The following is a 57,671-nucleotide window of genomic DNA, read 5'->3' on the forward strand; positions in this document are numbered from 1 at the left end:
CATAAGTTGTATGATCTGGCCTCACTGAATATTGAGCAAACATTGCCGCAAACGGCATAACAAGGAACTATCATGGCTAAGAAACAAGCTGAGTTTATCTGGTTTAACGGTAATATCCTGCCCTGGCAGGAGGCACAGGTACATGTGATGACCCATGCCATCCATTATGGATCGTCAGTCTTTGAAGGCGTTCGCGCCTATCATACCCCCCACAAGGGCACCTGTATCTTCCGTCTGCAGGAGCATACTCAGCGCTTGCTGGATTCGGCAAAAATCTATCGTATGACCATTCCTTATACCGCCGAACAGATCGATCAGGCCACCAAGGACATCATCAAAAAGAATAAGCTTAAGTCAGCCTATATCCGCCCTATCGCCTTTTATGGCGATATTGGTATGGGCCTGCAGGTGCCTTTCGGTCAGGAAACGGAAATGGTGATCGCCGCCTTTGAATGGGGCGCTTATCTGGGCGAGGAAGGCTTACAAAATGGTGTGGACGCCGGTATCACGTCCTGGAACCGTCTGGCCGCCAATACTATGCCCACTGGTGCTAAAGCCGGTGGTAATTACCTGTCATCGCAACTGATTTCAATGGAAGCCAGACGCCACGGCTATCAGGAAGGGATTGCGCTGGATATCAATGGCTATCTCAGTGAAGGCGCCGGTGAAAACCTGTTTATTATCCGTAACGGTATTATCTCTACACCGCCAAGAACCGCAGCCATTCTGCCCGGCATCACCAGAGACACCGTCATTACGCTGCTGGCAGAGATGGGCTACACCGTGCGTGAAGAAAATATCCCCCGTGAGGCGCTGTACCTGGCCGATGAGATCCTGATGTGCGGTACCGCCGCAGAGGTAACACCGGTGCGCAGTGTCGACGGTATCAAGGTCGGTAACGGTGCCCGCGGACCAATCACCGAGAAAGTCCAGTCGGCTTTCTTCGGATTGTTTGATGGCACCACAGAAGATAAATGGGGCTGGCTGACGCCGGTCGAATAAGTTGTTTCCGGCTGTTAGTCTTAGCCCGGATGTAGCGAAGCGAAATCCGGGATCCGATCTGCCGGTGCGAAACACAGATTAGCTGAAGACTGATCTTCAGTGACAGCAATATAAGGGTTAAACAATGCCAAAATTACGTTCAGCGACCACCACTCAGGGCAGAAATATGGCCGGCGCCCGTGCGCTGTGGCGGGCCACAGGAATGACCGAAGCGGATTTTGGCAAGCCCATTATTGCAGTCGCCAACTCTTTTACCCAGTTTGTACCCGGTCATGTGCACCTTAAAGATATGGGCCAGCTGGTGGCCCGCAGTATCGAAGCCGCCGGTGGTGTAGCCAAGGAATTTAATACCATTGCCGTAGATGACGGTATTGCTATGGGTCACTCTGGCATGTTGTACAGCCTGCCATCGCGGGAGATTATTGCCGACTCGGTGGAGTATATGGTCAATGCCCATTGCGCCGATGCGCTGGTATGTATCTCCAACTGCGACAAGATCACCCCGGGCATGCTGATGGCGGCGCTGCGGCTGAATATTCCGGTGGTATTCGTCTCCGGCGGGCCGATGGAGGCGGGTAAAACCAAGCTCTCCGATCAGATTATCGCCCTGGATCTGGTGGATGCCATGGTCGCCGCCGCAGATGACAAGGTCAGCGACGAAGACAGCGACGCCATTGAGCGCTCCGCCTGCCCCACCTGTGGTTCCTGCTCAGGCATGTTTACTGCTAATTCGATGAACTGTCTGACCGAGGCGCTGGGCTTGTCTTTGCCCGGCAATGGTTCGATGCTGGCCACCCATGCCGATCGGGAAAAGCTGTTTATTCAGGCCGGTGAGGTGGCGGTGGATCTGTGTAAACGCTACTACCAACAAAATGACGAAACGGCACTGCCGCGTAATATCGCAGGTCGTGCGGCTTTTGAAAATGCCATGAGCCTGGATATCACTATGGGTGGCTCATCCAATACCATTTTGCACCTGCTGGCGGCAGCACAGGAAGCCGAGCTGGACTTCACCTGTGCCGATATTGACCGCTTGTCGCGCAAGATACCCCATTTGTGCAAAGTGGCCCCGGCCACCCCCCAATATCATATGGAAGATGTACACCGTGCCGGTGGCGTAATCGGTATTCTGGCGGAGCTGGAACGTGGAGGACTACTGCAGGGGGATGCGCCCCATGTACTGGGTAAGACCATCGGTGAGGTGATAGCCGAATGGGATGTGATGAATACTGAAAATGAACCGGCCAGAGAATTTTATCGTGCCGGGCCTGCCGGTATCCGCACCACTAAAGCCTTCAGTCAGAGCTGTCGCTACCCGAGTCTGGATACCGATCGCGAGAACGGGTGTATCCGTAATATGGAACATGCCTTCAGTCAGGAAGGTGGTCTGGCGGTACTGTACGGCAATCTGGCCGAAGACGGTTGTATTGTAAAAACCGCCGGTGTGGATGAAAGTATTCATAAATTTACCGGTCCGGCCCGTATTTTTGAAAGTCAGGACGCCGCCGTTGCCGGTATCCTTAATAACGAAGTGCAGCCCGGTGAAGTAGTGATTATCCGTTACGAAGGGCCTAAAGGGGGCCCTGGTATGCAGGAAATGCTCTACCCCACTTCTTACCTGAAATCAAAAGGTCTGGGTAAAGCCTGTGCGCTGATAACCGACGGGCGTTTTTCCGGCGGAACCTCGGGACTGTCCATTGGCCATGTGTCACCGGAAGCCGCCGCCGGCGGTAATATTGCCCTGGTTGAGCCCGGCGATCAGATTGCCATTGATATTCCTAATCGGCGCATTGAGCTATTGATCAACGCTGAGGAGCTGGCAAAACGACGCAGTGATATGGACGCTTCCGATAAACCCTGGCAACCGGCCGATCGTGAACGCCATGTATCCCTGGCGCTGAAAGCATACGCCTTGCTGGCGACCAGTGCCGACAAAGGCGCGGTGCGCAATAAAGCCTTGCTGGAGGGGCAGCAATAATGGTTGCAGAGGCAGATTATCTGAAGAAAATCCTGCTTTCACCCGTTTATGACGTAGCAGTGCAAAGCGACCTGGTACGGCTGGATAAACTCTCGGCGGCGTTGGGCAATGATATCTGGCTCAAGCGCGAAGACCAGCAGCCGGTAAAATCCTTTAAACTGCGCGGCGCGTATAACAGGCTCTGCCAGTTAACCCCGGAGCAGACTGCGGCCGGGGTGATTGCTGCATCGGCAGGCAACCATGCCCAGGGTGTGGCGTATTCGGCCAGAATCAAGCAGATGAAAGCTGTGATTGTGATGCCCGAGACCACCCCGGAGATCAAAGTCGAGGCGGTGCGCACCTTTGGTGGTGAATACGCCGAAGTGGTGCTGCATGGCACCAGCTTTGATGCTGCCAGCAACCATGCGCGGGAACTGGCGGACAAGCACGGTTATACTTTTGTACCGCCTTTCGATGATCCTGATGTGATTGCCGGGCAGGGCACTATTGGCCGCGAACTACTGGAGCAGAATCCACATCTGGATACTCTGTTTATCGCCGTAGGTGGCGGTGGGCTGGCCGCCGGTATCGGCGTGTACCTCAAGCAACTCAGGCCCGACTTAAAAATCGTGGCGGTAGAATCGGAAGAATCCGCCTGCCTTAAGGCGGCCATGGAAAAAGGCGAGCCCGTGGATCTGCCCTCAGTGGGCATCTTTGCCGACGGGGTGGCGGTCAAACGGATCGGCACCGAACCCTTTCGTTTGTGCCAGCAGTATGTGGATGAGGTCATCACCGTTTCCAGCGATGAGATCTGCGCGGCGATTAAAGATATTTTCGACGATACCCGGGTCATCGCCGAGCCCGCCGGTGCCTTATCGGTGGCCGGTATTCGTAAGTATGTGCGTGAAAATGGTACTCAGGGCCATAAAATCGGCGGTATTCTCTGTGGCGCCAATATTAATTTTCATACTCTGCGTTATGTCTCTGAGCGCTGCGAACTGGGTGAGCAGAAAGAAGTGGTATTTGCCGCCAAAATTCCCGAGCGGGCGGGGGCCTTCCGGCATTTCTGTGAGCTCTTAGGCGGCCGTGCCATCACCGAATTTAACTACCGTTTTGCCAGCAATAAAGAGGCGCATATTTTTGTCGGCCTTAAGCTTCGTCAGGGCCGAGAGGAATTTAAGGCCATTGCCGATAGCCTGAACAACGCAGGCTATCAGCTGTTTGATCTGTCAGATAACGAGATGGCCAAGCTGCATGTACGGTATATGGTGGGCGGCAGGCCACCTAAGCTGCTCAACGAACATATCTTTTCTTTTGAGTTTCCCGAGCACCCGGGCGCGCTCATGAAGTTTCTGGACACTCTCGGCGAGCGCTGGAACATTACCCTGTTCCACTATCGTAATCATGGTGCCGCCGAAGGGCTGGTACTGGCGGGTTTTGATATCCCTGCCAACTCAAGAGAAGACTTTGACCAGCATGTAAAGCAACTGGGCTATCAGTTCGAAGAGCAAACCAGCAACCCCGCCTACCGCTTCTTTTTATCGGATTTAAATGGAGTGTTTGATTAAAAAAATCTATGGAGCCTCCAAGCTGTCGGGATGATTAATCGCAAGACGCGGTAAATCCTTCCCTGGACGCTCTTAAACCTCATCCCTGAGGTTTTAAAGCTTGCGATTAACCATCCGACAGCTCTGGTGATATCTGAATGTTTTGTAAAGGGGGGAAATGAATACGACCGTTAGCCGTCACTCCTTAAAACCAATACCTTTAGCGCCAACTGGAACGTATGTTTTATAAAGATTTCCCTGAGGGCCACTCATCATCTCCTCATAAAGAATGACGCCTCTATTTTTAGAATAAACGTACTTCAAAATAGGGTTTTCAGAAATCTTTTTGTCAAATATAGCGAAGTGAAAATAGCTTGCTCCATTTACAATTGTCTTTTTCTCGACTTTCAATATTACTCCGTCCTTCATATCCCATTCTGTGACCTTTTGGGAAGGCTTACTGGGAATGAAAAATATTGAAAGCACAGAAAAATCACCAATATCATCAACCTTAGTTGGAATAGCTGAGTCACCACTAATTTTTAATATATGTTTTACTCCATCAAAGGTTGTCTCTTCAAAACTTGTGACATCACCAGCTAATGACATATATCGGTAATAATTATTAAGATCAGAACCCAAGGCATTCTTTGTCAACATAGAGAAAAACACCAAAGATAGAAATTTCCACATTCAAGTAGCTCCTCACTCTCCGGCCAGATGCTCCTTAATGGCGTTTAAGAAAGGTTCGCCGTAGCGGGCCAGTTTGGTCTGGCCGACGCCGCTGACTTCCAGCATCTGTGCGCTGTTGGTGGGCAGTTTTTCTGCCATATGAGACAGGGTCATATCGCTGAATACCACAAAGGGCGGTACCTGATCTTCCTCTGCAATGCTTTTACGCAGTTTCTTCAGTCTGGCGAACAGGGCCCGGTCGTAGTTACGGTTATCCAGTTTGGCTTTTTTACCCAAGTTAAGGCTCATTCTGGGTACGGCCAGATTGACCGCCATTTCACCTTTAAGCACTGATCTGGCCGCTTCGTTGAGCTTTATCACCGCATTTTGAGTGATATCCACCCTTGCCAGGCCCTGATGAATCAGCTGGTTGATCAGGTTATGCCACCAGGCGTCCGGTTCGTCTTTGCCAATGCCGTAAGTGCTGAGTTGGTCGTGACCGGCATCAATAATACGTTTAAGCTTTTTACCTCTGAGTACATCAATCAGATACTGGCTGGCGGCAGATTGTTCCAGCCGATAGATACAGGACAGCACTTTTTGCGCGGCCACCGTACCGTCAAAACGCTTGGGCGGATCCAGGCAGATATCGCAGTTACCACAGGCGGTGGCATTGTATTCGCCAAAGTAATTTAACAGCACCTGGCGGCGGCAGGTCTGGGACTCGGCAAAGGCCTCCATGGCCGCAAAACGCTGTAATTCTACTTGCTGGCGCTGCGGGTTTTCGGTCATGCTGATCCACTCACGAATGCGCGCCACATCTTTCTCATCAAATAGCAGCAGCGCCTCGGCAGGGCTGCCATCTCGTCCGGCGCGGCCGGTTTCCTGATAATAAGATTCGATGGTACGGGGCAGATCGTGGTGGGCCACAAAACGCACATTGGGCTTATTAATGCCCATGCCAAATGCCACGGTGGCGACGATCACATCAATATTATCGGCAATAAAATCGCGCTGAATAATCTCGCGAATCTCCGGCTCCATGCCCGCATGGTAACCGGCGCAGTTGATACCGCGGTTAGCCAGTTTATAACTCACATCATCTACTTTCTTGCGGCTGTTACAGTAAATAATGCCGCTGCCTTCCTGTTCGCGGATATAGCGCTCCAGCTGGTCCAGCGGTTTGTATTTCTGGATCTGGGTATAGCGGATATTGGGGCGGTCAAAACTGCCCTGGTAAACAAAGGGCTGCTTCAGATCCAGTTGTTGCAGAATATCGGCGCGGGTGGCGGCATCGGCGGTGGCGGTCAGGCCCATTACCGGCACGCCCGGAAAAAAGTGCTTAAGCTGGCCAAGGGCCATATAATCCTGGCGAAAATCATGGCCCCAGTGTGATACGCAGTGAGCTTCGTCTACGGCAAACAAGCTTACCGACAAATCCTGCAGGCGCTGAATAAAATAGGGCTGCATCAGTCTTTCCGGGGCCACGTAGAGCAGCTTAATCTGACCGTCTCTGACCTGTGACATCACTTCAGACTGCTTCTGGGGTGATAAAGCCGAGGTCAGACAGGCCGCCTGTACCCCCGAGGCCATAAGGGCATCCACCTGATCTTTCATCAGTGATATCAGTGGTGACACCACTACTGTCAGGCCCGGCAGCAGCAGTGCGGGTATCTGATAGCAGAGGGACTTACCACCACCGGTGGGCATCAACACGAGGGTGTCCTGACCATCCAGACAGGCCTGTATGACTTCCTCTTGTCCTGGCCGGAAAGCCTTATAGCCAAAGATATCGCTTAGAATGCCAAGCGCTGAGGGTTGGGCCATAGATGATGCTAAGGAGAGTGACAAAAGGACTCGGTGAGGCAGTTAAAACAGGCTCACAGTTTACCGGGGCAAAGAGGTTGTTACCACCTTGGCGGCGGAATTGTTATGATAGCCAAATTAACAGGTCGTACCAGAGGCGGTTATGGCAACACCACAGATATTGCAAACCAACGAGCTGGCAGATTATGTCGCCGGAGTGTTCCGCGATCATATGTCTTTTAACAGGATGCTGGGGCTTCAGATCAGTCAGTATGACGGAGAAGGAGTGGAAGTACGCCTGCCCTGGCATGATGGCCTTATGGGTAACCCATTACAGAAAATCTTACATGGCGGTGTCACCGCCTCGGTACTGGACACCGTGGGTGGTTTAATGGCGATTCTGCATGTGGTCAAAGATGTGAAGGAGATGGATCTGGAAAGCTTTCAGAAACGTCTGGGCCGCATCGGCACCATAGATATGCGCGTGGATTACCTTCGCCCCGGTAAAGGTAAGGAGTTTATCGCCACCGCCAGCGTAATACGTAAAGGTAGCCGGGTAGCGGTATGCAGAATGGAACTGCATAACGAACAGGGTGAGCATATCGCCTTTGGCACCGGGACTTATATGGTGGGGTGAACCACGACCGTTATGCCAGTGGCATAACGCAGCGTGGTGAACGCGAGTACAGGAGGTACGAGCTGCGGGCGTTCCATCAGGGATGTGCGCACCGGGACTTATCGATTAGCGATACTCACAGTCAATTGCATGTGGTTAATGACCGTTATGCCAGAAACTGCCGGTATACAACGCTGCAAGACGCGGTAAACCCTTCCTTGGGCGCTCTGCAATCTCATCCATGAGATTTTAAGCTTGCAGCTTTTGTATCCCGTCAGTACCAATATCTACTCCTGCTACATGGCGGCCCTGTTTTAAAAAGATTACTTTTTCTAATCCCAGTTGCTAAAAGCATTCGTTTGCTTTGCACACGCTGATCACCGAAGATAAGCGCCTGATCCACTGCTAAAAATCATTCAATGTCTGATAAATCTGCCCGTACCGGCGTGTTGCTGGCCATCGCTGCTTACAGTATGTGGGGCTTTGCGCCCATGTATTTTAAGCTGCTGTTGGAAGTGCCTGCGCCGGATATTCTGCTGCACCGTATTATCTGGTCCATGCTGATTCTGGTGGTACTGGTAGTGGCATTAGGGCAGTTTGCCAAAGTACGTAAAGCCTTACTGACCCCCAAGGTAATGAAGATCCTGCTGATCTCCGGTTTATTGCTGGGCGGCAACTGGCTGCTGTTTATCTGGGCAATTAATAATGACCATCTGCTGGATGCCAGCCTGGGTTACTATATTAACCCCTTGCTGAATGTGGCTCTGGGGCGGATTTTTCTGGGTGAGCGTCTGCGCCGGATGCAGAAAATCGCCGTGGGGCTTGCGCTGTTTGGTGTCGGTATTATGATTGTGTCCTACGGGCAGGTGCCCTGGATAGCACTGGCTCTGGCGGGGAGCTTTGGCATTTATGGATTGCTGCGCAAGCAGGTGGATGTGGACTCTATGCCAGGTCTGTTTCTGGAAACCCTGCTGATGATGCCGGTGGCGATTGCTTACTGGATCTGGTTTGCCAGCCCGGCCAGCAATATGTTTGAAAACAGCACGGCACTGAATCTGACTCTGATGTGCGCAGGAGTCGTCACCACGGCACCGCTGCTGTGCTTTACCGGTGCGGCGCGGCGGATTATGTATTCGACCCTGGGATTCTTTCAGTATATTGGCCCCAGCATTATGTTTGTGCTGGCGGTGTTTTTATACCACGAACCACTGCATCAGGAGCGGTTGATCACCTTTGCACTGGTATGGACGGGCCTGGCCCTGTTCAGCTTCGATTCTTACCGCCATTTTCAGCGCAATCGTAAAGCCAGAAAAGCGGCCATGGCAGCTGACGCCTGATTCCGCAAGCTTTCAGGTATCAGTAATCAAACTGAACAGCTGCCAGCGATGCTTTATCCTATCTTGTGATTGGAGATAACCCGGATGCAAACGCAAACGTTATGCCGGCGTCAGTCTGGCATAGCTTAATACCAGCCATTTATTGCCCACCTCGCTGAAATTCACCTGTACTCTGGCATGCTCTCCCGAGCCTTCATAGTTAAGTACCGTGCCCTCACCAAACTTGGGATGAACAACCCGCTGACCCAGAGAGAACCCGGTGGAATCAAAGGCAGAGTGCGAGGTCACCGGAGCAAAGCGATTCTGCACCGGCCGTGACACCTGAGTATTGCGCAGGCGGATCTCCTCAATGCAATCGGTAGGTATTTCGCGCAAAAAACGTGATGGCGTATGGTATTTTTCCTGCCCATAGAGTCTTCTGCTTTCAGCGTAAGTGATGACTAACTTCTCCATGGCGCGTGTCATACCAACGTAACAGAGACGACGCTCTTCTTCGAGCCGGCCCGGTTCTTCGGCGCTCATCTGACTGGGGAACATGCCCTCTTCCACTCCGCCAATCAATACCAGCGGGAATTCCAGGCCTTTGGCGCTGTGCATGGTCATCATCTGTACGGCATCCTGATGACTGTCGGCCTGAGACTCTCCCGCTTCCAGTGACGCATGGGCCAGAAACGCCGATAAGGGCGTCATATTGTCAGCTTCCTCTGGCAGTTCAAACTGTTTGCAGGCGGTCACAAGTTCTTCGAGGTTTTCAATTCGTGCCTGGGCTTTCTCGCCTTTTTCGGCCTGATACATGGCGTACAGGCCTGAGCCTTTAATCACATGGTCGGCCTGCTGATCCAGCGCCAGCTCCAGGCACTCCTGTTGCAGTTTAAAGATCAGATCCACAAAGGATTGCAGCGCATTGGCGGCACGGCCTGAGAGCTTTTTCTCCTGTAGCATCTGCAGCGACGCCTGCCATAAGGACTGCTCGGTGATTTTGGCGGTTTCCCGGATTTGCTCAAGGGTACGCTCGCCAATACCACGGCTGGGTGTATTTACCACCCGTTCAAAGGCGGCATCGTCCAGCGACTGGTTTATCATTCTCAGATAGCCCAGTGCATCTTTGATTTCCTGGCGCTCGAAGAACCTCAGGCCGCCGTAAATCCGATAGGCCAGGCCTTCGTGCAGCATGGCCTCTTCCAATACCCGTGACTGGGCATTATTGCGGTATAGCACGGCGCAGTCAGACAGGGCGCCGCCCTTGTCATGCCACTGGCGAATCTGGGCGACAATAAAGCGGGCTTCATCGAGATCATTAAAACCGGCATATAAAGAGATGGGCTCGCCATCCACGCCGTCTGTCCACAGCTCTTTACCTAACCGGCTCTGGTTATTCTCAATCACCGCATTGGCGGCTTTAAGGATTTTGCCGGTGGAGCGGTAGTTCTGCTCCAGACGGATGGTCTGGGCACCATCGAAATCTCGTAAAAAGTGCTGGATATTGTCTACATTGGCGCCGCGCCAGCCGTAAATAGACTGATCATCGTCACCCACAATCATCATATTGTTATTGGGGCTGGCCAGCAGCCGCAACCAGGCATACTGGATATTATTGGTGTCCTGAAATTCATCCACCAGTACCGCGCGAAAACGTTGCTGATAATGCTGCAGAATACGCGGGTTATTGACCCACAGCTCGTGGGCTCTTAATAACAGCTCGGCAAAATCCACCAGCCCGGAACGGTCACAGGTGTCCTGATAGGCCTGATAAATTTCTTTCATGCGCTGCTGGGCCGGATCGCCATGGGTTTCAATATGTTGTGCCCGCAGGCCTTCATCTTTGTTACCGTTGATATACCACTGGATATGTTTTGGCGCCCAGTGTTTTTCATCCAGATTCAGGGCCTTGAGTACCCGGCGGATCAGGCGGTACTGATCGTCAGAGTCCAGGATCTGAAAGTTCTCCGGCAGCCGGGCTTCCTGATAGTGAGTGCGCAGCAACCGGTGCGCCAGGCCATGAAAGGTACCAATCCACATGCCCTGCAAGGAGGAGTGCATCAGTTTTTCCACCCGCGCACGCATTTCCCGGGCGGCTTTATTGGTAAAAGTGACCGCCAGAATACCAAAGGGGGAGATACCCTCCACTTCCATCAGCCAGGCCATACGATGCACCAGTACCCGGGTCTTGCCACTGCCGGCCCCGGCCAGCACCAGCATATCGCCTGGTGGCGCGGCCACTGCTTCGCGCTGTTTGTCGTTAAGGCCGTCGATGAGTCTGGATACATCCATGGTGGCTAATCTCACAGGTTCAGAGTGCGTAAATTGCGGCAAGTATAACAGCTATACTGTGTTTTTATACACCAGCTGGCCGGGATCAGCTATTTACAAGCTTCAGTAGTTCGTCCAGTTGCTGTAGCTGAATATGAGGCAATACACTGGCGGGCTCATCACTGATATTCATCGGCCGGTTAGCGGCATACCAGGCGGCCTGGTAACCGGCATTGAGTGCCCCGGCGATATCATTTTTAAAGCCATCGCCAATATGCAGAATCTGTCCGGCAGGAATACCAAGGTGAGCCTGCGCCAGTTCAAACATGCGGCTGTCTGGCTTCATAGGTTGTTTCAGGTTAGCGTGATAACAGGCACTGAAATAGCCGGCGATACCGATTTTCTCAAGGTTAACATTGCCATTGGTGATGGCCACCATCGGCACCCTATCTGCCAGTTGTCTGAGCAAAGAACAGATACTTTCAGTGACCTTAAAGTCGCTGCGTTGGTCGTAAAAATAATCAAATGCCACCTGAGTCGCAGTAGCCAGGGTTTCACCGTCATATCCGCATGTTTGCAGGCCATGATGCAGTTGCTGTCGTCTTAATTCGCCCATATCACTTTGCAGTTCGGGTCGTTGCCGCAGCAGCTGTGCCTTGATCTGACGCCAGAATTCAATGTCATGCCGGGCAGTATCCGGGTATTCCAGATGCAGAAAATCCAGCAGCGCCCGTTCGGCTCTGAGCATAATATTGTGGTTATTATACAGGGTATCATCGAGATCGAATGACAACGCCTTAACAGGCTGTAAGGGGCGGTAAATAATCATCTGTCAGTTTTGGCTCTTCTTCGCTCTGGGATGGGCCTTGTCATATACCTGGGCCAGATGCTGAAAATCCAGATGGGTATACACTTGGGTGGTGGTGAGGTTGGCATGGCCAAGCAGTTCCTGCACGCCACGCAAATCTCCGCTCGATTCCAGCACATGGGTGGCGAAAGAGTGGCGTAACTTGTGTGGGTTAAGAGGCTGATTCAGTCCTTGCTTTAAGGCCCAGTGTTGCATGCGCTGGGCAATCTGCCTTGAGGTAATGCGTCGCCGCTGTTTGCTGATAAACAGGGCTTTTTCTTCAACGGGGGCAAGTTCACCCCTGACTTTCAGCCAGGCTTGCAGGGCCTGCCGGGCAAGGCGACCGACTGGCAGCAAGCGTTCCTTGTTGCCTTTACCCCTTACCCGCAGCAGACTCTTATCCTGATTAAGGTTATCCAGGTTCAGCCCGGTTAGTTCGGCCAGACGCAATCCGCAACTATAGGTCAGCTCCAGCATGGCTTTATCGCGGATCCCCAGAATATCGTCGCCGGGGCTGAAATCGAGCAGTTGGCTCATCTCATCCACATGCAGTTGCTTGGGCAAAGGCCGGCCTTTTTTAGGTGCCTGAATGCCGGTGGTGGGATTACTGGCTAGTTCCCCCTGTTGCAGCAGATACTGGCAGAAGGTACGCAAAGCGGAAAGTTTCAGGGCAATGGAGGCCGGGCTGTGACCTTTTCGTCTGGCCTGATTAAGTACCTGGCGAACATGTTGTGGTGTCAGCTCTGCCCAGTTGTTCAGGGCCAGTTGCTGACTAATATCCTGCAACTGCTGTGCGTAGGTTTCAAGGGTTCTTTTTGCCAGGTTCCGCTCGTTGCACAGATGGGCAAGAAACGCTTCCAGCCTTTGGTCAATGCACCCCGGAGCTGATTCGCTCATACCATCAGTATTCCGCGAGCTGAGGTACCACCAGGGTCAGAAATTTCTGCAGTTGGGTGATCAGCAGGGTGTCCATGCCGGGATGAAAGTGATGGGGCTCGTCACTGCCGACGGCCAGCAGACCCATTTCGCCGCGCTCGCCCAGCAACATCATGGCCACAGAGCCCACCGGGCGGTCGTTGAACAGCATTTTCTGTTCCTGCTGACTAAGTCGGCCAAGATAATAAATATTGTTATTAAAGCGTTTTTCCATCAGGTGTTTTTTGCTGGCCTCAGGCAGATCGTCGTCGAAGCCAAACAGCTTTAATGAAAGGGTTTGCAAATCCAGTTGATGCAACAGCACCTGCTCGAGGGTTTTACGGGCGTCGAACAGTGTCCGGCAGCGGAACAGGCGCAGATTGAGATCGGCATAGATGCGGTAAATACGCTCGTTCTGCTTGGCAGTAGCCATCAGTTCATTGATCTGCAGTTGTAACTGGCGCACTTTCAGGCGCAGTTGTTCTGCCTGACGCTCTACCAGAGAGACAGTGCCTTTTTGCTTGTGGGGTAATCTGAGGCTGTCGAGAATTTCGGGGAAATAAAAGAAAAAATCCGGGTTGGCCAACAGGTATTCCTTAACGGCTTCCGGTGCCAGCGATGCTAACTCCACTGCTGGTGTGGCTTTTTCCTGTCTCGACATGTCACTCATAGGCTGATACTTCCGTCAAATACATGCTCTGCCGGCCCCGTCATCTTCACTACCCGATCACGGCCCTGCCAGCGTATGGTCAGCGTACCACCAGGAAGGTCGACCCTGACTTCTGATTCCAGTTTTCCCCAAAGCTGCCCTATTACTGCCGCGGCGCAGGCACCACTGCCACAGGCGAGGGTCTCGCCGCTACCGCGTTCATACACCCGCAGTTTAATGTGGGAGGGAGAGAGGATTTGCATAAAACCCACATTCACTCCTTCGGGGAATCTTTCATGTTTTACCAGTAAAGGGCCGAGGGTTTCAACTGCTGCCTGCTCAATATCCTCGACTTCCATCACGCAATGGGGATTTCCCAGCGACACAGCACCACAAAAAATGGTGTGTTCGTCCTCACGAACGATATAGGTGGCCTCTTCTTTATTGGCTTTTAACGGGATCTGAGCAGGCTCAAACTGGGGCTTACCCATGTTTACGGTTACCTGACCATCCCGCTCAAGATACAATACCATCCGTCCGGCACGCGTGCCTACGACTATTTTATTTTTGTTAATCAGCCCCTTATTGCGCACAAAGCGGGCAAAGCAACGGGCGCCGTTACCGCATTGGGATACTTCGGTGCCGTCGGCATTAAAGATACGGTAGTGAAAATCCTGATCGGGATCGTAAGGAGGTTCCACCAGCAATAACTGATCAAAGCCGATACCGAAATTGCGATCTGCTAACTGTTTAATCTTGTCCTTGGAGAAAAACACATTCTGGGTAACGTTGTCGATGACCATAAAGTCATTACCCAGGCCCTGCATTTTTGAAAAATGAATCTGCATCGGTACCACTTAGTTAGAGAAATCAGCTTTCAGCTGGCAATAGTCAGAAGAGACACCATCCTGTATCCGAAACTGAATTGCAATTCTGTACTGAAAACTGATTACTGACCACTGATTCCTGCTAGTTTACGGAACTTTATGCTCTCCTTTCCAGAGATCCTTTAGTTTTTCTCGTTCCCGAACCAGAAAGCATTGATCGCCATCCACTAAGATCTCTGCCGGGCGGCAGCGACTGTTGTAGTTTGAGGCCATGGTAAAGCCATAAGCACCGGCGCTGCGTACGGCGATAAGATCCCCCTCATCAATGGCCAGGGCTCTGTCTTTGCCGAGGAAATCACCGGTTTCACATACCGGGCCGACCACGTCATAGGTGAAGGTTTCTCTGCTCAGGCTCTTGTCTACTTCAACAATATCCATCCAGGCTGAATAGAGTGCCGGGCGGATCAGATCATTCATCGCTGCGTCTACCAGCGCGAAATTTTTCTCTGCTCCCTGCTTGAGAAACTCAACCTTGCTGACCAGAATACCTGCATTGGCCATGATTGCCCTGCCCGGCTCAAAAATCAGAGGCAAATCCGGTCTGTTCTGCATACGGTCAACAATGGCTTTCACGTAGGCATCAGGTTGTGGTGGCTGTTCGTCTTTATAGGTCACACCCAGACCACCACCGACATCCAGGTGCTCAATTTCTATGCCCCTTGCCGACAGTTCATCCACCAGCTCCAGTAACCTGTCCAGCGCATCCACAAAGGGGCCCACTTCGGTCAGTTGTGAACCGATATGGCAATCCATGCCCACAATCTTAAGATGCGGCATCTTCGCTGCCTGAGTATATACCTCGACGGCCTGTTCGCGCTCGATGCCGAATTTATTGGCTTTCAGGCCAGTAGAAATATAGGGGTGGGTTTTGGCATCTACGTCGGGGTTGACCCGTAACGAGATCGGCGCCGGTTTACCCTGTTCGCCTGCAACTTTGTTGATACGTTTGAGCTCTGAGGGCGACTCCACGTTAAAGCACTTAATCCCCTGTTCGAGTGCGTAGGCAATTTCCTGCTCTGTTTTGCCGACCCCGGAGAATACCACCTTGGCAGGATCGCCACCGGCTTCAATAACACGGGCCAGTTCACCGCCGGAAACGATATCAAAACCCGAGCCCAGCTTTGCCAGCACGCTGAGTACGCCGATATTGGAGTTGGCTTTGACCGCGTAACAAATCAGATGTGGATGGTTACCCACCGCATCATCAAAGGCGCGCCAGTGACGCTCAATGGTGGCGCGCGAGTAGATATAACAGGGGGTACCGAAGTCGGCGGCAATCTGGCTGACCGGCACGTTTTCTGCCATCAGCTGTTGTTGTTGATGTACAAAGAAATCCATCTAATTCTGCTCTTGTTCGCGGGTGGATTGAGTCTCATCTTGTTCGGTTTGCTGAGGTTTATTGTCCACAGCCTGTTCCGGCATAAACAACGGGCCCTTCTGGCCGCATCCTGCCAGTAACAGCAGGGCGAAAATGGCTGTCAGTTTTAACCTTGTCACAGCGTCACTCCACAGAGGTGTCAGACCCGCTATGATGGCATTGAAGACGCAAAAAGCAAAGCAACTTAAGGCACTAATATCCGTCTGCAAAGCCTTATCTATCGGGGCTTCCGATGCATTTTATCGCTAAGGGCTATGTGTTGGTGGTGAATACTATAAGCGGCTATCAAATATGCAAAATGTCGGTATCAGCGCAAAGTTGCCCGCATCGCAAAGTTTTGTGGAGTCATCTCTCTACCCTCTGTGTCCTCTGTGACTCTGCGGTAAAACAACTAAAATCGTGTTGAATCACTGCAGAAAACGCTGGGGTTTGGGGGCTGCTATTCTTTATACTACGCCCATTATTCGACCACAGGATTTGAGTTTTATGTCTGATGCACCCATGGTGACACTAACACCGCCGGGCACACCTTTTCATATGGCGAATACCGCCACGCAACCTGAATCCGATTGCCTCAATCTTATCGGTTTTGGTTTTGATGGCACCGCCTGTTTTCGCAAAGGTACCCGCAATGGCCCCGATGCCCTGCGTGATGTTTCAGAGGATATCGAGAGCTATTCTCCTTATCTGGATGCGGATCTGGAACAATGCCGCTTTGTGGATATGGGCAATCTGCAACTGGGCGTCAGTGACGATGTGGAGCAGCAGTGGCAAAGTGCTACTGATGATTTTGCGCGCTTATTTGGCGCCCTGGATCTGGAAAAAGAGAAAATCCGCATCATGACCCTGGGGGGCGAGCACTCTATCTCCTATGCCCCGATTAAAAAATACCTTGAGCAATATCCCGATCTGGTGTTGGTGCATCTGGATGCCCATGCGGATTTGCGTGATGGCTATGAAGGCTATCATTTTTCTCATGCGTCCATTATCCGCCGGGCGCTGGATCATTTTGGTCCCGATCATCAACTGATCCAGTACGGTATCCGTTCCGGTACCAAAGAGGAATATCAGTGGATGCGTGAGAATAAAACCATCCGCACCTCCAGAGACAGTTTTCTGCAGGATATCGCTGCCATTTCTGCAAACAGACCGGTGTATCTGACCCTGGATCTGGATTACTTTGATCCCAGCTTTCTGCCCGGCACCGGCACTCCTGAGCCCGGCGGAGAAGATTTTCACTCCTTTGTGAAACTGATCAAGTTGCTCAGAGGTAAAAATCTGGTGGGCTGTGATGTGGTGGAGCTGTCACCGGAAATCGACAGCTCCGGCAACAGTGCCGTATTTGCTGCTAAAGTGGTACGTGAACTGATTCTTTGCATGCAGGCCTGAGCAATCTTGCTCAACCTGTTGATTTGAATTTATACAGGTCGACAAACAGCTGAATAAATCAGGAGCCTGTCAGGCTCCTGGGTCGACTTTTTCTTTTTTTGGGAGATAACATATTGGCGAACTGGACGATTGATGATGCCGAACGGCTTTACCGGGTAAAACGCTGGGGCGGTGGCTATTTTGAAGTGGGAGAAAACGGTAATCTGCATATTACTCCGGCCTTTGATAACCCCGATGTCAGAATTGATTTCAACACCGTGATCGAAGAGATCAAGCAGGAAGGCGTGCAGTTTCCTGTGGTGGTGCGTTTTCACGACATCCTGCGTTCTCAGGTGGCACAATTAAACCAGACCTTTCGCCAGAGTATCAAAGAGGCTGAGTATCAGGGCCGTTACCAGGGTGTTTATCCGGTTAAAGTTAACCAGATGCGCGAAGTGGTGGAAGAGATCGTCGATGCCGGTGAGCCCTATGATTATGGCCTCGAGGCTGGCTCAAAGGCTGAGTTGTTGACCGTATTGTCTTTTGAAACCAGTGAAAATGCCCTGACCATACTCAATGGCTACAAAGATGAAGAATTTATGCGTCTTGCACTGCTTGGTCGCAAGCTGGGGCGCAATATTATTGTGGTGGTAGAAAAGTACTCGGAGCTGCTGTCTCTGGTGCGGATCGCCAAAGAGCTGAATATCGACCCTATTATTGGGGTGCGTTCGAAGATGACCGTTAAAGGTCGCGGCAAGTGGGAAAGCTCCGGTGGTGATCGGGCCAAATTTGGCCTCACCATTGCCGAGATCATCAATGCTGCCAAATATCTGCAGGAGCAGGGCTTGGGTCATTGCCTGAAACTGCTGCATTTTCATATCGGCTCTCAGCTTACTGATATCCGCTCGGTAAAAGACGCCGTGGCCGAAGGCGGCCGCATCTATGCTGAATTGCGCAAAATGGGCGTCGACATGCAGTATGTGGATGTGGGTGGTGGCCTGGGAGTGGATTACGATGGCAGTCAGTCTACCAGTGACTCCTCCCGCAACTACAGCATGCAGGAGTATGTGGCCGATGTGGTCTATGGCATGAAAGAGATCTGCGATCTGGAGGAGGTGCCCCATCCTAATCTGGTCAGTGAAAGTGGCCGCGCCATTACTGCCCATCATAGTTGTGTGATCACCCAGATAGTCGGTGAGATCAAAAACAGTGATATTCAGTTTGATACCCAGGCCGCAGAAGACGAGCATGTGCTGGTCAGCAATATGCGCGATCTGGTGCCATCCTTCGATAACGGCGGCAGTTTGCAGGAGATTTTCAATGACGCCTCGCAGTGGAAAGAACAGGCCATTGAGGCCTTTAAACTGCGGGTGATTTCATTAGAAGAGCTGGCCAAGCTGGAAACCCTGTACTGGCAGATTATGGCGCGCCTGAATCAGGAGCTGAAGCAGGCTGAATTTGTGCCGGAAGAGCTCAAAGGTCTGGAATACGCGCTGTCTTCCCAGTATCTGTGTAACTTTTCGATTTTTCAGTCGGCTGCGGATACCTGGGCTATCGATCAGGTCTTGCCCGTAGTACCGATTACGCGAATGAATGAAGAGCCTTCGGTAAACTGCTCGCTGGTGGACATTACCTGCGACAGCGATGGCAAGATCGACCAGTTTATCGGCGAAGAGGGCATTTCTGATGTGCTGCACCTGCATAAGCTCAAACCCGGTGAAGAATATTATGTGGGCCTGTTTCTGACCGGCGCTTATCAGGATGTGATGGGCGATATGCATAACCTGTTCGGGCGCTTAAATGAAGTACATATCTTCAGTGACGATGACGACCCGGCGGATTTTTATATCGAAGAAGTGGTCACCGGCTCATCGGTCAGCGGTGTGCTGTCGATCATGCAGTATAACCCTTCGGCCATGGCCAAAGATGTGAAACGCTTTATCGACAAACAGGTCGCAGCGGGCAATATCAAACCCAGAGAAGGGGTGAAGTGGACAGATTTCTATGAAGACTGTCTGCATGGGTATACATACATGAAAACCGGCAAATAACAGGAGCGGGCAAATGGCGCAATATCGGGTAGGGATACTGATTTTCGAGGATGTGGAGGTGCTGGATTTTTGTGGTCCTTTTGAAGTGTTTGCCACCACACGCCTGAAAGAACCCCGTCAGCGCCAGGATCCATCTCCCTTCGAGGTGGTGTTAATTGCCGAGCGGACCGATGCCGTTACCACCACCGGTGGCATGCAGGTGATGCCCCATACCACGCTGGAACAATGCCCGAAACTGGATATTCTGATTGTGCCCGGCGGTTGGGGCACCCGCGAGCTGGTCACAAACCAGAGGGTTCTGGATTGGCTCGCACAACAGGCCGGGCAGGTCAAAACCCTGGCATCAGTTTGTACCGGCTCCATGGTACTGGCTCAGGCGGGTCTTCTGAATGGTCTCGAAGCTACCACACACTGGCGCTCCTTAGAGCGGATGCGGGATAGTTTTGCAGAGGTCAGGGTCGCCTTTGATAAGCACTATGTGTTTCAGGGAAACATTTGCACCAGTGCCGGTATTTCAGCGGGAATTGATATGTCATTGAAGCTGGTGGCGCACTACGTGGGGGAGCAGGTGGCCCGCGCAACGGCAAAGCATATGGAATACCCTTACCCGGAGTCTGATGCGCGTCGTATTGAGGTGTTTGAGTGATACCGATGAGGTATCAGCTAAAGCTCAATTACCCATATTGTCAGCAGCCCGCGTTGCGCTGGTGGCACTATACGTTCAGTTAACACTAATACCCGTAATTAAAAAGCCGTAAAGCCCAGAGCGGAGGCGGCTTAGAGCGCAGACTGTGTGAATACTCGAAGATCTCTCAACCCGTTTGATCTGTTTCTTTCCGGCCGCCGGTCCCGTTGTGTGTTTACATGGATATTAGGGTTATAGGTGTCTGAGCGGTTGGTGGTTTAGCTAAGAGTGACAGTGATAAGTCAGCTTATTGCAGGTTAAATGTAGTGTAAAAAGGCATTATCCGGCCTTCAGCATGGATATCAGTCGACGGGTACCCACAATGGCTATCATCCGTTTGAGGTTATAGGCCAGTACGTGCAAGCTCATCTCGGTACTGACATTAGACAGACGTTTCATCAGGAAGTGGGTAGCTCCCATCCACATTTTAATTGTTCCGAAGGGATGTTCGACTGTCTGCTTACGTAACACGGTAGTTTCAGGTGAGGCCTCCAGTCGAGATTGCATTTCTTCAATCTCATCTTCATGAATCCAGCGCCTCATTTTCCTGGGTTCGTAAGATGATGTGGTGCACTTTTTGCGCATAGCGCAGTCTCTACAGGCAATATGATCTACGTAAACCTTTAGCTCTATACCCTTTTCCAGTGATTTCCTTTTGAAGGGGAGCTCGTTTCCGACGGGACAAATATACACGTCCTTATTCTTATCGTATTTAAACAGTGATTTGTTAAATATACCCTTGGCTTTAGAGCCAGAGGTATCACTTTGTGGCACCAGCGCCTTTGCTCCTAAGTCCTGTGTCGCTTTGATGTCTATACGACTGAAATAGCCTTTATCAGCGATCACGGTGATGTCTTTTTTTATGCAGCGCTTTTTGCACCTGTTCGGCGACCAGGGTGAGGTGGCCTCTGTCTGTAGTCATGATGATGTCATGACTGATAATCAGATGGTGCCTGGTATCCACTGCGCTTTGCACGTTGTAACAGACCTGCCGGTTCATGTTATCGGTTTTCATAAGCCGTGAATCCGGATCACTTAACGACAGTTGTTTATCAGGGTGTTGATTGACGGCTTTTTCTATCTCCTTCAACTCACTGAGTCTGTTTTTGAGCCAAGCCAACTTTTCCTTCATTAGTTGGGTCTGTTTCTCGTTGGCGTCTGACGCGTCTGCATTATCCAGTTTGTCCAGGTATTCGCTGATACTGGCTTCGATTCGGGCGATATGGTCTTTGGCTTTTTGTGAAGTGAAGTTATTCGCTTTGCTATTCACGGCTTTGAACTTACTACCATCAATGGCAATGATTGAATCAGTGAGCATATTCATCTGGCGACAGAGTTCAACAAACTGTCGGCAGGCATTCTTGATGCCCTTCCCGTTATCTTTCCTGAAGTCCGCAATGGTTTTAAAGTCAGGAGTCAGGCGTTCCAGCAGCCACATCAACTCTACGTTACGCTGAGTTTCCTTTTCCAGTCGTCGAGAGGATTGAATACGGTTTAGATAGCCGTATATGTAGAGTTTCAGAAGCGTTGCAGGATGGTAACCTGGACGACCAGTTTGCCTGGCTTGAACACGTTTAAAACCGAGGGCATCAAGGTTGATTTCATCGACGAAGACATCAATCACACGCACCGGATTATCTTCTGAAACGAAGTCATCCAGTGCTTCTGGAAATAGGGTTACCTGGTGTCGGCCCTGGCCTTGGATATGGTGAGACATAGCAGCGCACAATGTGTTTTCTTTTTGTACTACTAATTTTAGTCAACCACACAATTGAGGGGTGATGTTAACCAGACCGATTGATCATATTAACGAGCTGTTTAGTCCAAAAGGTGATCAGGAGTTTTCACACAGCCTGAGCGAATTGCAGACATTGGACTTCTTTACCTTGTAAGGTAGAGTAGCTTGACAGGAACAAAACCTTGCATTGGTTGATATAATAAGCTGTTAAATGTCAGGGACATCATGAAGGAAAGTTACCCTTATTGGTGTGAGGATAGGCTAGGGTACAAATATAAGTGCTTAACTTGTGGAGCCTATGTCAAAGAAGGAACCAGAAAGTGCTACAGATGTAATAGCTGGTTTTCTCCTTCAGATGTTGACGAGATGATTCGATATTACATAGCGAACAGAAGAAAGAACTGGCCTCATATCATTTATTTTGTACTATTCACCGCCGGGATGCTGGCCTTCTGTATTGGATTATGGTTTTGACATATAACAAGGCCACTCAAATCGGACACAAACTCGCTGTCACTTTTCTTGCAAACGGCACAACAAAAGCGCCATCAAGTTCGTGCCGCTGGTTGCGGCGTATATTTACAGGAGCGAGATGTGAGCAAGTATTCCATAATTGTTGATGGAAAATTTCAGGAAGGATACGAAAAACACTTTCCTGAGTATTCACAAACTGTTCGCGACTATCTCAGCAAGCATAAGGGAGTTGTTATCCGCCGACAGAAAATTATCAAGACATTATATGGAAATCGGTTCCCTGATTTGGTTATGCTCATTGATTTTCCTAGCAAGGAGGTTGCCGAATCAATATTTTTCGCTAAAGAATATCTTGATATCATTCCTCTCAGAGAAAAAATATTCAAAGAATTCAATATGTACTTGGCTCCGAATGAAAAAATCTAATCGGGTAACCGGGGTTATCTAGCCCCCAGTCCCCCACAACACCCTGCATGCGGCTCCGCACAGGGCGTTTTATTCAGGATAGTGAAGCTCTTGATTCAATCAATCCCGCCTGTTTCAGGTAAACATCGAACAGCGCTGGGTCAGGTCTTGCACTGTGCAGAAGGATCTCTTCTGGTACATAGCCGCCCCTAAAGTTGGAGACGGCCCTGGTTAATGTATTAGCCCCACAGGCGAAGTGGTAACAGCCCCCAAACAGCAAGCACCAAACACCACTGGAGTACGCCGAGCATTGCCAGCGCGTCGCACAGTGTTTTCCCCTCTATCTTTTGCCGGCTAAATGAACGCCACAATCCGAACATCATCGCTAGTGGCAGCATGCCTGTCACTACTGTCAGCAATGCGCTTGCCGGCGTCAGATCACCAAGTTGCAGAAAAGACTGGCTAAAAAATAGTGGTATTGGCAGCAACAGCGCGACCGATGAGATAAATGGCGCGTAAAGCGCAGAAGAAGGCTTTAGCCTGCGACGCAGCATGCAAACCACCCCGGAGATAAGCAGCCATATCAGCCCAAGCACACCCGCCACCAGGCTTCCCCAAAGGGGCACCATGCGCCATAGACTGGTCTGCTCGTAGCTACGGAAACCATCGCTGATAATTCGCTTTCCATCGTCCGAAACAATCAGCGCGTGCGATGCGTGTGTTCTGTCTTCGGCGCGAAAAAGCGGCCCACCTACTGGTGCCAACGCTCTGCTTTTACTCTGAAAGGGTTTCAGGTGCAGGTATTGGCCATCCCACCCGACAGTAGCAAAGTGCAATAGCAGATCCACATAAGCGAAGCTTTCGATGCGGCTAGGCGCCAACACGTAGATGCCCTGCCAGTCGATGAGGTTCTCCAAAGGGGGAGCTGCCGGCATCGTAGGCTCGGTTTGAATACCGAGTTGATCAATCAGCAGAGCATCAAACTCTTTGTAGTCCGCCGTTTCGACATCGGCATTAAAGGCAACAAAAAATGCTTTCTGCTCTTCAGGGAACAGACAAAAATTGGTTTTAAAGCCGGCCGTAGAGCCGCTATGACAGTTGCCGATGACACCGTGTCGGTCACGGCTGTTCAATCCAAGTCCATATCCCGCATCAACCAGCCCTGCCAAGGCCGCTTCGGTGGTGGTCGGCTTTCCCATGGCGCTGAGCAAATCAGCAGAGATAAAGGTCTTGCCATCAATCTCGCCATTGCTCATCAGAAAGTGTGCGAACAGCGCCATGTCTGCTGCTGTGGTGGTAAACTGACCTGCGGGACGAAGATACAGCGGCAGAGTTGGCTGAGTCACCCCATCCTCAAAGTGCCCCATTGCCAGCGCTTTATCTGCATGAGGCCCTTGCTGGGAGACAAACCTAAAGGTACTCATATGCATACCCAGCGGATGCAGCAAGTGTTTATCAAGATAGTGCTCGTAGCGCTCGCCAGTAACCTGCTCGATAACCATGCCAACCAGGGTGTAGCCAAGGTTGGAGTAGGAAATACGGCTGCCCGGCCGACTACGGATCTGTAGAGGCTCTGGTTGAATACTGCTGTGTAGTGGTGCATCCGGTTTGGCGTTGACAGTGAAAATGTGCCAGAGACGGGCATCATCCAGCCCCGATGTATGATCAAGTAGATGACGCACTAGCACCGGATGGCTTGACTGCCAACGATTATCAAAGATGATATCAGGCAGGAGGCTGGCAACAGGGGTGTCGAGGGTCAGTTTGCCCTCTGTAACTAATCTCAGAACGCCAGTTGCTATTAATGTTTTCACTATCGAGGCAGTCTGAACTTTGCTATCAGAGGTAAGTGGTTTTTGGTTGCGAGCATTGGTAAGGCCCGCTGCATCGGTGGCAATTCCTTCGGGGCCTACGGTTGCCCAAACGGCGCCTGTCAGCCCCTGATGTTCTAACGACTTTGCGATCTCCATACGAAGCTCGTTACTGCCCCCGGTTTCACCGGCACCAGACAACGCGCTGAACAGCCCCATCCACACCGCAGTCGTTATTAATATCCATTTAAAAAGTGGATTCATTCTGTACCCATCTGTTACTTGCCTGCCCTTTTTCATTGTCTGGGCCTCAATGCCTCAATAATTTTTGCATCTACCCAGTAAATATCTCCTTCGGGCCCCTTGCCGTCTTTATTCGGGCGAGGTCTTCGATTAAAGAAAAGGTACTTACCATCTGGAGATACATAAGCACTTGCTTCTGTTCCATCGGTATTAATCTGGTTGCCGAGGTTCTTCGCACTGCCCCATTCACCATTTGGCTGGCGAAAGCTGATATAAAGATCCGTATCTCCATATCCATCTTCTTTTTCACTATCCCATATGATGTAAGACTCATCCGGGGCGATAAATGGATGGGCAGTCCACTTGCCAGCGTTAATGTGCTCTGCCAGCAATCCTGGCGGTTGTCGTTGACCGTTTTGAACCTGAGAGATCCTCAGCACATCATTGTTTTTGTAGTCATCAAATATGTAGCTGCCTAGGGCTGATGCTGACAGGCGCATAATGCCCCAGTCTTCGCGATCAAACATCGGGCCAAGGCTTTTTACCTCTGACCAGCCATCAGCGGTGCGTTCCCTGTATTTGTTACCCAAATGCAGGGTATTGCCATCTGGTGACAGTATAGGGCGGCCAATTCTGGGCCCAACCACCGACTCCTGCCACCGGTTATTCTCTAGCGTGAAACGTATTAACCACCACTTTTCAGTGTCGACATCTTTTCTGGAGAAGTAGAACTCGGTTAAATCGGGAGTAAAGGAACCGCTAAAATCGCGATGCCGGGTTGAAACATAGCCCGGGGCGAACTTTTTCGGTGTTAGTCCCGGCGGCACCTGCCCCAGATAAGGCCCCGCTAAGAAAGGCAAGCTTTGCTGATCTTTATTATCCACAGCCAGGAGAGACGTAGGCACTAAAAGCGCCATAGTTAAAAACAGATATTTCACGAGTTACTCCATGAAAGTCATTCAATACAGGTTGTTTTTAGTTTGGGTGCTCGTCGAACTGCTGAGCGTTATCACCGATTTTCAACCAGCTTGGTTTGTCAGCAACAAACTCGTGGAATTTATTTTCGATCTCGATTTCACTATCAATGCAATTTGCATTGATTGGGAAAGTGTCTAATCCTGAGAGCACTTCTCCAAGTGCAGTTCCGCAGATTGAACAGAAGCAACGATGGTATTTATAGGGTGGCTGGGCTTTGAAGGTGGTAATGTTATTGTGGCCAGCAGTAATACTGAATGTATCTGAATTGACAAAGATTAGTGCCCCAGCCCCCATCTTGCGGCAACGGCTACAGTGACACATGCCCATCAAGCCGGGTTTTTCGCTCAGTTCGAATTGTATCGCTCCACAACAACAGCTTCCTTTGATCATCATTCACCTCTCAGATTTAACAGCGCTGGGTATATAGCTGAGGCGGTATTCTATAAGAGACGTTGTGAAAAGGATGTGAAATTGCCCATAACGCCTTAAATTTCATCAAGCTACCATCACTTGCTGGCGTCAGCTTGTGTCGGAGAGCTGAACGCAGCGGTGAAACTATTGGCAACAAGCCTGTGATTATTGGACGGTAAATATTTTACTGAGCAAAAGCCTGCCGTTCACGGCATAAATATCCAGCCGGTACTGAGTGCCGGAATGAGCATCGTCGGGCATTTCAAGCAGGGTTTTCCACGGTTCTCTGTCGTTCCCGTAAACCAGATTCTGATAAACAATTTGCTCATCGGTGCTATCCGGGTCAATGCGTGTCCAGCGGTTAATTACGGCCAGATTCTGAAACCGGCTGCCATTGGCATCGTAGTCCACTAACATACCAAAAACGGTCCCTTCAGTATTAGGGATGAGAGTGGTAGTGTCGGCATGTTCGTGCTCTCTACTTCGTTGGTTAAACTCGAATACGCCCATGTCATCTTCGTCCACTTCGAATTCGAAGTGATGGACATTATAGTTATCTCGCAGAATTTGTTTGAATTGCTCCAGTTCGTCAACTGAGTATTTGCCTTCGAGCAGCACTTCAGTGAGTAGTTCGTGGCGTACTTCCCGAACCTGTTTATTTACCTTTCCGCCTGATGAGAGTTTCAGTTTGCTGACACAGTAAGAGACGTTACGCTCAATGGCTTCACCCAGGCAATGAGCTCGGGCCAGATACAGGTCTGCACGAAGGTCAAAATTTTGAATTTGCGCCAGCGTGAAGTAATCAAAAGAAACTTTCGGGTCATAATGGGGACTGTTTTTATCAGCCAACAGTACACCTAATCGATAACTGGCTTCCTCATAGCCTGCATCAGAGGACTGCTTGTACAACTCGATTGCTTTGGCCAGGCTTTCGTTAACCAGAATCCCACGGTGGTAATAACTTCCTATATTGAACAGGGCTCGGGCATCACCCAGAGATGCTGCCTGTTCGTAATATTCCTTGGCCTTTATCCTGTTTTTTTCCAACAAATAGTTAAATGAAAACACATCGGCGATCAGCATGGCTTCCTGCTGATGTATGTCGTCAAAGGCAGGATCATCGATGTCCTCAAGACCGAGCTTTTCTCGGATAAAGTCATCTACATACGCATTGAGGTGCATGTCACCTCTCCAATTACCGTGCCCATACGCGACATTTCTGTAGATCAGGCTGGTGACATCTTTGTTCAGTTTCTTTAATACATACTCGAACCGATGTGTATGCTCTATTGGCGCAAAATTATCTTTTTGGCCAGCAAAGAACAGGGCCGGGACTTTCAGCTTGTCGGCGGCATAGACCGGGGATGCTTGGGTGAGGCCGCTGTCGCTCACGCCCAGTGCAGTTTTCAGGGTTTTTTGCACCGCTTCCAGGCTGACAAAGTTGTTGGCGTTGAAGATCAGTGAAAGGTCATATATACCAAACTTACCGATAGTGCAGCCATAGAACTCGGGTTGTTCCATTGCTAACAAGACTGCCGCGTAGGCGCCAAAGCCCATACCCATGCTGCAGGCTTGCTGATAGCCATACTTATCACTAATTTGCGCCGTGATCTGTCCAACATCAGCCAATACAACTTGCTTATAGGAATCCAGCGTTTGCTGCTGAAAGTCTTTACCCAGGCCACTGCTACCTCGCAGATTTACGCGTAATACTGCGTAACCGCGGTTGGCCAGGTATTGTGTATCCGGGTCATACTCATTCACCGCCTGGCTGCCAACAGGCCCGCCTTCAGGTACCACCAATAATACGCCGTTGTCACGAAATTTCGGGCGAGTAAGAAACGCTTCAACGGTATGCCCTTTGTCATTGATAAAACTAAACGCCTCCATAGGAGCCAATGGCTTATCGGCCAGGGAAGGGTAAGCATGTGTGAGCAGGCGAGCAGTCATATACAGAGAGTCGAACAGATAATAAGTGCCCGGGTCGTCGGCATTAAAAGCCTTGACGATACTGATATCTCTATTCAGGTTAGAAGAAACATAGACCACCTGCTTGTTGTCAAATGTCTGTCTTACCTCGTCATTGAAATCCTCTATAGCAGGATCAAAAAAATCTTCGGTTAATTTTCCATGTTTCCAATAACTGACCGAATCAAGGGTGAGGGTTTCAGGGTCAACCCAGGCTGATTCAAGATCATAGATGGGGTGCTCGTAAAGCTTCGTTTTCAGAGTTTGAGTTTTCGCATCATATAAGTAGGCGGCGATGCGGTCAGTATGTTGATTGGTTAAAACTAAAAAGGTGTCATCCTGTAAATAGGCCTGGACGCTAAACGCATAGGCATCATCATTGACAACCCTCAATAATCGCCAGGCCTTATCTGATGCTGGCCGATACCAGTGCTCGACTTTGTCCCCATCTTTGCTTGCAGCGAAAAGCATATCGTTAGTGCTGTCGAAACTGTAATGCAGCGCCCCATCAAGCAGGCCTTCAACAGGTTTTCCCAGTGAGGCAACGCTGTTATTAATGATCGCAGATACGCCGACCTGATAGACAATCAATTCATCACTATCATTGCCCTGTACAAACAAAACCTGATTATTTCGAAGTGGCTGAAAGTCGAGGATATACCCGTATTGCTTGGTATGCTCAAACACAAGTTTTATTTTCTGATCTTCAATATCCAGATTAACCACGCCATAGTGCTGACCGGATTTATCCTGGTATTCAATGAATAGCGAATCGTTGTCAATCCATTCATAATTGTGCAGTTTGGCACCCTCTGAAAACGATAATTTGCTTTCCAGTTCAATGTCACTGGTAAAAGAGATGATTAGACTCTGCTCGCCTGACTGTTGGCGAAAAGCTGCAAAAAATGAGGCGTTTGGATTGAGCTTAAAAGAATAATAAGTCGGCGACTGAAACAGATCGTTTGGGCTGATAGGGGTTGCCTGTAACGTCGAAATCGGTAGCAAAACCAGAAACAGAAAATGTAAGACTCGCATGGCTATTTTTCCTGCTGTTGTGCAAAGGACGTGCTGTTCACATAATCCAGAAATCCATCTTCACCTGGCCCTCGATAGCTGATGGTGTTGTGTGCGAGGATGTTGGGAAAGTGCTCTTGCATAAACTCCAGCGCATAAGAGGAGCGGTTGACCAGTTTCAATCCATTTCTTTTAATGCGAAAACCAGATGTGAAAATTTCCAGTTCACCCACGTAGCTTACTTTTCCTGCATCGACTGAAAATTGCCAATAGTCGCTATTTAAATCGTATTGATACCAACTGCTAAACCTGATTTGCTCTATTTCATAGTGCCCGGCTGGAACTTCTATCAGCAGGTAGCGGCTGCCGCGGCGTAAGTCAGCAGCGGAGAATTCCAGGGTGCGCTCGCCACTGATACGGAGCTTTTCTAAACTCTCTGTTGTGGCAATGGCCATTAATAAATAGCCCCTGTCAGCCTCAAGATCTTTACCGACATCAGATTTGATGCTGGAGACGGTTTGCGCACAACTGCTAAGTGCAGCACAAACTGCAATAATTAGGAAAGCTCTCATTCAACGTCCTGTAGTGGGGTAGGAATCCATTAATGTCAAGAAAATACCATTAGTTCAGGATGTTAGTCAAAACACTTAAGGAATGAGAGGGCCGTTTAATAGACTTCGGGACCCGGCCATGGATTTTGTTTCAGAGTGAAGGAAAAGTAACCTGGCCATATCATTACAGCCAAAAGAAAAACACCGCGCATGTGTGCACTCTGCCTTACCAGGCTGGTTAAGGGGTACAGAACATGTTAGAAAAACATAATGCAGAAACACGGCGTTTCGCCGCAAATTAATCTGTTATTTGTGAGGGAGTATCGCCGCGTATATGGAAACCAAATCACATTAGTCTGTTGGGGACTTGCTGTACTGGCTGTAATTGCGATTTTTTCTGGCCGTTCGCTTTGCATATATCCATGTTTATGTTTGATGCACCGGGAGCGACTGAAAAAGCTGTAAATTGGTTGGCGGTTGTATTACTTCTCACTTATCCAGCAACCATTTATATTGGTGTTGGCATCACTAAAAGTGCTCACGAGAACAATAGAACATTGCACTCATTAGTTGGGCTTGCTGTCAGTTACAGCAACTTTGCGGTCCTGTTTATATTGCTCAAGTGGTTTATCTGAATTTACTAATTACGTATAGCAAGGCTACGCATGTCGGCCAAAACTCAACGCAGAAGTATGGGTTTAATCAACCTCAAAAATAGACCGCGTCAGATATGGCTGAACGTTGTTCTTTCTAGCCTTTGGGTAAAAAGTCCGTCAACAGCAAGGCAATGCCCAGGAACGACATAAAGCCGGCAATATCCGTAACAGTGGTCAGCACAATAGATGACGACTGGGCCGGATCCATCCCCAGCCGTTTTAGCCCCATAGGTACCAGCGCACCGGCGCTGCAGGCAATGACCAGGGAGCTGACCATCGCCAATGCAATGACCAGGGCCAGTCCGGCCGATTGACTCCAGAAATACACGCCGACAGCGCAGGTCAGTGCAATGATGACGCCGTTGAGAAATCCGGCACGCATTTCCTTAAACAACACTCTGGACCACTGCCTTGTGGTGATTTCGCGCAAGGTTAAACCCCGCATGGTCACGGCCAGCGCCTGGGCACCGGCATTTCCGGACTGGCCAGCGGCAACGGGTAACAGAATCGCCAGTGCCGTGACTTCTGCAATCAGATTTTCAAACATGCCAACCACGGCCGCTGCCGCGAAGGCGGTGAGCAGATTAATCTGCAGCCAGGGCAGCCTTCTGGTAACTGCAAACCAGCTGCTGGATAAGGCCTTTTCTTCCTTGCTTACCCCAACCATGGTTTGCATATCAGTGGCCAGATCTTCCTTGGTAGACTGATACACATCGGAGTAACCAATTTGCCCTACCAGCAGGCCCTGCGCGTCCAGCACCGGTATAGTGTTGCTGTGCTGTCCCTCGAAGGTTTCGATCACCGTATCCTTGTGATCAAGCACACTGAGTGTGGCTTTAACAGGCGTAGCAATACTGCTGAGTAAAGCATTGGAAGGGCTGGTGACCAGATCGGTAATTTGTACCTGGCCGGTCAATTGCTGTGAAGCGTCCAGCAAAAACAGGGTATCCGGGCAGGTTTGTTTGCTGCGGCGTAGTCGCGCCAGCGCATCAGATGCACTGGTGTCAGCAGAAAAAGCCTGTACATTGGTTGTCATCATCAGTGCCGCACAATCCTGCGGATAACTCAACAGCGTGCGGTATTCCCTTACCAGGGCGCTGTTGTTGGTTTCCTGTAGTGCAAATAAGGCCTCTCGCCTTTCAGGTGACAGACGGCTGAGCAAGCTGATCGCCAGATGGCTGTCGAGAAATCCGATCAGACGGGCCGCAAAATCATCATCAAAGTGAGCAAAACAGGCGTCAGAGCACCCTGGAGGCAGGTGTTTCCAGAGTCCTGCCACCAGATGCATGGGTTGTTGCTGTAATAATTCGGCAGCCTGGCTGGCCGGCATCATTTCCAGATAGCGGGCACTTCTGGTTGGATAGTTTGCCAGAAAAACCTGATTCAGCTGTGTCGCCGTATCATCGAGGTGACCAAGAGATTGCATGAGTCGCGTCTCCTTACCCTTTTGTTTGAGGGCTGAACAGTTCCAGTAGTGTGCTGATTGAGGCACCATAGGCATTGAGGATTTCATGGGGTAATGCCTGCTGCCTTCGCGCGCCTTTTTTGTTCAGAACATGGCGTATCTGGTGGTGATGAATCACTCCTATCAGCTCATTGTCATAATTGACCACCGGCATGCTGTCGCGGTGCCACCAGTCATCCAGACTGATTGCCGAGCGCAATTCGGTAAAGCCGTTAAGGCCAGCACAACGTTCTTCGATAAGGTGGGAAACCAGTGTCGACTCAGAGGCATGCAGTAATTTGTAGATACTCACCGGCCCGATAAGCTGACGCTGTTGATTGACTACAAAACAATGTTGCAGGTTCGCCGCCGTACTTTTTCTGAGGCGTAATACCGCATCCTGAACCCGCATGGTGTCGGTCAGCATCAGCAGATCGGTTTCTAACCAGGCACCAACCGTATAATCAGGGTAACCCAACAGTCGCTGACAAGCCGATTTCTTTCTTGGCGTCATCAGCGTGAAGCATTGGGCGCGCTTCTGATCATCAATATGCCGCAATATAGTGGCAATATCGGCACTTTTAAGCTCAAAAAACAATCTTGAAACTTGTTCGTCAGACATCAGGGATAAGATACCTGAGGCATGATCCGGCATCATTGCTGCAAGAGTGCTGGCTGCTACTTCCGCCGGGGCCTGAGACAACAAGTCTGTTACTTTCTGCGGCGATTCCCGTTCCAGTTGTCGTGCAGCAGCCTGAGGTTGCTCCTTAAGAAAATGCAATGCCAGGCTGAGATTCGCGGTAGTCATATTAACTCCCCGGTTCTGAGCTGGTCTTTGAGTCCGCAGTGGTGTCCCGTTTAAGCACACAACTGCTGCTGTCCATCCAGTGTTTGCCCGGAATCAGAGTTCGCCCTTGCTGAGTTTCCAACACCAGCATATTGTCGGTAATCTCCAGCAACACGCCCTGTATGTCGCCGATGCGGATATGATCCTGCAATTTACAGTGTTTTCTGGCCTGCCGGGTGCCGACCAGGTTGGCCACCATATCCTTGCTGCCAAGGCCGAATGCAAGGGCCAGCCCGGCACTGAAAACGGCCAGCAATACCACCACCAGGTTGGTGATAAAGTGGATGTTGATCCCCAGTTGCTCAACACCAATAACCAGGGCCGTAAAAATCACCGCATATTTAACCATGGCTGCCAGCCAGATCCCTCTGGGAAGGCGGGCGGATTCGGCGGTGGCTTTGGTCATTGAACTGAGCAGGTTAGCGAGCACAAACCCGCCAAGCATAATTAAAAGACCTGCCAGTAAGCGGGGCAGATAAGTAAGAAACTGACCTAACCAGTTGGCGAACAGTTCCAGACCCAGGGTCGAAGTTGCTGCGGCGAGGAAAAACAGGATGACAATCCAAAACACCACTCTGGCGGCAATACGCCCATGGTTTGGTCTGATATGCAACGAGCGTTGGGATGCTGACAGGGGTTTGGCCAGGGCCAGTAAACGGTTGATTAAGCTGACCAATGAGCGCGTCAGCCGGGACAGCAGCCAGGCAATGAGCCAACCCGCCAAAAACAGCAACAGCGCTCCGAGTATTTGCGGTAAATAGGCAATCAGGTGCTCTGTTAAGCGGGCATAGAGCTCAGTAACAGCTTGTTGCCATTGACCCGTATCAGATGTGGTTGTCATGGTGCTTTCCTCTGCTTTTCTTAGCTTGCGGTTTTATCACACTACTCTGATGATAGCCTGTAACTTCTATATTTCTTGTTGATGGTAAGGCATGCCCGGATAACAATTGGCAACAGGAGAAAACAAATCACTACAAACTGATAGAGAACTGCACTGTGTAACATTCTAACCTGCTCCTATCCTTTTTGGTTGGAGTAAAACAATGATAAGCAGCTGGAAAAAGAAACTGCCCCTGGCTCTGAGCGTAATGATCATGGGTAGTCAGGCTGCCTGGGCCACTGTGGTAGAAGTCCAGACGGTATTGGGAAATTTTCAGGTAAACCTGTTTGATAAAAAAACACCGGCCACGGTAAATAATTTTCTTGGTTATGTGAATTCAGGCGCGTATTACAGCAATGTGGTGCATCGCAGCGTGCCGGACTTTGTGATTCAGGCCGGCGGTTTTACCTATAATGATGAATTTCCTCTGGATCGGGTGACCAAAGGCGCAGCCATAGCCAATGAGCCCGAACTGTCGAATGTCAGAGGCACTATCGCCATGGCTAAATCTGCCGGTGATCCCAACAGTGCCACCTCAGAGTGGTTTATCAATCTGGATGACAACAGCGCCAATCTGGATATTCAGAATGGTGGTTTCAGTGTGTTCGGTCAGGTGCTGGGGGATGGCATGAAGGTAGTGGATGCCATTGCCGAAATGCAAACCTACGATGCCGGTGGCGCCCTGACCGACATCCCTCTGCGTGACTACTCCGATGATCAGGAGGAACTTAAGGGAGAAAATCTGATCCTGATCACTGATATTGTGGTGGTGGATGACAGCACAGACACGCACCCCGAGTTAGAGCCGGTGCCCAACACACTAATTGATAAACAACAGAACGACGATAATAATGGATCATCAGGTTCCGGTGGTGGTCTGAGCTGGGGTATTCTGATGCTCGGCTTGGCCGTTATTCTGAGAGCTCGGCCTTCCATTCGCTGTTATCGTCGCTGATATTCTCCAGCACATGTTCTTTGTAGTGTTGCCAGAAATCAGGATTATCTTTGGCAAACCAGAATCCGAGGCTGCTGATATAGTTTTCTGATTTCAGTACCTTAGCCAGTGCAGTATCGATTCTGTTTACGGTTTCCTCGCCCCATTCGGTGTTACTGCAACCAATAGCACCGGTAATGGGGCTGTGCTGGTTCTGTTCGATCGGCAGATAGCTGAGGGTGCTCTCTTCGGTCAGTTCAAAGTAACGGCCAATAACCGGGTAGTCGAGGGTATAGTCCAGTCTCCCCAGTGCCACCATATTCAGTGCCAGGGTAGATTTGCCGGACAAGATCCGGTGGTTGCGCTGCGCTTCGCTGTAGCGATCAAGCAAAGGTTGCAAAACCTCTCCGTAAGCCCGGCCAAGGGGACGGCCAAATTGTAGCGAGTTGTCCTGTAGCAGGGCGGCAAAATCTACCGGTTCGCCATAGCGCTGACGAATCACCCTGGCAGAGGAGGCATTAACAATAAGCTGATGAGGCTGATAATACAGCGTTGCCCTGGAATAGCGGGTAATCGGGGTATCTGCACGCTTAATCATGCAGGGAAAGCAAACCGGAGCCTGCTTTTCTCTCAGCCTGGCGATACGGGCCGGGGGGATGGTCAGGACTTCGTGATCGGAATCCGGCATGGACCGAATCATTTCCTCTACCAGCACATCGCAAAAACCCTGGCTCTGATAGTCACCATCGAGAATATGAAATGGCGGTCCATCGTTGACGGCCCAGGTAACTTTATGGGGCCCGGGGGAAACAAAAGGTTCGGCAAGCACCGGCAGGCTCAAAAGAGATGCCAGAGCAAGGGGCAATAACCCTCTGGTAACTTCCATATGTACTCCCTTTGCCAAAATTCCGGGCCTTTGCGTGCTTAGCCCTGTGCGACAAACAAACCACGCAACACATCACAGATTATAAACCAATACGTTCGATGCCGACGGAACGATCTTAGTTGATTTAACTTCACTTGCCTTGTTTTTCAGACTACTGGTCGCTGATCCCGGGGTCTGAACTTACCCCTTTGACTGTAAAACGTTATCTTGCCCGGCTTCCCTGTTTTTAGATTTATATCCGCGTACTCGCAGAGTCCGGGTAGTTAAAATAAGGTGACACATGAAGTTACGTAGTCTTGCTTTGCTGTTATCAGTATTTTCGGCTCTCGCAGCGGCCGACGCCATTCGCCAGAGCAAAGGTGATTTTGAAGATAAATTCAGACAGCTCGATGAAGTCTTACCCACGGCAAACGTTTATCGCAATGCAGCAGGTGAACCCGGTCACCAGTACTGGCAGCAACAGGTAGACTACAAAATAAAGGTTACACTGGATGAATCCCGCCGGCGTTTGCAGGCGACGCAGCAAGTGCGTTATCAGAATAACTCACCAGATACCCTGCGTTACTTATGGCTGCAACTGGATCAGAATAAGTTTAAACCGGACTCCATGGCCGAGCTGAGCACGGCGTTTGCCGGTATCGGCCGTCGTGGACCTGCCACAGAAGCCGGAGATGGTGACAAGCCTGCCCGCCTGAGTCTGGGAGAGCTGCGACGCCAGCAGTTTATGCAGGACAATGAGCTGGGTTATGAGATTGGCGAGGTCAAAGATGCGATGGGGAACCGGCTCAGATCTACCCTGGTAGGTACCAATATGCGTATCGATTTACATCAGCCCCTTAAACCCGGAGAGACGGTTTCATTCTCGCTGGACTATGCCTTTAATATTGTCGAAGAAGATGCGGTTTCGGCCCGTGCCGGCTATGAACATTTCCCCGATGATCCCAGAGAAGGCGGCAACGATATTTTCCTGCTGGCCCAATGGTTTCCCCGCTTACACGCCTATACCGATTACGAAGCCTGGACCAATAAAGAATTTCTTGGCCGCGGTGAATTTACGCTGGAGTTTGGTGACTATGAGGTAGAGATCACCGTACCGGCTGATCATATTGTCTCGGCCACCGGCAGCCTGCAAAACGCCGGGCAGGTTCTGACACCAACTCAGCAACAGAGACTGAAACAGGCAGAAACCGCGAAACGGCCGGTGTTTGTGGTCACCGAAGAAGAGGCGCTGGAAAACGAAAAGACAGCAACAGAGCAGACTAAGACCTGGCAGTTTAAAGCCGAAAACGTCAGGGATTTCGCCTGGGCTTCATCGCGCAAGTTTATGTGGGACGCCAAAGGCTATCAGCAGGGGGGCGATGAGCAGCCGTTGGTAATGGCCATGTCTTTCTATCCCAAAGAAGGTGGCGACCTGTGGAAGAAGTACAGCACCGAGTCCATCGTTCATACCATGGAGGTGTACTCCCGTTTCTCCTTTGATTACCCCTATCCCGTGGCTCAGTCGGTAAATGGCCCTGTGGGTGGCATGGAATATCCCATGATTACCTTTAACGGCCCCCGTACTGAATTACAGGATGATGGCAGCCGCACTTACTCACAGGCAGAAAAGCGCTTCCTGATTGGTGTGGTGATCCATGAGATCGGGCATATCTATTTTCCGATGATAGTGAATTCCGATGAGCGTCAGTGGACCTGGATGGACGAAGGCCTGAACAGCTTTCTTGATGGCGTGGCTGGTCGCGAGTGGGACCCGGACATTCCATGGGGTGTGGAGCCTCGCGATATTACCGGTTACATGAAATCCGAGGTGCAGGTGCCTATCATGACCCAGTCAGACAGCATACTGAAAATCGGCCCTAATGCGTACACTAAGCCTGCCGCCGCGCTGAATATTCTGCGCGAAACCATTTTAGGCCGGGAGCTGTTTGACTTCGCGTTTAAAGAATATGCCCGTCGCTGGAAGTTTAAGCGCCCGACTCCGGCTGATTTCTTCCGTACCATGGAAGAAGCCAGCGGTGTCGATCTTGACTGGTTCTGGCGTGGCTGGTTTTACAGTACCGATCATGTGGATATCTCCATCGACCGGGTCTATAAGCTGAGAATGGACACCAAAGATCCTGACATCGACTTTAAACGTCTGCGCCAACAGGAGCTGGATAAGCCATTATCGCTGACGGTGGAGCGTAATCGTCAGGAGGGTGAGCTATGGATCGAGCGCAATCCGGATGTCAGTGATTTCTATGACGAGCACGACAGATTTACGGTCACGAACAAAGAGCGCAATCAGTACCGTAAATTTCTTGCCGGTCTGGAGGACTGGGAGCGAAAGGCCTTTGAGCGCGCCGTCAGTGAAGATCGCAACTATTATGTGATGGAGTTTTCCAATCAGGGTGGGCTGGTGATGCCGATCATTCTGCAGCTCGAATATGCCGATGGCAGCGAAGAAATAATGCGCATCCCTGCGGAAATCTGGCGTCGCAGCCCCAGGGCGGTAAAAAAGCTGATCGTTACCGACAAAGAGCTTGAGCAGGTAACAGTCGATCCGCGCTGGGAGACGGCTGACGTGGATGTGGAGAATAACCACTACCCCAGACGCATTATTCCTTCCAGAGTCGAAGCCTACAAGGCGAAGAAATCCAAGGCCAAAGTAAGCCGGGATATTATGCAGGATATTAAAACCGAGCTGAAAACCGAAGAAGAGCTGAAGGACAAGCAATGAGTCGTTGGTTATGGTTGCTGATCGTGCTGGTGGCAGCAGCTGCGCTGCCCGCTGCCGCGCATCAGCAGAAAGCCGCACTGACCAAGGTATTATTTAATCACCGTACCGGGCAGCTGGATGTGATGCACAGATTTTATCTGCACGATGCCGAGCATGCGGTGAAAAAACTCTTTGATCGCAACGCCGATATGCTTAACTCGGCCGATACCCAACAGGCATTCAGTGACTATGTGGCAGCGCGTTTCTCGCTGCTTCATCAACAGCAGCCACTGCCTCTTGAGCTGGTAGGTTTCGAAGTCGAAGGCAAGTTTTTCTGGGTCTATCAACAGATTGCAATACCGGAATCTGTTACCAGTCTGACGGTCAAACACGATGCTTTAAGGGATATCTGGCCACAGCAGGTCAATCTGGTCAATATTGAAGGTCAAGAGACGATCCGCAGTCTCAACTTCGAAGGCAGCACAGAAGTGCTCAGTGTCAGCTTCGACTCCCACCATCACTGAGAACCGATAAGGTGCCCCGTCAGGGTGAACTTTTACCCTGTCGGGCTATCTATGCTGTTACTGTCAATGGACTGTGTAGACCCTTTGCTGTCAAAAACCGCTCCGGCACAAGCTTCCCTGCTGCCATTTATCGTTGTTTCGCTGTTGATTCATGCCCTGGCGTTCTGGTGGCTGATAAGATTGCAATCTCAGGCCATTGCGCCGATGGTTGCACATAAAGATCATAACACCACCATTAAGGCCCGTCTGTGGCAAGCTCCCGCGCCTGCTGTAGCGGCCCCGGAGCCTGAACCTGAGCCGGAAGCGGTACCTGAACCGGTTCCGAAGCCCCAGCCATCACCGGCTGAGCCTGAAGCGCCTCTATCACCCCCGCCCGAACAGTCAGAACCGCAAGTGGCTAAACAGCCTGAGAAACCCACGTCTGTGCCTGACAGCCAGGGGCCAGCGGCCATTGAATCTGGTTCTGAAGTAAAGCCTGTTGGCCCTGCTGAATATCAAAGTGCGGCACAACGGCACTTGTCCGGCTGGCAATATCGGCAACAGCAGCAGCTGGCAGAACAGGCCAACCGTGAATACCGTCAGCAACGGCAGAATCCTATTGGCGAAATACCGGATTACACGGAAAAACTCAGCGAGGATGAGAAACTTCGTGAGGCCGTTACTAAGGACGTAAACTGTGAAGCGGGTATAAACGGTGCTATTACCAGTCTAATGCGTATAGCCGGTGGTGCAGTTCGCTGCACTGAGCGGGGCGCGTTTCAGCAGTATATTGATAAACGGCTGAATAAAACCCGGAACCAATAAAGCCACTGGATGCCCAGCAACCTTTGAATTAGCAATGTGCTGTTCAATAACACCCAGCTATCAAAGGTGCTGGACAGGCCCGGTTACTTTAGTCGGGCATGACCGCACGTCGTTCCCGCGGCCGTAGGCGGGAACCCAGCGCCCTTGCTTTATATGATGAACTACAGTTTATGTAGCCTGGATGCAGTGAAACGGAATCCGGGGATTCATCCGGCTAACAGCAGCTTTCTTCGTGTTTTTCGTGGTCCAAAGGCCGTCAACCACGAAGGACTCGAAGAGCACGAAGACGGTAACAGAAGAACGCCTTAAAACCTCTGCGTCTCAGCGTCTTTGCGAGAGTGTTTTTTATCACCGTATTTCACCTTGCTCGCTGCGGGTTACTGCATGACAACGGAATGAGTTATTGCATAAAAATGCATTAAAAAGAGATGAAAATACGTTATTCTCTGGCCCCATAGCGCACAGAGAGTAAGGGGAGCGGGAAATGTCTCTTAATATAGCCAAATTCGGCGGCACCAGCGTTGCGAACATTGATGCAATGACCAGTTGTGCCCGAATTGTCATGGACAACGCAGCCACCAGAGTGGTGGTGGTCAGTGCCGCCGCAGGCGTGACCAATTATCTGGTGCAACTGGCCAACGAAGAGCTCACGGTTGAGCAAATCAACCAGGTGATCGCCAGTATTGAACAGATTGAGTTCGCGATTCTTACCGGTCTGGACTCTCCCCCCCAGGTGTCGGTAAAGCTCAATGAATTGCTTAATCTATTGCGCGAGCTGGCTTTTCATGAAGAAATTCTGCACCGCCCGGATCTGAAAGATGCCATGTTGTCACTGGGTGAACGGATGTCGTCATTACTGTTTGCCGAACTGCTGTGCCAGAAGGGCCTGCAGGCAGAAAATTTTGATGCCCGCAAGGTCATAAAAACAGACAGTGACTTTGGCCAGGCCGCACCGGATATTGAGCTTGTTGCGGCGCAGGCCAACAAACTGATCAAGCCCGAGCTGTCGCGTACGGTGCTGGTGACCCAGGGCTTTGTGGGCTCTGATGAACAGGACAATACCACCACCTTAGGCCGTGGCGGTTCAGATTACACTGCGGCCTTGCTGGCCGAGGCGCTGGGTGCCGACAGCTGCGAGATCTGGACCGATGTGATTGGCGTATATACCACCGACCCACGTATCACCGACAAAGCCCGGCCCCTGCCGGAACTGAGTTTTGAAGAAGCGGCAGAAATGGCCACCTTTGGTGCTAAAGTGTTGCACCCGGCAACCATGGTGCCGGCCGTGCGCAGAAATATCCCGGTATTTGTGGGTTCCAGCCGGGAACCGGAGAAGGGTGGCACCTGGATCGTCAAGGACTGTAAACAGGAGCCTCATTTCCGCGCCCTGACCCGACGCCGCGATCAGGTGCTGGTGACAGTGAAGACCCCGAGCATGTTGTATGCCTCAGGCTTTTTGCAGCAGGTGTTTGAGATTCTCGCCCGCCATAATCTCAGTGTGGATCTGGTGACTACCTCGGAAATTGCTGTATCTCTGACCATAGATAATCCGCCCAACTCGGTGCGCGCCCGCCTTAACCGCGCCACTATTGAGGATCTTAAGCAGATCAGCGATGTCAGCGTCGAAGAGGGTTATGATCTGGTCACCGTGGTGGGTAACAACATGCACAGCGCCGCCGGAGTCTCCAGCCAGATCTTCGAATCCGTCAGAAACTATAATCTGCGACTGATTTGCTATGGCGCCAACCCCCACAATATTTCCTTTCTGGTAAGTGGCAAAGACAGCACCGATGTAGTGAAGGAACTGCACCGGGATCTGTTTGAAGTAAGCTAACAACTTGCCACAGTCACAATACTACTTCATCGGGCAAGTTATGACGGGCGCAGGGGCTATGGTAAAATCACGGCTATAAAAACCATAGATGAACCCTGCACATGGTCAGACGCACAAAGGCTGAAGCTGAAGCCACCCGCGCCACTATTCTGGATGCGGCCGAAAGACAGTTCTTCGAACAAGGGGTCTCCCGTACTACGCTGGATAAAATCGCCCGCGCCGCCGGGGTGACCCGTGGTGCCGTATACTGGCACTTTGACAATAAATCCGACTTATTCAGTGCCATGCTCGAACGCATACGGCTGCCGTTTCGGATGATGCTCAGTGAAATGGACGAGGTGGCTGGAGCCGACTCACTGCAAAGTGTCCGCGATATTATGATCCGGTCTTTGCAGATAGTGGGGGAAAGCGAGCAGCACCGGCGGGTACTGAGTATTGTGTTTCATCGTTGTGAGTATATTGATGAACTCAATCCTGCGGTGCATGAGCAGGAAAAGCTGGATATGGAGGTGCAGCAGACACTGGAGCGCGCCTTTGAACGGGCCCGCCAATCGGGTCAGCTTAATCCCGATGTCAGCCCCGGGCTTGCTGCCAGCGCCCTGCATGCCTATATCAGCGGGTTAATCGGTAAGTTTTTGCTGACTCCCAATCAGTGTGACCTGTCACAATCAGCACCAGCCTTAATCGATTGTTTTCTGGATGGGGTAAAAAAATGCCAGTCAACATAAGTGACTGGCATTAGCGTTAATCGCCTGACTTAGCTCGTTACCTTCTTTCTGACAAAGTATTTCTGCACCACCAGATAAAACACCGGCACCAGAAAGATGGCCAGGAAGGTGGCAGAGATCATGCCACCCAATACGCCGATGCCGATGGCGTTGCGGCTGGCAGAACCCGCACCACTGCTGATGGCCAGTGGCAGTACCCCTAAGGAAAACGCCATAGAGGTCATAATAATTGGACGCAGACGTAACCGAATCGCCTCCAGTATGGCATCAAACAAGGCCTTACCCTGATCCTGCAGCGCACGGGCAAATTCCACAATCAGAATGGCGTTTTTCGAGGCCAGCCCCATGGTGGTTAACAGCCCGACCTGGAAGTACACATCGTTGCCCAATCCGGTCAGGTAGGCTGCTGACAGTGCACCGATGATCCCCAGTGGCACAACCATAATCACCGAGAAGGGAATGGCCCAGCTTTCATACAGTGCGGCCAGACACAGGAACACTACCAGAATAGACAGCGCGTACAATGCCGGCGCCTGCGCCCCTGACATACGCTCCTGATAGGAAGTGCCGGTCCATTCAAAGTCGATACCCTGTGGTAGTTGCTCAATCATCCCGGCCATCTTATCCATGGCATCGCCGGAGCTGAATCCGGGTGCGGGCTGGCCCTGAATTTCCATGGCGGGCACACCGTTGTAACGCTCGAGGCGCTGCGGGCCATACACCCAACGGGTGCTGGAAAAGGCCGCAAAGGACACCATTTCGCCCTCGTTATTACGCACATACCAGTCATTCAGGTTTTCCGGCATCATGCGGTACGGCGCGTCGGCCTGTACATACACCTTTTTGACCCGGCCGCGATCGACAAAGTCGTTCACATAGCGCGAGCCCCAGCCAATCGACAGGGTCTGATTTATGTCGCTGATGCTCACACCCAGTGCTTTGGCCTTGAGTTCATCCACATCGATTTTCAGTTGTGGCGCATCTTCCATGCCATTGGGGCGTACACCTACCAGTTCAGGTTGCTGTGCCGCCATGCCCAGAAGCTGATTTCTGGCCTGTAGCAGTGCTTCGTGGCCAAGCCCGCCGCGGTCCTGCAAGAACAGGCTGAAGCCGGTGGCATTGCCCAACTGAGCAATAGGCGGCAGGTTAAAAGCAAAAACCTGCGCTTCTTTAATGGTGGAGAAAAAGCCCATGGAACGACCGATCACCGCCTGTACTGCCTGACTGTCATCCCGCTCGCTCCAGTCTTTGAGGCGCACAAAGGCCAGCCCCATATTCTGTCCCTGGCCTGCAAAACTGAAACCGGATACGGTAAAGACTGACTCAACAGCCTCTTCCTGTTTGTAATACTCGGAGATTTTCGTCATCACCGCTTCGGTACGCTGCTGACTGGCGCCGGTGGGCAACTGCACCAGTGACAGAAACACGCCCTGATCCTCATCGGGCAGGAAAGACGTAGGCAGACGCACAAACATCAGTGCCATTACCGCCACAATGGCCAGATACACCGCCATTGAGCGCAATGGCCGCTTCAGCATACCGCCGACCATGCGCTGATAGCCCTGATTACTGCGTTCGAAGCCCCGGTTAAAGCCACCGAAGAAGCCGCCTTTACTGTGATGATCGCCATTCACGGGTTTGAGCATGGTGGCACACAACGCCGGTGTGAAGATCAATGCCACCAGCACCGACAGCGCCATGGCAGAGACGATAGTGACGGAAAACTGCTGATAAATGGCGCCGGTGGCACCGCCAAAAAAGGCCATGGGCACAAACACCGCCGATAACACCAGACCGATACCAATCAATGCCCCGGTAATCTGGCCCATGGATTTTCGGGTGGCCTCAACCGGCGATAAACCATCCTCGGTCATCACCCGCTCGACATTTTCCACCACCACGATGGCATCATCCACCAGCAGGCCGATGGCCAGCACCATACCAAACATAGTCAGGGTGTTAATGGTAAAACCAAATGCGGTCATGATGGCAAAAGTGCCCAGCAATACCACGGGTACCGCCAGAGTGGGGATCAGGGTGGCCCGCAGATTTTGCAGGAACAGGTACATCACCAGAAAGACCAGAAAGATGGCCTCAAACAGGGTTTGTACTACTGAGCTGATGGAAATCTCCACAAAAGGGGTGGTGTCGTAGGGGATCACCATTTCCAGGCCCGGTGGCAGAAAAGGCTCCATCTCCGCGAGAATGTTTTTTACCTCTTCTGCGGTATCCAGTGCGTTAGCGCCGGTGGCCAGCTCTATGGCCAGGCCTGTGGCCGGGTCGCCGTTGTAGCGGCCGATGACCGAGTAATTCTCACCCCCCAGCTCAATTCTGGATACATCTTTGAGTTTCACCTGAGAGCCATCGGCGTTAACCCGCAACAGGATTTCGCCGAACTCTTCGGCACTGGTGAGGCGGGTCTGCGCCAGAATAGCAGCATTAAACTGCTGACCTTCAACCGCCGGTGCGCCACCGAGCTGACCTGCGGTTACCTGATTATTCTGTTCATTGATGGCTGCGGTCACATCAGCAGGGGTTAGCTGGTATTGATTGAGCTGATCGGCATTGAGCCAGATACGCATGGCATACTGGCTGCCAAAGACCTGAACATTGCCCACTCCGTTGGCACGGCTGACAGGATCTTTGACATTCGACACCACATAATCGGCAATGTCGTCGCGCTGCATACTGCCGTCTCTGGAAACAAAGCCCACCACCATCAGGAAGCTGCCATTGGATTTGGCCACCGCCACACCCTGTTGTTGCACTTCCTGAGGTAACAACGGCAGTGCCCGTTGCAGCTTATTCTGTACCTGTACCTGGGCGATATCGGCATCGGTTCCGGTTTCAAAGGTCAGGGTCACAGACACATTGCCCACTGAATCGCTTTGTGCCGACATATACATCAGGTTGTCGAGGCCGGTCATAGACTGCTCTATCACCTGAGTAACAGCATTCTCTGCAGCCTGCGCGGAAGCACCGGGATAGCTGGCATTAATGGTCACTGCCGGCGGTGCAACCTGGGGGTATTGCTCCACCGGTAACTGTTTAATGGAAAGCAGCCCGGCAAGCATAATAACAATGGCGATAACCCAGGCGAAAATCGGCCTGCCGATAAAGAAATTAGCCATAGATCAACCTCCCTGTGAAGCAGATTGGACTGCAACCACCTTAACCTGAGCACCGGGCTGAACACTCTGCAGGCCCTTGACGATGACTCGGTCACCGGCTTGCAGACCGGATTTTACGATCCAGCGTTGGTCTCTGGCCTGCCCCAGCTCCACGACCTTGCTGACGACTTTATTGTCCTTGTTCACCAGCATTACCGAGGCGTCACCTTTGGGAGTATGAGCCACTGCTTTTTGTGGCACCAGAATCGCATCGGGGTCGGTACCTAACTCAACCTGAGCACGTACAAACATGCCAGGCAGCAAATCGCCTTGGTCATTAGGGAATACTGCCCGCAAGGTCACCATGGCGGTACTGGGATCCACATTCACTTCTGAAAACTTCAGTTTGCCCTTATGTTGATACTTCGTGCCATCTTCCAGTTTCAGGCTCACATCGGCCTGAGAGGTATTGTCCAGATCACCGCTTTGTAGCTGATGGCGCAGCTTGCGCAATTCACTGGCTGACTGGGTTAAATCCACATAGATAGGATCAAGCTGACGAATGGTGGCCAGCCCCTGCTGTTGATTAGCGGTCAGCAGTGCCCCTTCGGTTACCGCAGAGCGGCCTATCTGGCCGCTGATGGGGGCGCGGATCCCGGTGTACTCAAGATTGATGCTGGCACTTTGTACTTCAGCCTCGGCAATAGAGACCTCGGCTTCGGCCTGCATCAGTGTCGCAATGGCATCATCGTATTCCTGCTGACTGACAGACTTGCTGTCAAGCAGTCCCTTAAAACGTTCGGCCTTTAAGCGGGCGTTGTGCAATACCGCCCTGGCCCTTGCCAGGCGGGCTTGTGCACTGTTAAGTGCGGCTTCATAGGAGGCAGGATCAATCTGATACAGCAACTGACCCTCTTTAACCTGCTGGCCTTCTTCAAACAGTCTTTTTTGCAGTATACCGCTGACCTGCGGGCGAATTTCAGCCTGGCGATAATCCACTGTACGTCCGGGTAGTTCATTGGTTAACTGCAAAGGTTCGCTCTGCAATTGTACTACCTCTACTTCCGGAATCTGACTGGCCGGCCCGTTTTGCTGTTGCTGCTGGCTGCAACCCGCCAGCAGTAATGTGAAAATCACACCCGAAATCGCAAGTCTGTTTCGCATTGTTATACACCTTAAAAAATCCCACAGGTAACCTGGGCAGAATAATGGCAGGGAATATACATACAAACCTGTATGTAAGCAATGTTGCCGACCCCTCATCTATGTATTTCAACGGTCACCCGAACCTACCATAGCTTTCAGCGTCAGGTCGTTGTGCCTAGTCAATACAAGGGTTGTAGCAACTCTATATCAGTCGGATATGAATACCAGTTATCGACTTACCAAATTGTAAGAATTGGTTACCCGCAGACCTGAACAGGGCAGAGACTGCAAATAACAATACCAGGCCGGCACCCTATACATGAATTTTAGTCCCGAACTTTACTGTTCGCAGCCAGGGCAGATATCCGGTGATTTACACAAATCCGTTACCACAAAACGCAATAACAAAGATCTTTACTCTGAGGTACTCAACTTATAGCGTGACCTGTTCACATCTATTGGCCGGAGAAGCAGATGCAACTATGTAGATTGGGGCAATCAGGTTATCAGGTATCAGAGATTGGCCTGGGCTGTTGGCAATTGGGTAATGATTTTGGCCCGGTAGAAGACAGCCAGGCCCTTGAGACTCTGGATACCGCGCTCGAGCAGGGGATCAGGTTTTTCGATACCGCTGATGTATACGGCGCTGGCCTGAGTGAAGAGCGCATCGGCAAGTGGCTACAGGGCCTGTCTGATAAACCTGTGGTTGCCACTAAGGTCGGGCGCGGCTCAGGACTTTATCCCGATGGCTATACGCGCGAAAAGGTACGCCAGTCGTTGCAGGACTCGGCCAGACGCCTGCGCGTGGAAGCGCTGGATCTGGCCCAGTTGCATTGTGTTCCGCCTCAGGTACTGAGATCGGGTGAGTTGCTGGGCTGGATGGAAGAATTCAAACAGCAGGGATTGATTAAGGCTTATGGTGCCAGCGTGGAAATGATTGATGATGCACAGTTCTGCTGTGATCAGCCAGGCCTGAGCAGTGTGCAGATTATTTTAACCTGTTCCGCCAGGATGCCACCGGACAGCTGCTCGACAAAGCCGCTGCCAATGATATTGGTGTTATTGTGCGCCTGCCGCTTGCCAGCGGTTTGTTAAGCGGTAAGTTGCGCCTGGATCAGCAGTTCAGTGAGCAGGATCACCGCCATTATAATCGCGATGGTGACGCCTTCCATGTGGGGGAAACCTTCAACGGTCTGCCTTATGCCAAAGGGGTTGAGTTGGTAGAGGAGTTAAAAAACCTGCTGCCAGCCGATACGGATATGGTCAGTCTGGCACTGCGCTGGATCCTGGATCATCCGCAGATCAGCACGGTGATCGCCGGCAGTGGAAAGCCGCAACAGGTCATCAGCAATGCGGCTGCCAGTGATCTGCCAGCGCTTTCGGAGGAGTTACACCAACAGCTCAGGGATTTCTATTATCACAAGGTCCGTCAGCATATCCGGGGCGGTATTTAGTGCTCTTTGCGCACTACGGCCTTTGTGACCAGGCTGACAAGTTCCTGCCAGATGGGTGTGAGATTCGGATAGCGGCCACTATCGGGATCCAGCCCTTTGTGCTGGCGGTTGGTGAGTAATATGATGATTAACTCATTCTCTGGCTGGATAAGAAACTGAGTACCGGTAAAACCGGGGTGCCAGTAGCTTAGCCCTGTATTATCGGTGTTTTTCCAGAATCCCAGGGCCTGGTTATTGTCATAAGGGGTTTGTAAAAAGGTCTGAAGGGTGTCAGAGTCGGTAAGGCGGTAATCTCCGTAACCGCCGCCGTTCAATAATGTCTGCCCGAGAACCGCCAGATCACCAACAGTAGAAAACAATCCGGCATGGCCGGCAACACCGCCCAGGCCATACCAGGCATTGCCATCATTGGCTTCGCCAACAAGCGTGTAATCACGATATGCGGTAAAGGGGGGCTCAGGTAAGGGCTGTGCCAGCGGATAGGGTTTGCCCGTTGCTACCATCTTTTGCTCAAAGGGGTTGCCGTGGGATGTCGCCACGATACGCTGTTTAAGCTGCGGGCCTGGCCGGTAGCCGGTATCTTTCATTGCCAGCGGGTGGTAAATATGTTGCTTAACAAAATCGTCCAGGGGCATGCCCCCGACCTTTTCAATAATCTTCCCCAGTAACATAAACCCCAGATCCGAATAGGCCCGGCGTTCACCCGGCGCGTAGCGCAGCGGCAGAGCGGCAATATAATCAACAATGTTCTCTTGGTTCTGCAGATATAACCAGGTGGGCTGCCACTGCCACAAGCCACTGCGATGGGTAAGCAGTTGCTGAACCGTGATATCAGCCTTGTCGGTTTGTGCAAATTCAGGTATCAGCGCACCCAGCCGAGCATCCAGCGCAAGCTTCTGTTCACTGACCAGATGCATTACTGATACGGTTGTGGCAGCCACTTTGGTGACAGACGCCAAATCAAAAACAGCGTCCTGTGACATAGGAACCGGCTTGGCCAGCCGGACTAGCCGGCCATCCTCTTGCAGGGTAAATGCCCGGGCATAACCAAAAGCACGCTGGTACAGCACCCTGCCCTGATGCGCGATCAGTAAGCTTGCACCGGTATAAAGGTCATTTTCTTCTGTGCCTGCATGATCCTCAATCAAGGTGCTGAGCTCTGAAAAATCGTACTGAGGCTCAGTGGCACCATAAGTAAGCTGAGGATACATGGTTTGCGGTGCTGTTGAGGTGGCGGAAGCTGTCATCAACGGCGTGACCATTAACACAGCGAGTAAAAAAGCATTCAGGATATAGTGCATGGTGGCAACGGCAACGCCCGGTTTGAGGAACTTAATCATGCTTAACCTTGCCAGAAAAACCTGCAGAGGAAAACCGTCTGCAAAAGTAAACCGACTCTGACGATTGCGACAATCGATTTATACAGCGGGACAGATGCCCGGTTCTGAACTACTTTTTCACTTAGGCTATAGATAGTTACGGGCGCTCAGTGAATTGAGTACTGAACCCGCTCTACGCAAAAGGAGAATACGATGAGCAATAACAATACAGCAAGCGGTGGCAAGTGCCCGGTGATGCACGGTGGCAATACCGTTTCCGGTAAATCCAATATGGACTGGTGGCCGGAGTCACTGAACCTGGACATCCTGCATCAGCATGACCGCAAGACCAACCCCCTGGGGGAGGACTTTGATTATGCAGAGGAATTCAGCAAACTGGATCTGGAGGCGGTCAAGTCTGACCTTAAAGCGCTGATGACTGAGAGTCAGGACTGGTGGCCTGCCGACTGGGGCCATTATGGTGGCCTGATGATACGTATGGCCTGGCACGCTGCTGGCTCCTATCGTATTGCTGACGGTCGCGGTGGCGGCGGCACCGGTAATCAGCGCTTTGCACCGCTCAACTCCTGGCCGGATAACGTCAATCTTGACAAGGCCCGTCGCCTGTTATGGCCGATTAAGAAAAAGTACGGTAACAAGCTTTCATGGGCCGATCTGATGATTCTGGCCGGCAATATGGCTTATGAGTCAATGGGGCTGAAAACCTTTGGCTTTGCCGGTGGCCGGGCCGACATCTGGCATCCTGAGAAAGACGTTTACTGGGGCGCAGAAAAAGAATGGCTGGCACCCAGTGATAACCGTTACGAAGACGTAGATAACCCAGAGAGTATGGAGAACCCCCTTGCTGCGGTGCAGATGGGGCTGATTTATGTCAACCCGGAAGGGGTTAACGGTAATCCGGACCCGCTTAAGACTGCGGCGCAAGTGCGTGAGACTTTTGCCCGAATGGCCATGGACGATGAAGAAACCGCGGCACTAACGGTAGGTGGCCATACGGTGGGTAAGACCCATGGTAATGGCGATGAAAAATTTCTCGGCCCTGAGCCAGAAGCTGCCGATGTTGATGAGCAAGGGCTGGGCTGGAATAACCATACCAAACGGGGTATTGGTCGTGACACCGTGACCTCTGGCATCGAAGGTGCCTGGACCACGTATCCGACCAAATGGGACAACGGCTATTGTCATCTGCTGCTGAGCTATGAGTGGGAGACGAAGAAAAGTCCGGCCGGTGCCTGGCAGTGGGAACCTGTTGATATCAAAGAGGAAGACAAGCCAGTTGATGTGGAAGACCCATCGATCCGGTGCAATCCGATTATGACCGATGCCGACATGGCCATGAAAATGGACCCCACGTATCGCAAAATTATCGAGAGATTCCAGCAGGATTTTGATTATTTTTCTGATGTATTTGCCCGCGCCTGGTTCAAGCTGACCCACCGGGATTTAGGACCTAAAGCACGTTACCTGGGGCCGGATGTGCCAGAAGAAGATCTGATCTGGCAGGACCCGGTGCCAGCGGTGGATTACAGCCTGAGTGAGGCAGAAATAGCCGAACTTAAAACTAAATTGCTCAACAGTGGCCTGTCTTCTGTTGAGCTGATCAATACCGCCTGGGACAGTGCCCGTACCTTCCGTGGTTCCGATTACCGTGGTGGTGCTAATGGTGCCCGTATCCGTCTGGCACCGCAGAAAGACTGGCAGGGCAATGAACCAGAGCGCCTTGCCAAAGTGCTCAGCAGACTGGAACAAATACAGTCCGGGCTGGATAAAAAGGTCAGCCTGGCGGATCTGATTGTGCTTGGTGGTACCGCCGCGGTTGAAAAAGCAGCCCGGGACGGTGGGGTGGATATCACTGTGCCTTTTGCACCGGGCCGTGGTGATGCCACAGAAGAAATGACCGATGCAGAATCCTTTGAGCCACTGGAGCCGATACACGATGGCTACCGTAACTGGCTGAAGAAAGATTATCAGGTCAATGCTGAACAACTGTTGTTGGATCGAACGCAGTTAATGGGCCTTACGGCGCCGGAAATGACGGTGCTGATCGGCGGGTTGCGGGTGCTTGGCACTAATTATGGTGGTACGCAGCACGGTGTGTTTACCGACCGTGTTGGTGTGCTCAGTAACGACTTTTTTGTCAATCTCACCGATATGGCCAACACCTGGAAAGCAAGCGGCAACAACCTGTATGAAGTGCGGGATCGCAGAACAGATCAGGTGAAGTGGACCGCCACTCGTGTGGATCTGGTGTTCGGCTCCAATTCAATACTGCGCTCCTACGCCGAGGTGTATGCCCAGGATGACAATAAGGAGAAATTTGTTAAGGACTTTGTCAGTGCCTGGGCCAAGGTGATGAACGCCGACAGGTTCGATCTGAACTCATAAGGACCCACCTGATTACCACAACAACGGGGCCTCCACACCCCGTTGTTGTGTTTTCCTTTGGCCTACTGACCTTCATTACTGTGTCGGGCAGTCAAGCGTTGGCAGGTTGCCGAAGTCCTTGCCACAGGTGTTGTTATACTGACCGACATCATTGTTTATCTGATTACAAAGCGAAATATTGGGGTTGCCACTGTCTACCGATTGCCGATACAGGTTTTCGTCATGCTGCATGCGTAACAGATCACTGGTACAGCGGTTTGAGTGAGCTATTTTGTCTGCGGCGTACCAGCTTGAAAAGAACGCCGCAGCGGCAGCAGCTACCAAAGCAATCACAATGGCCGCCAACAAGGTTATACCCCGCTGTCTTAACGATTGTCTCATTATATTTCCTTAGGCCCGGGGGCAATTAACATGAACGCGCCGGAAATGACCTATCCCGGAAGATAGGGTATAGGCCAGAGGTGCGGTATTTGCCAGCTTTGCTGAAGACAGGATTGTCTGTAAATGGTACTCATGAGGCATCGGATGCTGTTGGATCTGCAGCACAGTGAACTAAAAGAAGATTGAAACAGCATCCGGTCACAGGGGAGAATACAAACCAACAACCATTGATTAAGGATAACCGGCAGTGAAGTTATTATGGATAAGCATTTTTTTAGCTGTGCTGATCTGGTCAGGCATTGAACCGAAAGACACCTTTACCTGGTTTCTCGAAGTCTTGCCCGCCATGATTGGTGCATTGCTGGTGGTCACCTCCTACAAAAAATTTCCGCTCACTCCTTTGCTTTACATACTGATACTGGCCCATTGCGTGATACTGATGGTGGGCGGTCATTACACCTATGCCGAGGTGCCGCTGTTTGATGGTTTGCTTGGCGCAGAGCGAAATAACTACGACAAACTGGGGCATTTCTTCCAGGGTTTTGTACCGGCAATACTGGCTCGCGAATTATTGATCCGGCTTAATGTGGTTAATGGTGCAGCCTGGCGCAACCTGTTTATTGTCTCGGTCTGCCTTGGCTTCAGCGCCTTTTATGAACTGCTGGAATGGTGGGTGGCCCTGGCTTCGGGCGAAGGCGCAGAAGCTTTTCTGGGAACGCAGGGCTATGTCTGGGATACCCAGTCGGATATGGGCTTTGCCTTGCTCGGCGCTCTTATTGCCCTGGTGACTCTGTCAAAATGGCATGACACTCAGCTGGAAGCTCTAAAGCGCACTTAGATGGATAAGCTGTTAACGCTGTTATTGGCCCCCTGGTTGCTCTGGCAGGCCCGTCAGGTTCGCCGGCATGCTCTGCGCCTGCCCGAAGCACCAGGTGCCCGAGACGGCGTCAATGGCTCAGGGATGCCGCTGGGCGTATTGATACTGGGTGATTCGGCCGCCGCCGGTGTAGGCTGCGCCAGCCAGTCTGAGGCGGTCACCGGCCATTGGATTAATCATCTGGCTTCGCGGTACAAGGTGCACTGGCAATTATTGGCTCAGTCAGGACTCAACTGTGCACAGGTATTGCAGTTGCTGAAGAAAAGCGAAGTGGTGGTGAGTCCGGTCGATAGGGTGTTGCTCTCTGTAGGGGTTAACGATGTGACCGGGCGCACACCGGCTCAACGATGGTTGTCTGACCTTGAGAAAATGACAGGCTATTTACGCCAACAGCTTGGAGCGAAAACCATCATCTATACCGCGTTACCCCCTATGCACCGGTTTCCTGCCTTGCCTCAGCCATTGCGATGGTTTTTGGGCCGGCGGGCTAAAGTGCTTGATGCCTTGCTGAAAAAACATTGCCGCGATAATGCGGGCTTACATCATGTGCAGATTGAGCTGCCCTTTGATGCTGAGTTTATCGCCAGTGATGGCTTTCACCCTTCCGGACAGGGTGCCAGAGTCTGGGCACAAGCCGTGGCACGGATTAATCCTGAGGCAAAAAACGGAGTCTGACGCAATTGGCCTTACTCCTTTATATTTTCACCATCATAGCGGTGTAATGTGGCTGTGTTATCAGTAATAATCCCCTTCCATGCAGTTTAGTCGGGTGTCGTATGCTTAAGTTCTGGTACAAAGATTTTCCGCAATACCCTCAGGAGCACCTTGAATACTGGCGCTCACGTCTGATCCAGCACACGCTGTTGATCAGTGCGGCCTTTTTCCTGCTGCTGACACTCCTTAATCTGTTCTTTTTCGGGGCTTACCGGCTTGCGCTTCTGGACAGTTGCGGCTTTGTGATCACTCTGGCTATTTATGCCTGGTTCCGGCGAACGGCCAATATCGGTGTCGCTGCATGGGCGTTCTCGATTATGGCTGCCGGGTTGATATGCCTGTTTGTTTTGATGGTGGGCGGTAGTGCGCACTCTCTTATGTGGGCCACCCTGATCCCGCCTTTTACTTTTTTCCTGGTGGGGCGCCAGTGGGGAACGGTGCTGAGCGCGGTGGTTTTCAGCCTCTGTGCGGTAGTGGTTTATCAGCAGGTGCAGGGGCAACAGGCGGTGACCTTCAGCAACGGCGCACTGTTAAATGTGATTGAGGTGGCGATTGCCCATGTTCTGATATTTCGTTTTTATGAGCGCAGCCGAACCGTGGCCTATCAGCAGCTTGCCGGTAAAACTAACCAGATGCGCCAGATGGCCGAAACCGACAAGCTTACCGGACTATACAATCGTGAGAAGCTGGATCAGACGCTCAATGGCCTGTTGCCGGACATCACACAAAGCAATAAGCCGGTTACCCTGATGTTGCTGGATATCGATCACTTTAAACAGATAAATGATGAGTTCGGTCACCTTCGCGGTGACAAAGTGCTGACACAGCTGGCCGAACTCCTGCGCAGTCAGATGCGGAATCAGGATTTTATTGCCCGCTGGGGCGGCGAAGAATTTGTGGTGCTGCTGCCAGACACCCTGCTTAAACACGGCGCTGAGCTGGCAGAGCGGCTGCGGGTGTATATCGCCGCGCAGTCTATTGAGGGGCATAACTTAACCATCAGCATCGGGGTTGCCCAGCATCAGCAAAATGAAAGCACCGAAGCCCTGCTGGACAGAGCCGACAAGGCGCTGTATCAGGCCAAACATCAGGGCCGCAATCAGGTGATTACAGCACAGTGATGTGCCTGGACTGAGAAATACAGCGCCAGGGTTCGTCATCTGATGAACGGTTTTTGCCGAGACATTTCCCTTAATCTGTTGCCGACAGGCTTATCTGTTGTGTTCGTGAGAAGCGGGAGCCGCAACTGGCGTATTTGCCTGTTATCTCAAGGTGTACATTGTGTTCTCCGACATTGTCGAAGGCGAATGGGGGGATATTTATGCTGGCTCGTCCATCATTATCAACACTCGCGTCCACATTGATGGGCAGCGTTTTGCGTTGAAAGATGTTCTCTGTCGGCAGCAGTTGCTTATGCAAAGCCCATAGCTGAGGGCCTGAAGAGGACATGCCCTCTTCAGGTGCCGGGTCAGTCTGGATAGTATTGAGGCGCTGTTCGTGTTGTTGTTTAATCTCCGCGAGCGAATGTAAAGGTGAGTTGATGTAAGCCCGCACCTGTAGCTCGCTGACGGCCCTCCCTTTGGTATCCAGTGCCGCTCTGAGGTTTACAGGCGCCTTTTTATGCTGGCACAAATGGGTTGCATGCAAAGATAGCGAGCTGCTGTCCTGGGGCTCAAATCCGCCCATGGTTCCCTGAAACTGGTTATTCGGTACCTGCCCGCACCAGCAGCCGACGGTCCATTGCCCCGGTAGCGGATCGTGCAGGTGAAAGGTTACAAACTCGCCGCCCTCAAAGGTAGGTGGTAGTGCAACTTTCTGATTATTAGGATCACGTAGCAGCACACTGACCTGATTGACACCCGGGGTACCCGCTGTGTAATCGATCTGGCTGTTGAGCCAGTTCACCCCCAGGCTGATATGCGCGGTATTGGCTGGCACCTGCAAGGGTAAAGAGCTGAACTGATAAGAAGGGATTTGCTGGCGCTGGTTAAGAGAGGTCTGGGCGACTCTGGAATCATTGGCTATCTGATTATAGATTGCTGCCAGCTCGAAGGCATCCGGGCTGAAGTAATATTTGCCGCCGGTCTGGCTGGCAATACTCTGCAACGTCTGGATACCGGAGCTGTTGCCCAGCGCAATGGTATACACAGGAATATCTGTGGGTAAACCGCTTAACGGATCGCCACCCACATTGTACTCTCCGTCCGATAGCAGGATGATTGCCTTAGCCGGGTTACTGGCGCTGCCCAGCATGCTATGCGCGTTGGTTAAGGCATTTTTAATATTGGTGTTGCCGTAGCTGGAGATGCCTTTAATCACATTCAGAGCGGCCTGAATCACGTCGTGGTTGGTGTCCAGTGTATTGAGTGTGTACAGCACCGGTGAAGTGTCATCAATGGCAACCAGGCCTATCTGATCGTTGGCGCGCATAATTGAAACAAAGGTGGCGGCATCGGTTTTGGCGGGTTCTATATAATTGTAGTAACCCATTGAACTGGAGCGATCGATAATTGAAGAAACGCTGACTTGCGCCATGAGTTTTTCCCCGCGTTGTTGTGAATATGGATAAAAAGGGCCTTCTATTTTGCGGCCCACAGTTTATTGATCTCTTCCACTGCGCGCAGTGCACCACCGTTATTTCCCCGTGAGATAAAGTCAATGGCGAGAAAGTTGGGCAGGTGATGCTCCCACCCCAGATCCGGGTTGGTTTTAAATTTTGGATTAAATTTGCATACGTCGGCGCGAGCCATCAGTGCCTCAAAACTATTCAGGCTGTTGTAGTTCAGGTAGCCGGTTACCGGCAATGCATACCAGATGGTGGGAAAGAAGTTGACGGTATACAGTGAGCGATTTTTAGCAAGGGGTATCCGGCTGGATTGATCCCGTTCTGCGTAGTCGCCATTAATGCTTCTATCGCCGTACCAGGTTTCCACCGTATAGCTCCATACATAGGGTATACCATCGCCTCGCTGCTCTGCGAACAGCACCAGGCGTTTGTTATTGGATACCATCCACCCGATAGTGGGCCAGCCATTGGTTAGCACAGGCCCCCAGGTACCTTGAGGCCCGGTATTGTTCTTGGATGGGTCGAATATCATCGAGCTGACACCAGCTGCGGCCAGTGTTTGTTCAGTGAGTGTTTTGTCGTTCTGACGGTTTTCAAACTGGATCGTCACCACCTCGGTGGGGTTGTTTTCCATCCAGATGCGAATTTCGGTCAGGGCGTCGGCTAACCGGTACCAGCTCACGCTTGACCAGCTGATACCATGGTAGAGCACGATGGTATCCACGCCCTTTATCTGCACCTTGTGGGTATCCAGCATCAGCCCGCGAGCGCCGTAATTCAGCTGCTCTGTGAGTGTCATCTCCTGATTGCCGAGCCACCAGCCATTTAGAAAGTCAGCGAAGGAATTATGTGACATCAGATAGCAGTACTGATCATAACGGCGGGTTGCGGGCTGGGTGGTGAACAGGGGCACAAAAGCGGGCTCAGTATACCCGGCGATGGGTGTAGAATCGGACCAGAAGGTGGTGCCGGTGTCGGCGTTAAGGCAGTAGCAGTGTTTGTCATTGCTGGCAAAACAGACACGATTGCCTACCACCAGCGGATCCCGTTCAACTCCCAGGCTGACATCAAAACTCCACAGCTCAGTAAATACCTGGCTGGTTCCGGGTTGTTTTATCTGGTAGGCCACCATCTGCCCGTCAATGGCGTTATAGGCAACAAACAGACGGTTGGAAGCCGCGGTGAAACTGCGCACAAAATGCCCTGGTTTTGACAACCTGGCTACGATAGTGCCGGTTTCCATATCGAACGCATAGAGGGTGCCATCGTCACACCCTACCAGTACGAACTCACCGACCATTTTCGGTGAAGAATGAATTGGCCCGCCCATTTGTGTCCGCCACAGACTCTGGTTGGTGTTGAAATCGTTGGCGTAAACGTAACCGTTCAGGTCGCCGTAATAGGCGATACCATTGTGGATCAACGGATCACTGTCTACCGCGTAATTTAAGGGTTGCCGGTAACTGACCTGCTTGCTGACAATATCGAAGCCAAAGACCCCTTTTTGTGACGTCATCAAAATGGTTTTATTGGCCAACTGATTGGAGTAGATACGGGCCCGCTGGCCCGAGGGCAGTTGTAGAATGTCGTAATCACCTGTTTTGGCTCCGGTGCTGGTATTCAGGGTGTGCAGTTTACCGGTTGAGGTGGCGATATAGACCGTATCTTCAACCACGGTAGGGGTGGCATCAATACTGCCGTCATAGGCCTGCACCCATTTTTTCTGGCCGGTATCACCATGCAGGGCATACAGATTACATAAGGTATCGCCATCCCCGAAATAGGCGATATTGTCCACTACGGCGGGTTTGGCGGTGAGGAAACCATAGGCGGTTTCAAAGCTCCAGGCTTCATTACCAGTGCTAAGGTCATGGGCGGTGAGTACACCGTCGTTATCCGAGAA

General features: G+C 51.4%; 46 protein-coding genes and 1 pseudogene (2 of these 47 only partly in view). 22 read left to right on the forward strand and 25 right to left on the reverse strand.

Annotation, left to right across the window (positions count from 1 at the left end):
* From ilvM to ilvA, 4 genes are all read left to right on the forward strand, one after another.
* Positions 1-60: the final stretch of an acetolactate synthase 2 small subunit gene (gene ilvM, locus AT746_RS19340; protein WP_062483731.1), read on the forward strand. The gene continues 183 nt to the left of window position 1, outside the view; only the last 60 of its 243 coding nucleotides appear in the window; the start codon falls outside the window, past its left edge; it ends in the stop codon at positions 58-60.
* 12 nt (positions 61-72) lie between these two features.
* A complete protein-coding gene (locus AT746_RS19345; RefSeq protein ID WP_062483733.1) occupies positions 73-1,002 on the forward strand; it encodes a branched-chain amino acid transaminase in 930 nt (309 codons plus the stop codon).
* A gap of 124 nt (positions 1,003-1,126) precedes the next feature.
* Positions 1,127-2,980 (forward strand): dihydroxy-acid dehydratase, encoded by a 1,854-nt coding sequence (gene ilvD / locus AT746_RS19350; RefSeq protein ID WP_062483735.1) that lies wholly within the window; start codon positions 1,127-1,129, stop codon positions 2,978-2,980.
* On the forward strand, positions 2,980-4,527 hold the full coding sequence (gene ilvA, locus AT746_RS19355; protein WP_062483737.1) for a threonine ammonia-lyase, biosynthetic: 1,548 nt from the start codon (positions 2,980-2,982) through the stop codon (positions 4,525-4,527). Before ilvD ends, ilvA begins: the two co-directional genes overlap by 1 nt.
* A gap of 177 nt (positions 4,528-4,704) precedes the next feature.
* Here ilvA and AT746_RS19360 read toward each other — a convergent pair whose 3' ends face one another.
* Together AT746_RS19360 and recQ are read right to left on the reverse strand one after the other, a co-directional pair.
* Positions 4,705-5,199 carry a hypothetical protein gene (locus AT746_RS19360; RefSeq protein WP_062483741.1) on the reverse strand — a complete coding sequence of 165 codons (495 nt, stop codon included), beginning with the start codon at positions 5,197-5,199 and terminating at the stop codon, positions 4,705-4,707.
* A 12-nt stretch (positions 5,200-5,211) separates the two neighbouring features.
* Positions 5,212-7,005 (reverse strand): DNA helicase RecQ, encoded by a 1,794-nt coding sequence (gene recQ, locus AT746_RS19365; protein WP_062483743.1) that lies wholly within the window; start codon positions 7,003-7,005, stop codon positions 5,212-5,214.
* Between the two features lie 142 nt (positions 7,006-7,147).
* Between recQ and AT746_RS19370 the strand changes: the two genes are divergently transcribed.
* Both AT746_RS19370 and rarD read left to right on the forward strand, forming a co-directional pair.
* The gene (locus tag AT746_RS19370; protein ID WP_062483745.1) at positions 7,148-7,621 is read left to right on the forward strand and encodes a thioesterase family protein; all 474 of its coding nucleotides are present in this window, start codon (positions 7,148-7,150) and stop codon (positions 7,619-7,621) included.
* A gap of 398 nt (positions 7,622-8,019) precedes the next feature.
* A complete protein-coding gene (gene rarD / locus AT746_RS19375; protein WP_082633356.1) occupies positions 8,020-8,937 on the forward strand; it encodes an EamA family transporter RarD in 918 nt (305 codons plus the stop codon).
* A 99-nt stretch (positions 8,938-9,036) separates the two neighbouring features.
* On the opposite strand, the gene uvrD is transcribed toward rarD, so the two are convergent.
* From uvrD to lptM, 7 genes are all read right to left on the reverse strand, one after another.
* Positions 9,037-11,208, reverse strand: coding sequence for a DNA helicase II (gene uvrD / locus AT746_RS19380; protein WP_062483747.1), 2,172 nt, complete (start codon positions 11,206-11,208; stop codon positions 9,037-9,039).
* Positions 11,209-11,293: 85 nt separating this feature from the next.
* The gene (locus AT746_RS19385) at positions 11,294-12,016 is read right to left on the reverse strand and encodes an HAD-IA family hydrolase (protein WP_062483749.1); all 723 of its coding nucleotides are present in this window, start codon (positions 12,014-12,016) and stop codon (positions 11,294-11,296) included.
* Between the two features lie 3 nt (positions 12,017-12,019).
* Positions 12,020-12,931: a tyrosine recombinase XerC gene (gene xerC, locus AT746_RS19390; RefSeq protein WP_062483751.1), complete on the reverse strand. Its 912-nt coding sequence runs from the start codon at positions 12,929-12,931 to the stop codon at positions 12,020-12,022.
* 4 nt (positions 12,932-12,935) lie between these two features.
* Positions 12,936-13,619: a DUF484 family protein gene (locus AT746_RS19395; RefSeq protein WP_082633357.1), complete on the reverse strand. Its 684-nt coding sequence runs from the start codon at positions 13,617-13,619 to the stop codon at positions 12,936-12,938.
* A complete protein-coding gene (gene dapF / locus AT746_RS19400; RefSeq protein WP_062483753.1) occupies positions 13,616-14,446 on the reverse strand; it encodes a diaminopimelate epimerase in 831 nt (276 codons plus the stop codon). The genes AT746_RS19395 and dapF overlap by 4 nt, the downstream gene beginning before the upstream one ends.
* Positions 14,447-14,572: 126 nt before the next feature.
* Positions 14,573-15,823: a diaminopimelate decarboxylase gene (gene lysA, locus AT746_RS19405; protein ID WP_062483755.1), complete on the reverse strand. Its 1,251-nt coding sequence runs from the start codon at positions 15,821-15,823 to the stop codon at positions 14,573-14,575.
* On the reverse strand, positions 15,824-15,982 hold the full coding sequence (gene lptM, locus AT746_RS19735) for an LPS translocon maturation chaperone LptM (RefSeq protein ID WP_231730983.1): 159 nt from the start codon (positions 15,980-15,982) through the stop codon (positions 15,824-15,826).
* A 367-nt stretch (positions 15,983-16,349) separates the two neighbouring features.
* On the opposite strand from lptM, the gene speB reads away from it, so the two are divergent.
* The 3 genes from speB (at position 16,350) to AT746_RS19420 (ending at position 19,928) form a co-directional block, all read left to right on the forward strand.
* Positions 16,350-17,252: an agmatinase gene (gene speB, locus AT746_RS19410; RefSeq protein WP_062483757.1), complete on the forward strand. Its 903-nt coding sequence runs from the start codon at positions 16,350-16,352 to the stop codon at positions 17,250-17,252.
* Positions 17,253-17,365: 113 nt separating this feature from the next.
* The gene (speA, locus tag AT746_RS19415; RefSeq protein WP_062484431.1) at positions 17,366-19,282 is read left to right on the forward strand and encodes a biosynthetic arginine decarboxylase; all 1,917 of its coding nucleotides are present in this window, start codon (positions 17,366-17,368) and stop codon (positions 19,280-19,282) included.
* A gap of 13 nt (positions 19,283-19,295) precedes the next feature.
* The gene (locus AT746_RS19420) at positions 19,296-19,928 is read left to right on the forward strand and encodes a DJ-1/PfpI family protein (protein ID WP_062483759.1); all 633 of its coding nucleotides are present in this window, start codon (positions 19,296-19,298) and stop codon (positions 19,926-19,928) included.
* A gap of 318 nt (positions 19,929-20,246) precedes the next feature.
* Here AT746_RS19420 and AT746_RS19425 read toward each other — a convergent pair.
* Positions 20,247-21,684: pseudogene (locus AT746_RS19425) on the reverse strand (IS1182 family transposase).
* Positions 21,685-22,299: 615 nt separating this feature from the next.
* Here AT746_RS19425 and AT746_RS19430 point away from each other — a divergent pair.
* Positions 22,300-22,605: a DUF1330 domain-containing protein gene (locus tag AT746_RS19430; RefSeq protein ID WP_062483761.1), complete on the forward strand. Its 306-nt coding sequence runs from the start codon at positions 22,300-22,302 to the stop codon at positions 22,603-22,605.
* Between the two features lie 218 nt (positions 22,606-22,823).
* On the opposite strand, the gene AT746_RS19435 is transcribed toward AT746_RS19430, so the two are convergent.
* The 8 genes from AT746_RS19435 to AT746_RS19475 all read right to left on the reverse strand — a co-directional run bounded on the left by AT746_RS19435 (position 22,824) and on the right by AT746_RS19475 (position 33,348).
* The gene (locus AT746_RS19435) at positions 22,824-24,659 is read right to left on the reverse strand and encodes a serine hydrolase domain-containing protein (RefSeq protein WP_197414300.1); all 1,836 of its coding nucleotides are present in this window, start codon (positions 24,657-24,659) and stop codon (positions 22,824-22,826) included.
* A gap of 32 nt (positions 24,660-24,691) precedes the next feature.
* Entirely contained in the window at positions 24,692-25,555 is an 864-nt protein-coding gene (locus AT746_RS19440; protein ID WP_062484433.1) for a PD40 domain-containing protein, read from the reverse strand.
* Between the two features lie 58 nt (positions 25,556-25,613).
* Entirely contained in the window at positions 25,614-26,009 is a 396-nt protein-coding gene (locus AT746_RS19445) for a GFA family protein (protein ID WP_197414301.1), read from the reverse strand.
* A 183-nt stretch (positions 26,010-26,192) separates the two neighbouring features.
* A complete protein-coding gene (locus AT746_RS19450) occupies positions 26,193-29,030 on the reverse strand; it encodes a prolyl oligopeptidase family serine peptidase (RefSeq protein WP_062483765.1) in 2,838 nt (945 codons plus the stop codon).
* A 2-nt stretch (positions 29,031-29,032) separates the two neighbouring features.
* Positions 29,033-29,464: a hypothetical protein gene (locus tag AT746_RS19455; RefSeq protein ID WP_156413743.1), complete on the reverse strand. Its 432-nt coding sequence runs from the start codon at positions 29,462-29,464 to the stop codon at positions 29,033-29,035.
* Positions 29,465-30,310: 846 nt separating this feature from the next.
* Complete coding sequence (locus AT746_RS19465) at positions 30,311-31,642, reverse strand: magnesium transporter (RefSeq protein ID WP_062483769.1); 1,332 nt, start codon at positions 31,640-31,642, stop codon at positions 30,311-30,313.
* A 13-nt stretch (positions 31,643-31,655) separates the two neighbouring features.
* The gene (locus AT746_RS19470) at positions 31,656-32,468 is read right to left on the reverse strand and encodes a magnesium transporter MgtE N-terminal domain-containing protein (protein ID WP_062483771.1); all 813 of its coding nucleotides are present in this window, start codon (positions 32,466-32,468) and stop codon (positions 31,656-31,658) included.
* A 1-nt stretch (position 32,469) separates the two neighbouring features.
* Positions 32,470-33,348 carry a mechanosensitive ion channel family protein gene (locus AT746_RS19475; RefSeq protein WP_062483772.1) on the reverse strand — a complete coding sequence of 293 codons (879 nt, stop codon included), beginning with the start codon at positions 33,346-33,348 and terminating at the stop codon, positions 32,470-32,472.
* A gap of 202 nt (positions 33,349-33,550) precedes the next feature.
* Between AT746_RS19475 and AT746_RS19480 the strand changes: the two genes are divergently transcribed.
* Positions 33,551-34,342 (forward strand): peptidylprolyl isomerase, encoded by a 792-nt coding sequence (locus AT746_RS19480; RefSeq protein ID WP_062483774.1) that lies wholly within the window; start codon positions 33,551-33,553, stop codon positions 34,340-34,342.
* On the opposite strand, the gene AT746_RS19485 is transcribed toward AT746_RS19480, so the two are convergent.
* Positions 34,299-35,207, reverse strand: a complete 909-nt coding sequence (locus AT746_RS19485) for a hypothetical protein (RefSeq protein ID WP_062483776.1) — start codon at positions 35,205-35,207, stop codon at positions 34,299-34,301. The genes AT746_RS19480 and AT746_RS19485 overlap by 44 nt on opposite strands.
* Before the next feature lie 280 nt (positions 35,208-35,487).
* On the opposite strand from AT746_RS19485, the gene AT746_RS19490 reads away from it, so the two are divergent.
* The 5 genes from AT746_RS19490 to AT746_RS19510 all read left to right on the forward strand — a co-directional run bounded on the left by AT746_RS19490 (position 35,488) and on the right by AT746_RS19510 (position 41,795).
* Positions 35,488-37,926 carry a M1 family metallopeptidase gene (locus AT746_RS19490; protein ID WP_062483778.1) on the forward strand — a complete coding sequence of 813 codons (2,439 nt, stop codon included), beginning with the start codon at positions 35,488-35,490 and terminating at the stop codon, positions 37,924-37,926.
* Entirely contained in the window at positions 37,923-38,429 is a 507-nt protein-coding gene (locus tag AT746_RS19495) for a DUF6702 family protein (protein WP_062483781.1), read from the forward strand. Before AT746_RS19490 ends, AT746_RS19495 begins: the two co-directional genes overlap by 4 nt.
* A 51-nt stretch (positions 38,430-38,480) precedes the next feature.
* Positions 38,481-39,233 (forward strand): hypothetical protein, encoded by a 753-nt coding sequence (locus AT746_RS19500; protein WP_062483783.1) that lies wholly within the window; start codon positions 38,481-38,483, stop codon positions 39,231-39,233.
* A gap of 484 nt (positions 39,234-39,717) precedes the next feature.
* Entirely contained in the window at positions 39,718-41,067 is a 1,350-nt protein-coding gene (gene lysC, locus AT746_RS19505) for a lysine-sensitive aspartokinase 3 (protein WP_062483785.1), read from the forward strand.
* Positions 41,068-41,168: 101 nt separating this feature from the next.
* Positions 41,169-41,795, forward strand: a complete 627-nt coding sequence (locus tag AT746_RS19510; protein WP_062483786.1) for a TetR family transcriptional regulator — start codon at positions 41,169-41,171, stop codon at positions 41,793-41,795.
* A 29-nt stretch (positions 41,796-41,824) separates the two neighbouring features.
* Here the strand turns inward: AT746_RS19510 and AT746_RS19515 are convergent, their stop codons facing one another.
* Together AT746_RS19515 and AT746_RS19520 are read right to left on the reverse strand one after the other, a co-directional pair.
* Positions 41,825-44,926, reverse strand: a complete 3,102-nt coding sequence (locus AT746_RS19515; protein ID WP_062483788.1) for an efflux RND transporter permease subunit — start codon at positions 44,924-44,926, stop codon at positions 41,825-41,827.
* Between the two features lie 3 nt (positions 44,927-44,929).
* Positions 44,930-46,069: an efflux RND transporter periplasmic adaptor subunit gene (locus AT746_RS19520; protein ID WP_062483790.1), complete on the reverse strand. Its 1,140-nt coding sequence runs from the start codon at positions 46,067-46,069 to the stop codon at positions 44,930-44,932.
* Positions 46,070-46,525: 456 nt separating this feature from the next.
* On the opposite strand from AT746_RS19520, the gene AT746_RS20150 reads away from it, so the two are divergent.
* Together AT746_RS20150 and AT746_RS20155 are read left to right on the forward strand one after the other, a co-directional pair.
* Positions 46,526-47,146 carry an aldo/keto reductase gene (locus AT746_RS20150; protein WP_250635724.1) on the forward strand — a complete coding sequence of 207 codons (621 nt, stop codon included), beginning with the start codon at positions 46,526-46,528 and terminating at the stop codon, positions 47,144-47,146.
* On the forward strand, positions 47,104-47,505 hold the full coding sequence (locus AT746_RS20155) for an aldo/keto reductase (protein WP_250635728.1): 402 nt from the start codon (positions 47,104-47,106) through the stop codon (positions 47,503-47,505). Before AT746_RS20150 ends, AT746_RS20155 begins: the two co-directional genes overlap by 43 nt.
* Here AT746_RS20155 and AT746_RS19530 read toward each other — a convergent pair.
* On the reverse strand, positions 47,502-48,845 hold the full coding sequence (locus AT746_RS19530; RefSeq protein WP_197414302.1) for a serine hydrolase domain-containing protein: 1,344 nt from the start codon (positions 48,843-48,845) through the stop codon (positions 47,502-47,504). The two genes, AT746_RS20155 and AT746_RS19530, sit on opposite strands and share 4 nt — an antisense overlap.
* A gap of 192 nt (positions 48,846-49,037) precedes the next feature.
* Between AT746_RS19530 and katG the strand changes: the two genes are divergently transcribed.
* Positions 49,038-51,230 (forward strand): catalase/peroxidase HPI, encoded by a 2,193-nt coding sequence (gene katG, locus AT746_RS19535; protein ID WP_062483792.1) that lies wholly within the window; start codon positions 49,038-49,040, stop codon positions 51,228-51,230.
* 75 nt (positions 51,231-51,305) lie between these two features.
* Here the strand turns inward: katG and AT746_RS19540 are convergent, their stop codons facing one another.
* A complete protein-coding gene (locus AT746_RS19540; protein ID WP_062483795.1) occupies positions 51,306-51,611 on the reverse strand; it encodes a hypothetical protein in 306 nt (101 codons plus the stop codon).
* Positions 51,612-51,858: 247 nt separating this feature from the next.
* Here AT746_RS19540 and AT746_RS19545 point away from each other — a divergent pair, with 247 nt between their 5' ends.
* The 3 genes from AT746_RS19545 to AT746_RS19555 all read left to right on the forward strand — a co-directional run bounded on the left by AT746_RS19545 (position 51,859) and on the right by AT746_RS19555 (position 54,323).
* The gene (locus AT746_RS19545) at positions 51,859-52,449 is read left to right on the forward strand and encodes a DUF2238 domain-containing protein (RefSeq protein WP_062483797.1); all 591 of its coding nucleotides are present in this window, start codon (positions 51,859-51,861) and stop codon (positions 52,447-52,449) included.
* Positions 52,450-53,163, forward strand: a complete 714-nt coding sequence (locus AT746_RS19550; protein ID WP_062483798.1) for an SGNH/GDSL hydrolase family protein — start codon at positions 52,450-52,452, stop codon at positions 53,161-53,163.
* Between the two features lie 101 nt (positions 53,164-53,264).
* On the forward strand, positions 53,265-54,323 hold the full coding sequence (locus AT746_RS19555; protein WP_062483800.1) for a GGDEF domain-containing protein: 1,059 nt from the start codon (positions 53,265-53,267) through the stop codon (positions 54,321-54,323).
* Positions 54,324-54,393: 70 nt separating this feature from the next.
* Here the strand turns inward: AT746_RS19555 and AT746_RS19560 are convergent, their stop codons facing one another.
* Both AT746_RS19560 and AT746_RS19565 read right to left on the reverse strand, forming a co-directional pair.
* Positions 54,394-55,737 (reverse strand): vWA domain-containing protein, encoded by a 1,344-nt coding sequence (locus tag AT746_RS19560; RefSeq protein WP_156413744.1) that lies wholly within the window; start codon positions 55,735-55,737, stop codon positions 54,394-54,396.
* Between the two features lie 44 nt (positions 55,738-55,781).
* On the reverse strand, positions 55,782-57,671 hold the 3' portion of the coding sequence (locus AT746_RS19565) for a PQQ-binding-like beta-propeller repeat protein (protein ID WP_062483804.1). The gene runs 540 nt beyond the window's last position; the window shows 1,890 of its 2,430 coding nt (coding positions 541-2,430); its start codon lies beyond the right edge, outside the window; it ends in the stop codon at positions 55,782-55,784.

Source organism: Lacimicrobium alkaliphilum (assembly GCF_001466725.1).
Classification (GTDB): Bacteria; Pseudomonadota; Gammaproteobacteria; order Enterobacterales; family Alteromonadaceae; genus Lacimicrobium; species Lacimicrobium alkaliphilum_B.

Excerpts from the sequence above, each read along its gene's own strand:
- AT746_RS19345 (WP_062483733.1), top strand. The coding sequence starts at position 73 with ATGGCTAAGAAACAAGCTGAGTTTATCTGGTTTAACGGTAATATCCTG.
- ilvD (WP_062483735.1), top strand. The coding sequence starts at position 1,127 with ATGCCAAAATTACGTTCAGCGACCACCACTCAGGGCAGAAATATGGCC.
- ilvA (WP_062483737.1), top strand. The coding sequence starts at position 2,980 with ATGGTTGCAGAGGCAGATTATCTGAAGAAAATCCTGCTTTCACCCGTT.
- AT746_RS19360 (WP_062483741.1), bottom strand. The coding sequence starts at position 5,199 with ATGTGGAAATTTCTATCTTTGGTGTTTTTCTCTATGTTGACAAAGAAT.
- recQ (WP_062483743.1), bottom strand. The coding sequence starts at position 7,005 with ATGGCCCAACCCTCAGCGCTTGGCATTCTAAGCGATATCTTTGGCTAT.
- AT746_RS19370 (WP_062483745.1), top strand. The coding sequence starts at position 7,148 with ATGGCAACACCACAGATATTGCAAACCAACGAGCTGGCAGATTATGTC.
- rarD (WP_082633356.1), top strand. The coding sequence starts at position 8,020 with ATGTCTGATAAATCTGCCCGTACCGGCGTGTTGCTGGCCATCGCTGCT.
- uvrD (WP_062483747.1), bottom strand. The coding sequence starts at position 11,208 with ATGGATGTATCCAGACTCATCGACGGCCTTAACGACAAACAGCGCGAA.
- AT746_RS19385 (WP_062483749.1), bottom strand. The coding sequence starts at position 12,016 with ATGATTATTTACCGCCCCTTACAGCCTGTTAAGGCGTTGTCATTCGAT.
- xerC (WP_062483751.1), bottom strand. The coding sequence starts at position 12,931 with ATGAGCGAATCAGCTCCGGGGTGCATTGACCAAAGGCTGGAAGCGTTT.
- AT746_RS19395 (WP_082633357.1), bottom strand. The coding sequence starts at position 13,619 with ATGAGTGACATGTCGAGACAGGAAAAAGCCACACCAGCAGTGGAGTTA.
- dapF (WP_062483753.1), bottom strand. The coding sequence starts at position 14,446 with ATGCAGATTCATTTTTCAAAAATGCAGGGCCTGGGTAATGACTTTATG.
- lysA (WP_062483755.1), bottom strand. The coding sequence starts at position 15,823 with ATGGATTTCTTTGTACATCAACAACAACAGCTGATGGCAGAAAACGTG.
- speB (WP_062483757.1), top strand. The coding sequence starts at position 16,350 with ATGTCTGATGCACCCATGGTGACACTAACACCGCCGGGCACACCTTTT.
- AT746_RS19420 (WP_062483759.1), top strand. The coding sequence starts at position 19,296 with ATGGCGCAATATCGGGTAGGGATACTGATTTTCGAGGATGTGGAGGTG.
- AT746_RS19435 (WP_197414300.1), bottom strand. The coding sequence starts at position 24,659 with ATGAATCCACTTTTTAAATGGATATTAATAACGACTGCGGTGTGGATG.
- AT746_RS19440 (WP_062484433.1), bottom strand. The coding sequence starts at position 25,555 with ATGGCGCTTTTAGTGCCTACGTCTCTCCTGGCTGTGGATAATAAAGAT.
- AT746_RS19445 (WP_197414301.1), bottom strand. The coding sequence starts at position 26,009 with ATGATGATCAAAGGAAGCTGTTGTTGTGGAGCGATACAATTCGAACTG.
- AT746_RS19450 (WP_062483765.1), bottom strand. The coding sequence starts at position 29,030 with ATGCGAGTCTTACATTTTCTGTTTCTGGTTTTGCTACCGATTTCGACG.
- AT746_RS19455 (WP_156413743.1), bottom strand. The coding sequence starts at position 29,464 with ATGGCCATTGCCACAACAGAGAGTTTAGAAAAGCTCCGTATCAGTGGC.
- AT746_RS19465 (WP_062483769.1), bottom strand. The coding sequence starts at position 31,642 with ATGCAATCTCTTGGTCACCTCGATGATACGGCGACACAGCTGAATCAG.
- AT746_RS19470 (WP_062483771.1), bottom strand. The coding sequence starts at position 32,468 with ATGACTACCGCGAATCTCAGCCTGGCATTGCATTTTCTTAAGGAGCAA.
- AT746_RS19475 (WP_062483772.1), bottom strand. The coding sequence starts at position 33,348 with ATGACAACCACATCTGATACGGGTCAATGGCAACAAGCTGTTACTGAG.
- AT746_RS19480 (WP_062483774.1), top strand. The coding sequence starts at position 33,551 with ATGATAAGCAGCTGGAAAAAGAAACTGCCCCTGGCTCTGAGCGTAATG.
- AT746_RS19485 (WP_062483776.1), bottom strand. The coding sequence starts at position 35,207 with ATGGAAGTTACCAGAGGGTTATTGCCCCTTGCTCTGGCATCTCTTTTG.
- AT746_RS19490 (WP_062483778.1), top strand. The coding sequence starts at position 35,488 with ATGAAGTTACGTAGTCTTGCTTTGCTGTTATCAGTATTTTCGGCTCTC.
- AT746_RS19495 (WP_062483781.1), top strand. The coding sequence starts at position 37,923 with ATGAGTCGTTGGTTATGGTTGCTGATCGTGCTGGTGGCAGCAGCTGCG.
- AT746_RS19500 (WP_062483783.1), top strand. The coding sequence starts at position 38,481 with ATGCTGTTACTGTCAATGGACTGTGTAGACCCTTTGCTGTCAAAAACC.
- lysC (WP_062483785.1), top strand. The coding sequence starts at position 39,718 with ATGTCTCTTAATATAGCCAAATTCGGCGGCACCAGCGTTGCGAACATT.
- AT746_RS19510 (WP_062483786.1), top strand. The coding sequence starts at position 41,169 with ATGGTCAGACGCACAAAGGCTGAAGCTGAAGCCACCCGCGCCACTATT.
- AT746_RS19515 (WP_062483788.1), bottom strand. The coding sequence starts at position 44,926 with ATGGCTAATTTCTTTATCGGCAGGCCGATTTTCGCCTGGGTTATCGCC.
- AT746_RS19520 (WP_062483790.1), bottom strand. The coding sequence starts at position 46,069 with ATGCGAAACAGACTTGCGATTTCGGGTGTGATTTTCACATTACTGCTG.
- AT746_RS20150 (WP_250635724.1), top strand. The coding sequence starts at position 46,526 with ATGCAACTATGTAGATTGGGGCAATCAGGTTATCAGGTATCAGAGATT.
- AT746_RS19530 (WP_197414302.1), bottom strand. The coding sequence starts at position 48,845 with ATGATTAAGTTCCTCAAACCGGGCGTTGCCGTTGCCACCATGCACTAT.
- katG (WP_062483792.1), top strand. The coding sequence starts at position 49,038 with ATGAGCAATAACAATACAGCAAGCGGTGGCAAGTGCCCGGTGATGCAC.
- AT746_RS19540 (WP_062483795.1), bottom strand. The coding sequence starts at position 51,611 with ATGAGACAATCGTTAAGACAGCGGGGTATAACCTTGTTGGCGGCCATT.
- AT746_RS19550 (WP_062483798.1), top strand. The coding sequence starts at position 52,450 with ATGGATAAGCTGTTAACGCTGTTATTGGCCCCCTGGTTGCTCTGGCAG.
- AT746_RS19555 (WP_062483800.1), top strand. The coding sequence starts at position 53,265 with ATGCTTAAGTTCTGGTACAAAGATTTTCCGCAATACCCTCAGGAGCAC.
- AT746_RS19560 (WP_156413744.1), bottom strand. The coding sequence starts at position 55,737 with ATGGCGCAAGTCAGCGTTTCTTCAATTATCGATCGCTCCAGTTCAATG.